General features: G+C 69.4%; 53 protein-coding genes and 1 pseudogene (2 of these 54 only partly in view). 19 read left to right on the forward strand and 35 right to left on the reverse strand.

The window, feature by feature from the left end; all coding sequences use genetic code 11:
* The 4 genes from argJ to T333_RS32570 all read right to left on the reverse strand — a co-directional run.
* Positions 1-445 carry the start of a bifunctional glutamate N-acetyltransferase/amino-acid acetyltransferase ArgJ gene (gene argJ, locus T333_RS32555; RefSeq protein WP_496426892.1) on the reverse strand. The gene continues 776 nt to the left of window position 1, outside the view, so only the first 445 of its 1221 coding nucleotides appear in the window; its start codon is at positions 443-445; its stop codon lies off the left edge, out of view.
* Entirely contained in the window at positions 442-1497 is a 1056-nt protein-coding gene (argC, locus tag T333_RS32560) for an N-acetyl-gamma-glutamyl-phosphate reductase (RefSeq protein ID WP_357255989.1), read from the reverse strand. The genes argJ and argC overlap by 4 nt, the downstream gene beginning before the upstream one ends.
* 466 nt (positions 1498-1963) lie before the next feature.
* Positions 1964-2461 (reverse strand): peroxiredoxin family protein, encoded by a 498-nt coding sequence (locus T333_RS32565; RefSeq protein WP_496426893.1) that lies wholly within the window; start codon positions 2459-2461, stop codon positions 1964-1966.
* A complete protein-coding gene (locus T333_RS32570) occupies positions 2458-2988 on the reverse strand; it encodes an RNA polymerase sigma factor (RefSeq protein ID WP_496426894.1) in 531 nt (176 codons plus the stop codon). The genes T333_RS32565 and T333_RS32570 overlap by 4 nt, the downstream gene beginning before the upstream one ends.
* Before the next feature lie 145 nt (positions 2989-3133).
* Here T333_RS32570 and T333_RS32575 point away from each other — a divergent pair, with 145 nt between their 5' ends.
* Positions 3134-3910: an isocitrate lyase/PEP mutase family protein gene (locus tag T333_RS32575; RefSeq protein ID WP_355004031.1), complete on the forward strand. Its 777-nt coding sequence runs from the start codon at positions 3134-3136 to the stop codon at positions 3908-3910.
* Between the two features lie 758 nt (positions 3911-4668).
* A complete protein-coding gene (locus T333_RS32580) occupies positions 4669-5004 on the forward strand; it encodes a transglycosylase family protein (protein ID WP_355004032.1) in 336 nt (111 codons plus the stop codon).
* A gap of 66 nt (positions 5005-5070) precedes the next feature.
* On the opposite strand, the gene T333_RS32585 is transcribed toward T333_RS32580, so the two are convergent.
* Entirely contained in the window at positions 5071-5559 is a 489-nt protein-coding gene (locus T333_RS32585; protein WP_355004033.1) for a pyridoxamine 5'-phosphate oxidase family protein, read from the reverse strand.
* A 63-nt stretch (positions 5560-5622) separates the two neighbouring features.
* On the opposite strand from T333_RS32585, the gene T333_RS32590 reads away from it, so the two are divergent.
* Entirely contained in the window at positions 5623-6690 is a 1068-nt protein-coding gene (locus tag T333_RS32590) for a helix-turn-helix transcriptional regulator (protein WP_496426895.1), read from the forward strand.
* Between the two features lie 357 nt (positions 6691-7047).
* Here T333_RS32590 and T333_RS32595 read toward each other — a convergent pair whose 3' ends face one another.
* Complete coding sequence (locus T333_RS32595) at positions 7048-8370, reverse strand: epoxide hydrolase family protein (protein WP_355004035.1); 1323 nt, start codon at positions 8368-8370, stop codon at positions 7048-7050.
* A gap of 63 nt (positions 8371-8433) precedes the next feature.
* Between T333_RS32595 and T333_RS32600 the strand changes: the two genes are divergently transcribed.
* Positions 8434-9399 (forward strand): helix-turn-helix transcriptional regulator, encoded by a 966-nt coding sequence (locus T333_RS32600; protein ID WP_496426896.1) that lies wholly within the window; start codon positions 8434-8436, stop codon positions 9397-9399.
* A 46-nt stretch (positions 9400-9445) separates the two neighbouring features.
* Here T333_RS32600 and T333_RS32605 read toward each other — a convergent pair whose 3' ends face one another.
* Positions 9446-10738, reverse strand: coding sequence for a type III PLP-dependent enzyme domain-containing protein (locus T333_RS32605; RefSeq protein WP_496426897.1), 1293 nt, complete (start codon positions 10736-10738; stop codon positions 9446-9448).
* Positions 10739-10957: 219 nt separating this feature from the next.
* Between T333_RS32605 and T333_RS32610 the strand changes: the two genes are divergently transcribed.
* Together T333_RS32610 and T333_RS32615 are read left to right on the forward strand one after the other, a co-directional pair.
* Positions 10958-11761: a hypothetical protein gene (locus tag T333_RS32610; protein ID WP_496426898.1), complete on the forward strand. Its 804-nt coding sequence runs from the start codon at positions 10958-10960 to the stop codon at positions 11759-11761.
* Between the two features lie 41 nt (positions 11762-11802).
* Positions 11803-12798 (forward strand): recombinase family protein, encoded by a 996-nt coding sequence (locus T333_RS32615; protein WP_496426899.1) that lies wholly within the window; start codon positions 11803-11805, stop codon positions 12796-12798.
* A gap of 105 nt (positions 12799-12903) precedes the next feature.
* On the opposite strand, the gene T333_RS32620 is transcribed toward T333_RS32615, so the two are convergent.
* The gene (locus T333_RS32620; protein WP_496426959.1) at positions 12904-13044 is read right to left on the reverse strand and encodes a hypothetical protein; all 141 of its coding nucleotides are present in this window, start codon (positions 13042-13044) and stop codon (positions 12904-12906) included.
* On the opposite strand from T333_RS32620, the pseudogene T333_RS32625 reads away from it, so the two are divergent.
* Positions 12980-13238: pseudogene (locus T333_RS32625) on the forward strand (DUF3703 domain-containing protein). The gene T333_RS32620 and the pseudogene T333_RS32625 overlap by 65 nt on opposite strands.
* 210 nt (positions 13239-13448) lie before the next feature.
* Here T333_RS32625 and T333_RS32630 read toward each other — a convergent pair.
* Positions 13449-14204: a class I SAM-dependent methyltransferase gene (locus T333_RS32630; protein WP_357256009.1), complete on the reverse strand. Its 756-nt coding sequence runs from the start codon at positions 14202-14204 to the stop codon at positions 13449-13451.
* A gap of 554 nt (positions 14205-14758) precedes the next feature.
* Positions 14759-17533 (reverse strand): phosphoenolpyruvate carboxylase, encoded by a 2775-nt coding sequence (gene ppc, locus T333_RS32635; protein ID WP_496426900.1) that lies wholly within the window; start codon positions 17531-17533, stop codon positions 14759-14761.
* A 157-nt stretch (positions 17534-17690) separates the two neighbouring features.
* Between ppc and T333_RS32640 the strand changes: the two genes are divergently transcribed.
* Complete coding sequence (locus T333_RS32640; protein ID WP_496426901.1) at positions 17691-18191, forward strand: nitroreductase/quinone reductase family protein; 501 nt, start codon at positions 17691-17693, stop codon at positions 18189-18191.
* 153 nt (positions 18192-18344) lie between these two features.
* On the opposite strand, the gene T333_RS32645 is transcribed toward T333_RS32640, so the two are convergent.
* From T333_RS32645 to infC, 17 genes are all read right to left on the reverse strand, one after another.
* Positions 18345-18881, reverse strand: a complete 537-nt coding sequence (locus T333_RS32645) for a sugar O-acetyltransferase (protein ID WP_496426956.1) — start codon at positions 18879-18881, stop codon at positions 18345-18347.
* Positions 18882-18938: 57 nt separating this feature from the next.
* The gene (locus T333_RS32650; protein WP_496426957.1) at positions 18939-19511 is read right to left on the reverse strand and encodes a GTP-binding protein; all 573 of its coding nucleotides are present in this window, start codon (positions 19509-19511) and stop codon (positions 18939-18941) included.
* A 28-nt stretch (positions 19512-19539) separates the two neighbouring features.
* On the reverse strand, positions 19540-19980 hold the full coding sequence (locus tag T333_RS32655) for a DUF742 domain-containing protein (RefSeq protein ID WP_355004044.1): 441 nt from the start codon (positions 19978-19980) through the stop codon (positions 19540-19542).
* Positions 19977-20408 (reverse strand): roadblock/LC7 domain-containing protein, encoded by a 432-nt coding sequence (locus T333_RS32660; protein ID WP_355004045.1) that lies wholly within the window; start codon positions 20406-20408, stop codon positions 19977-19979. The genes T333_RS32655 and T333_RS32660 overlap by 4 nt, the downstream gene beginning before the upstream one ends.
* Before the next feature lie 19 nt (positions 20409-20427).
* A complete protein-coding gene (locus T333_RS32665; RefSeq protein WP_496426902.1) occupies positions 20428-23049 on the reverse strand; it encodes a sensor histidine kinase in 2622 nt (873 codons plus the stop codon).
* A gap of 281 nt (positions 23050-23330) precedes the next feature.
* On the reverse strand, positions 23331-23504 hold the full coding sequence (locus T333_RS32670; protein ID WP_496426903.1) for a hypothetical protein: 174 nt from the start codon (positions 23502-23504) through the stop codon (positions 23331-23333).
* A gap of 33 nt (positions 23505-23537) precedes the next feature.
* Positions 23538-24566 (reverse strand): hypothetical protein, encoded by a 1029-nt coding sequence (locus tag T333_RS32675; RefSeq protein ID WP_355004048.1) that lies wholly within the window; start codon positions 24564-24566, stop codon positions 23538-23540.
* A 51-nt stretch (positions 24567-24617) separates the two neighbouring features.
* Positions 24618-25124 carry a hypothetical protein gene (locus T333_RS32680; RefSeq protein WP_496426904.1) on the reverse strand — a complete coding sequence of 169 codons (507 nt, stop codon included), beginning with the start codon at positions 25122-25124 and terminating at the stop codon, positions 24618-24620.
* A 40-nt stretch (positions 25125-25164) separates the two neighbouring features.
* Positions 25165-25932, reverse strand: coding sequence for an alpha/beta hydrolase (locus T333_RS32685; protein ID WP_496426905.1), 768 nt, complete (start codon positions 25930-25932; stop codon positions 25165-25167).
* A gap of 173 nt (positions 25933-26105) precedes the next feature.
* The gene (locus T333_RS32690) at positions 26106-26396 is read right to left on the reverse strand and encodes a DUF427 domain-containing protein (RefSeq protein WP_355004051.1); all 291 of its coding nucleotides are present in this window, start codon (positions 26394-26396) and stop codon (positions 26106-26108) included.
* A 128-nt stretch (positions 26397-26524) separates the two neighbouring features.
* Complete coding sequence (gene pheT, locus T333_RS32695) at positions 26525-29029, reverse strand: phenylalanine--tRNA ligase subunit beta (protein ID WP_496426906.1); 2505 nt, start codon at positions 29027-29029, stop codon at positions 26525-26527.
* A gap of 49 nt (positions 29030-29078) precedes the next feature.
* Positions 29079-30155 (reverse strand): phenylalanine--tRNA ligase subunit alpha, encoded by a 1077-nt coding sequence (gene pheS, locus T333_RS32700; RefSeq protein WP_067793129.1) that lies wholly within the window; start codon positions 30153-30155, stop codon positions 29079-29081.
* 257 nt (positions 30156-30412) lie between these two features.
* Complete coding sequence (locus T333_RS32705) at positions 30413-30940, reverse strand: hypothetical protein (protein ID WP_496426907.1); 528 nt, start codon at positions 30938-30940, stop codon at positions 30413-30415.
* Between the two features lie 55 nt (positions 30941-30995).
* Complete coding sequence (locus T333_RS32710; protein WP_496426908.1) at positions 30996-31820, reverse strand: TrmH family RNA methyltransferase; 825 nt, start codon at positions 31818-31820, stop codon at positions 30996-30998.
* A gap of 14 nt (positions 31821-31834) precedes the next feature.
* Positions 31835-32215: a 50S ribosomal protein L20 gene (rplT, locus tag T333_RS32715; protein WP_039797323.1), complete on the reverse strand. Its 381-nt coding sequence runs from the start codon at positions 32213-32215 to the stop codon at positions 31835-31837.
* A 98-nt stretch (positions 32216-32313) separates the two neighbouring features.
* Entirely contained in the window at positions 32314-32508 is a 195-nt protein-coding gene (gene rpmI, locus T333_RS32720) for a 50S ribosomal protein L35 (RefSeq protein ID WP_040706116.1), read from the reverse strand.
* Positions 32509-32582: 74 nt separating this feature from the next.
* Positions 32583-33236, reverse strand: coding sequence for a translation initiation factor IF-3 (gene infC / locus T333_RS32725; RefSeq protein WP_084501921.1), 654 nt, complete (start codon positions 33234-33236; stop codon positions 32583-32585).
* Between the two features lie 343 nt (positions 33237-33579).
* Between infC and T333_RS32730 the strand changes: the two genes are divergently transcribed.
* The 3 genes from T333_RS32730 to T333_RS32740 all read left to right on the forward strand — a co-directional run bounded on the left by T333_RS32730 (position 33580) and on the right by T333_RS32740 (position 35223).
* The gene (locus T333_RS32730) at positions 33580-34092 is read left to right on the forward strand and encodes a DinB family protein (protein ID WP_496426909.1); all 513 of its coding nucleotides are present in this window, start codon (positions 33580-33582) and stop codon (positions 34090-34092) included.
* Positions 34093-34096: 4 nt separating this feature from the next.
* A complete protein-coding gene (locus tag T333_RS32735) occupies positions 34097-34435 on the forward strand; it encodes a DUF1844 domain-containing protein (protein WP_355004056.1) in 339 nt (112 codons plus the stop codon).
* A 68-nt stretch (positions 34436-34503) separates the two neighbouring features.
* Positions 34504-35223, forward strand: coding sequence for an alpha/beta fold hydrolase (locus tag T333_RS32740; RefSeq protein ID WP_357256030.1), 720 nt, complete (start codon positions 34504-34506; stop codon positions 35221-35223).
* A gap of 619 nt (positions 35224-35842) precedes the next feature.
* Here T333_RS32740 and uvrA read toward each other — a convergent pair.
* Together uvrA and T333_RS32750 are read right to left on the reverse strand one after the other, a co-directional pair.
* On the reverse strand, positions 35843-38899 hold the full coding sequence (uvrA, locus tag T333_RS32745) for an excinuclease ABC subunit UvrA (RefSeq protein WP_355004058.1): 3057 nt from the start codon (positions 38897-38899) through the stop codon (positions 35843-35845).
* 128 nt (positions 38900-39027) lie between these two features.
* Positions 39028-41112, reverse strand: coding sequence for an amylo-alpha-1,6-glucosidase (locus tag T333_RS32750; RefSeq protein WP_496426910.1), 2085 nt, complete (start codon positions 41110-41112; stop codon positions 39028-39030).
* A 231-nt stretch (positions 41113-41343) separates the two neighbouring features.
* On the opposite strand from T333_RS32750, the gene T333_RS32755 reads away from it, so the two are divergent.
* Complete coding sequence (locus T333_RS32755) at positions 41344-41976, forward strand: response regulator (RefSeq protein ID WP_496426911.1); 633 nt, start codon at positions 41344-41346, stop codon at positions 41974-41976.
* A 56-nt stretch (positions 41977-42032) separates the two neighbouring features.
* On the opposite strand, the gene T333_RS32760 is transcribed toward T333_RS32755, so the two are convergent.
* Complete coding sequence (locus T333_RS32760) at positions 42033-42824, reverse strand: sigma 54 modulation/S30EA ribosomal C-terminal domain-containing protein (RefSeq protein WP_355004061.1); 792 nt, start codon at positions 42822-42824, stop codon at positions 42033-42035.
* Positions 42825-42962: 138 nt separating this feature from the next.
* On the opposite strand from T333_RS32760, the gene T333_RS32765 reads away from it, so the two are divergent.
* Positions 42963-44699 (forward strand): sensor histidine kinase, encoded by a 1737-nt coding sequence (locus T333_RS32765; protein WP_357256035.1) that lies wholly within the window; start codon positions 42963-42965, stop codon positions 44697-44699.
* A 102-nt stretch (positions 44700-44801) separates the two neighbouring features.
* Here the strand turns inward: T333_RS32765 and T333_RS32770 are convergent, their stop codons facing one another.
* Complete coding sequence (locus T333_RS32770) at positions 44802-45950, reverse strand: beta-ketoacyl synthase N-terminal-like domain-containing protein (protein ID WP_496426912.1); 1149 nt, start codon at positions 45948-45950, stop codon at positions 44802-44804.
* A 260-nt stretch (positions 45951-46210) separates the two neighbouring features.
* Between T333_RS32770 and T333_RS32775 the strand changes: the two genes are divergently transcribed.
* The 3 genes from T333_RS32775 (at position 46211) to T333_RS32785 (ending at position 50288) form a co-directional block, all read left to right on the forward strand.
* Positions 46211-47551, forward strand: coding sequence for a diguanylate cyclase domain-containing protein (locus tag T333_RS32775; RefSeq protein ID WP_357256037.1), 1341 nt, complete (start codon positions 46211-46213; stop codon positions 47549-47551).
* Between the two features lie 10 nt (positions 47552-47561).
* Positions 47562-47909, forward strand: a complete 348-nt coding sequence (locus T333_RS32780; RefSeq protein WP_357256039.1) for an antibiotic biosynthesis monooxygenase family protein — start codon at positions 47562-47564, stop codon at positions 47907-47909.
* A gap of 78 nt (positions 47910-47987) precedes the next feature.
* Positions 47988-50288 (forward strand): HelD family protein, encoded by a 2301-nt coding sequence (locus T333_RS32785; RefSeq protein WP_357256041.1) that lies wholly within the window; start codon positions 47988-47990, stop codon positions 50286-50288.
* Between the two features lie 66 nt (positions 50289-50354).
* Here the strand turns inward: T333_RS32785 and T333_RS32790 are convergent, their stop codons facing one another.
* Positions 50355-50807, reverse strand: coding sequence for a universal stress protein (locus tag T333_RS32790; protein ID WP_141812754.1), 453 nt, complete (start codon positions 50805-50807; stop codon positions 50355-50357).
* A 417-nt stretch (positions 50808-51224) separates the two neighbouring features.
* Positions 51225-52094, reverse strand: a complete 870-nt coding sequence (locus T333_RS32795; RefSeq protein WP_496426913.1) for a DUF6597 domain-containing transcriptional factor — start codon at positions 52092-52094, stop codon at positions 51225-51227.
* Between the two features lie 70 nt (positions 52095-52164).
* Here T333_RS32795 and T333_RS32800 point away from each other — a divergent pair, with 70 nt between their 5' ends.
* Entirely contained in the window at positions 52165-52635 is a 471-nt protein-coding gene (locus T333_RS32800) for a VOC family protein (RefSeq protein WP_355004068.1), read from the forward strand.
* Between the two features lie 24 nt (positions 52636-52659).
* On the opposite strand, the gene uvrB is transcribed toward T333_RS32800, so the two are convergent.
* On the reverse strand, positions 52660-54831 hold the full coding sequence (gene uvrB / locus T333_RS32805) for an excinuclease ABC subunit UvrB (protein WP_496426914.1): 2172 nt from the start codon (positions 54829-54831) through the stop codon (positions 52660-52662).
* A 318-nt stretch (positions 54832-55149) separates the two neighbouring features.
* Between uvrB and T333_RS32810 the strand changes: the two genes are divergently transcribed.
* Positions 55150-55674, forward strand: a complete 525-nt coding sequence (locus T333_RS32810) for a ribonuclease FAU-1 family protein (protein WP_355004070.1) — start codon at positions 55150-55152, stop codon at positions 55672-55674.
* Between the two features lie 381 nt (positions 55675-56055).
* Here the strand turns inward: T333_RS32810 and coaE are convergent, their stop codons facing one another.
* Entirely contained in the window at positions 56056-57246 is a 1191-nt protein-coding gene (gene coaE / locus T333_RS32815) for a dephospho-CoA kinase (protein WP_357256046.1), read from the reverse strand.
* Positions 57247-57542: 296 nt separating this feature from the next.
* On the opposite strand from coaE, the gene T333_RS32820 reads away from it, so the two are divergent.
* A protein-coding gene (locus T333_RS32820; RefSeq protein ID WP_355004170.1) for a hypothetical protein crosses the window boundary here: on the forward strand, positions 57543-57671 show its 5' portion. It continues 84 nt past the right edge of the window; 129 of the gene's 213 nt are visible here — the first part of the coding sequence; it begins with the start codon at positions 57543-57545; the stop codon falls past the right edge of the window.

Consider the following 57671-nt stretch of genomic DNA (forward strand, 5'->3'; position numbering starts at 1 on the left):
CGATCTCGGTGATCCCGGGAAGCACCTTGTCCATCGGCAGCCGGTCGCCGATCAAACCCGTTGAGCAGACGGCGATCTCACCGGCGCCGGTCTCGGTGCCCCAGTTGCTCAGCGCCTCGGCGAGCTTCTCGGCGGTCTGGTGGGTGTCCTGGAAGCCGCCGGGACCGGTGCAGGCGTTGGCGCCACCGGAATTGAGGATCACGGCGCGCAACCGGCCGGACTTCAGCACCTGCTGCGACCACAGCACCGGAGCGGCCTTGACCTGATTGCGGGTGAACACACCCGCGGCGGCGTATTCCGGGCCCTCGTTGAACACCAGCGCCAGGTCCGGTTTACCGCTGGCCTTGATGCCCGCCGCGATGCCCGCGGCGCGGTAGCCGAGCGGCGCTGTCACGCCCTGGGTGCGGACCAGCTTGCCGTTCGCGCTCTCAGCGGTTGTCGTCACGGTGCCACTCCTACGGTGGAAAGTCCTTCGGTCTCATCGAATCCGACGGCCAGGTTCATGGATTGGACTGCGGCGCCCGCGGTGCCCTTGGTCAGGTTGTCGATCGCGCCGATCACCACGAGCAGTCCGGCGTCGGCGTCCACCGCGACCTGCAGCGTGACGGCGTTGGAGCCGAGCACCGAACCGGTCTGCGGCAGCACGCCTTCCGGCAGCAGGTGCACGAAAGGCTCGTCGGCGTAGGCCTTTTCGTAGACGGCGCGGGCCTGCGCGGCGTCCACCGCGGTCGGCGCGGTGCAGGTGGCCAGGATGCCGCGCGGCATCGGGGCGAGCACGGGCGTGAACGACACCGCGACGTCGACGCCGCCCGCGGCCTTCAGGTTCTGCGCGATCTCCGGGGTGTGCCGGTGCGCGCCCGCGATGTTGTAGGCGCGGGCCGAGCCCATCACCTCAGAACCGAGCAGGCCGACGTCGGGCTTGCGGCCCGCGCCCGAGGTGCCGCTCACCGCGACCACTGTCACCTGCGGTTCGATGATTCCCGCGGCGACGGCGGGCGCTAGGGCCAGGCTGGCGACCGTCGGGTAGCAGCCGGGCACCGCGATCCGGGTCGCGCCGCGCAGCGCGTCCCGCCCGCCGGGCAGCTCGGGCAGACCGTAGGGCCAGCTGCCCGCGTGCGGGCTGCGGTAGTACTTCTCCCAGGCGTCGGCGTCGCGCAGCCGGTAATCCGCGCCGCAGTCGATGATCACGGTGGACTCGGGCAACGCCTGCGCGATGGCGGCGGACTGACCGTGCGGCAGGCCGAGGAAGACCACGTCGTGGCCTGCCAGCTCCTCGGCGGTGGTCGGAGCGAGCACTCGGTCGGCCAGCGGCAGCAGATGCGGCTGGTGCTCGCCGAGGGTGGTTCCGGCGTTCGAACCCGCGGTCAGCGCCCCGACCTCGAGGCGCCCGGCTCGGTAGCGTGGATGGCCGAGCAGCAGGCGCAGCACCTCGCCGCCCGCGTACCCGCTCGCACCGGCAACAGCAACCCGCAACGGGGGCGCATCCGAATCAGCCATGAAATGATTATGCACGATTATGCAATCCCATTCATGGACGGGGTGCGACGAGCGTTCGAACTCGCGATGCCGAGTTCCCCGCGGACGGGTTCGGCGGCGGGCAGACCGACACCCTCGCCACCGCGATGGACAGCACGAACGTCACCCACGGCACGTGGTTACCCACCGCGGGCGGAAATATCGATCCGATTCCGGAAACCCAGAAGATCGCCGAGCACGCCGGAGCCGATGGCCTTCCGCTCGGACTCGACCCATCGATGGCCGCTGGTGCGGTTGCGAGACGCCACCCGGTTGCTCGACCCGGGCGCGGTCGAGACCACGATACCGGCGGCCATCGGGTGGCAGCCCGATCAGCGGCTGGCCGCGGGCCGGATTCGCGGCCCTCCCTCGGGTATGAGGTGCGCCCGACGAGGCGTCGACACCGGCTACGCGAGGCGTCGACGACCTGTCGGCCATTTCCGGCGTGTCAGTTACTTGTGCGGCTGCGCATGGCGTCGATGGCCGCGGCGATTCCCTTCTTGTCGTAGCTGTTCGTGTGCAGGGTGGCTCCGTGGGCGTGACGGATGATGCCGTCGGGGTCGATGAGGACGGTGCCGGACTGCTGCATCGAACCGAGGACTTTGCGGGTCAGGCCGACCGACTCGTGCGGAGTTCCCGCCGAGCCGCAAAGGACCTGGAACGGGATGCCGTGGTCGGCCTTCCACGTCGCGCCCGCATCGCGACCCTCGGGCACCACGATGAGGACGCGGACGTCGGCGGCGGCGAATTCGTCCCGGCGCGCGACGAGATCTCGCACATGCCGGTTGCAGATCGGGCAGGACGTCGACCGCATGAAATACAGCAGTGCGCTGTGTGCGCCGCGGAGGTCGGACAGACGCCAAGCCTGCCCGGCGGTGTCTTCGAGCGTCAGTTCCGGCGCGGGGGATCCGGAGGTGAGCATGGTGGGATTCCCTTCAGAGGTCATGGATGGCGGCTGAGGCTGTGCCGGATCGCGGCGCGGGCGCGGTGCAGCTGCGATTTCATCGCCGCGACGCTCAGGCCGAGCGAGTCCGCCGTCGTCCGTCCGGGGTAACCGAGCACATCGCGCATGATCAGAACCCTGCGCTGGAGGTCCGGCAACGCGGCGATCGCCTGGGCGAGCTCGTCGGCGTCGAGCCTGCGCAGGACTTCGTCCTCGGCGGAGACGACGACGTCGGTGGCGGCGACCTCGGACCGCGGAACGCGGTATCGCGCGCGGCGCAGGCATTCGTTGCGAACGATGCGGAACATCCACGAGGCGAGGGCCGTCGTGGCGCGCAGCGTCCCGATCTTGCGATACAGGGTGATCAGTGCCTCTTGCGCGGCCTCTTCGGCGTCGTCGGAGGACGCGCACAAGTGGTGCGCGAAGCGCCGCACGTGCGGATGGGCCCCGTACACGATCGCGGAGATCGCTTCCCGGTCGCCGCGCTTGGCCGCTGCCACCAGCTGTTCACCGGCCCACCCGCGTTCCACTCCGGCCACCTCCCCGGCCGTCCGACGCGGTGGCCGGGCATTGCGCTGTTCTTCGTCTCGGTTCGATCGTCACAACCATAAGAGCGTGCCCACCCAAGAAAGGATTCGAACGCCGGGTCGGCGTGCGAGGGATACCGTCGGCGCTATGGACAAGGTGACGACATTCCACGATCTGCACCACCGCGAGGTGCCGCTGGTGCTGCCGAACGCCTGGGACTTCGGTTCGGCCGCCGTCCTGGCCGCCGAAGGGTTCCCGGCGATCGGCACGACCAGCCTCGGCGTCGCGGCCGCCGCGGGCGTACCCGACGGGACGGGCGTCACCAGAGACGAGACCCTGGCGCTGGCGCGGCGGCTCGCGCGGCTCGCCGTGCCGGTGACGGTGGACATCGAGGGCGGCTTCAGCGACGAACCGGGCGAGGTCGCGGAGTTCGTCGGCGAGCTCGACGCGCTCGGCATCGCGGGCGTCAACATCGAGGACGGGCGGGCGGACACCGAGCTGGCCGACCCCGAGCATCAGGCCGCGCTGATCGCGGCGATCAAGGAGCGCACGCCCACGATGTTCGTCAACGCGCGGGTCGACACGCACTGGCTCGGCATCGATCCCGAATCCACCCTGGCGCGCGCCGACCGCTACGCGCGGGCGGGCGCCGACGGGCTCTTCGTCCCCGGGCTCACCGAGCCGGACGCCATCCGGCGGGTGGTCGAGTCCGTGCCGCTTCCCGTCAACGTCCTCTACTCCGTCGGCGGCCCCACGGTCGCCGAGCTGGCGGAGCTCGGCGTGCGGCGGATCAGCACCGGCTCCCTGCTCTACCGGGCCGCGCTGGCGGCGGCCGTGGATGTGGCGTCCGCGGTGCGCGCCGGGCGACCGGTCGCGGCGGGCATTCCCAGCTATCGCGATATTCAGGCGAATTCGCTGCCGTGAGGTATCGATCGAGATATACCGACCGGCCGAGGAACCTCGCGCCGCACCACCGACAACCCACCGTGACGCCGACGACCGATCGCGCCCAAATCGTCAGTAACGCAACGACATTCGGGACGCGGAAGCACTGCCCGCTCGCGAAATACCCTTCACCTCACGCGATTCGGGTGGATCCGATTCACCGAATACGTGGGATCGCGGACATTGGTCGCCTATCACACGGCGATCACGCCGACCGGCAACGACGGCAAGCGCGATTTTCTTATGCGCGGGTATACAAAATTGTGACCCACGCCCCCTTCGGAAATCGCGACGCCGGAGAAGCGATGCGTTCGGGGTCACACAGGGATCTACCTGGCATTTTGTGGCGACCGAGCCGCGCGATCGCGACCCCGATACGAGCCCGAAACCTCGCAAATCGTTGCACAGAACGAGACCGTTACCACATTTATTCAGTGATCCGAGCCACATTTTCGTTTAGAAATCACACCGTCGCGATTCCGCATTTCGCGGGCCTCAACTGCGCGGATGCCGAGATGTACGACCGAGCGTTCTGGTAACTCTGGCGTTATTGCCACGTGATCCGCCGAGATTTGTTCGTTATCGTCGGTGACGGCCCGATCGAACGCGACGGGCTCGAGCTCGAACCGCCGAACACCGGCAACCCTGTCCCGCGGTTCGAGAACCCCCGACATCCACTGGGGACAGGGACTCGACCGATCTTTGGTCGAGCCGGCGGGCGCAGCAAGGAATACCACATGTCTCAGACCCGTAACTTCAGCACCCGTGCCGCCGCCACCGTTGCCACCCTCGGCGCCCTCGTTGCCGTCCCGTTCGGTCTGGCCACGGCCACCGCTTCCGCCTCCGGCCACAACTGGGACGCTGTCGCCCAGTGCGAGAGCGGCGGCAACTGGTCCACCGACACCGGTAACGGCTTCTCCGGTGGCCTGCAGTTCACGGACAGCACCTGGGCCGCCAACGGTGGCACCGGCGATCCGTCGAACGCGAGCCGCGAGGAGCAGATCCGCGTCGCCGAGAACGTGCTCGACACCCAGGGTGCGGGCGCCTGGCCGGTCTGCGGCGCCTACCTCTGAGCGTAGCGCCGCTCGCTGAGCGACCTTCCGACGACCCTGTCACCCGCGGGTGACAGGGTCGTCGCGTTATTTGCGCACCACGCGCTCGCCCTCGCCCGGCTTCCAGATCGTGATGGCGAGCTGATCGTCGGCGACCTCCACACACGAGGCCCCCGTCAGGTCGGCGACATAGAAGTGGTCGAACTCCTGGCCGCGGATATCGAAGCCGCTTTCGTCGAACAGATCCTGCGCGAACCGCGCGTGCAGTTCGCGGTCCGGCAGGTCGGTGACGGCGCCGAACAGTTTCGCGTCGCCGTCGCCGACCATAGTGTCGACGGTCGCGGTGTGCAGGCAGAACCTCGGGTCGCGGCCGAGATCCTTGAACTTCGTCGTGCCCGGCATGCCGACGATGACCAGCATGCCCTCGAAGATCCTCGGCTCTACCGGGCTGATCCGCGGCGAACCGTCGGCGCGGAGCGTGGCCAGCATGCACAGGTTGCCGGTCGCCTTGTGGCGGCGGCGGAAGACGGTCGAGATCTTCGGCGCTTCTTCGGTGAACTCCGTCCAGAAAGTCATGGCGGGGACGCTACGCCCAAAACCTGACAGAGCGCGTCAAGGTTTCTCGCTAATCTTCGGGACATGCGAGCGAGTCGACTGGTGCAGCTGCTGTTGCTGCTGCAGACCAGGGGGCGGATCTCCGCGCCCGAGCTGGCGGCCGAACTGGAGGTGTCCGTCCGCACGGTGTACCGCGACGTCGAGGCGCTCTCCGCGGCGGGCGTCCCCGTGTACAGCGAGCCGGGTCGCGGCGGCGGCGTCCGGCTGGTCGACGGCTACCGGACCAGGCTGACCGGCCTCACCTCGGAGGAAGCCGACGCGGTGCTGCTGGCCGGTCTGCCCGACGCCGCGGCCGACCTCGGGCTCGGCACCGTGCTGGCCACCGCGCAGCTGAAGGTCCTCGCGGCGCTGCCGCCGGAACTACGCGGCCGGGCGACCCGGATCGCCGACCGGGTGCACATCGACGCGCCCGGCTGGTTCCACCGCCCCGAGGAGACGCCGACCCTGGCCGTCATCGCCGACGCACTCTGGCACGACCGCAGACTGGACGTCCGCTACGGACGCAAGGACCATGAGGTGCGGCGGCTGCTCGACCCGCTCGGGCTGGTGTCGAAGGCGGGCACCTGGTATCTCGTGGCACGCCACGGCAGCGACATCCGCTCCTATCGGGTGAGCCGGATCCTCGATGCCGCACCGACCGGCGAGTTCTTCGACCGGCCGGACGACTTCGAGCTCGCCGCGCACTGGGCGGCGGCGCAGCACGACTTCGCGCGGTCGATGCTCCGGGTCCGGGCGCGCTGCCGGATCGACGCGAAACACGTGCGCCTGCTCCGGCTCGGCTTCGAACCCGCCGCGGTCGCCGAGGCGCTGGCCTCGATGGGCGAACCGGACGCGGACGGCTGGGTGCTCGTCACCCTGGCGGCGGAATCGTATCCGGTACTCGCGCACGGGATTCTGCCGCTCGGCGAGTACGCCGAGATCCTCGATCCGCCGGAACTGCGGGCGCAGCTCGCGCGGACCGCGGCGGCGATGGCGCGGAGATATGGGGCCGCCCCACTCAGCCCAGAGCCGACCGACCCGGCGCCACCCAAGGCAGCGCGGTCCGACGCGAGACCAGGTGAGCCGGCGCCGTTCGACGCCAGCCCGACCTGACGCCAGCGTGCCCGCAACTCTCGAAGAGAGAGCTGCGGACACTTCTCGGATGCACGGCCACGGAGACAGCACAGCGCGGTCCGCGGCAGGGACATCGACACGGTGCCGGATCGAGGCGGCGCCGACAGACCCGGCACCAGCCGACCAAGCGCCGCCCCGACCAAGCGCCGCACGACCCAGCACCATCCGCCGCGGTACCACATGACGCAGCGGCATCCGACGGAGCGACGACCGACGCGGCGCCAAGTCACCCAGCGGCACCACCAAGCGCCGACCGACGCGGCGTCGTCCGACTCGAGCCGAGCTGACACGAGCGTGCCCGCAGGCTTCGGACGCCTGCGGGCACGCGGGTTCGGGTCAGCGCAGGGTGCGGAAGAAGGCGCGGACGTCCTCGGTCAGCAGGTCCGGGGCTTCCATGGCGGCGAAGTGGCCGCCGCGGTCGAATTCGGTCCAGCGGACGAGGTTGTGCTCCTCCTCGGCGATCTTGCGGATGGACAGGTCGCCAGGGAAGATCGCCGCGGCCGTCGGGACGCCGGAGTTCTTCGCCCCGCCGCCCCACGCCTCACCCTCGCCGTAGAGCCGGATCGAGGAGGCGAAGGTGCCGGTGAACCAGTACAGGCTGACGTTGGTGAGCAAGGCGTCGCGGTCGACCGCGTCCTCGGGCAGCTCGATGGCCGGGTTGGTCCAGCGCTGGAACATGTCCACGATCCAGGACAGCATGCCCGCGGGCGAATCGTGCATACCGATGGCGAGGGTCTGCGGGCGTCCCGCCTGGACCATGGCGTAGCCGAAGCGGGTGAAGCTCTCCTCGCCGGTCAGCTTCTCGAGCTTCGCCTGGTCCTCGGGGCTGTACCCGGAGGACCCGCCACCCCACGAGTTGCCGCCCGGCGACTGGCCGCCGCCCTCGCCCGTCTCCCAGGACTGCGCGCCGCTCTCCGCCCCCGAGGACTCATCGCCGCCCGCGCTCGTCGCACCGGCCCACGACTGGTCGCCGTCCGCGCCCCAGGACTCACCGTCTTCACCGCCCCACGAATCCGCGCCCCACGAGGGGATCGTGATCGGCCCGTTGACGTGGATGCCGACGACGTGGTCGGTCGCGATGCGTCCCAGTTCGGTCGAGACGAAGTACCCGGCGTCACCGCCCTGCGCGCCGTAGCGGTCGTAGCCGAGGCGCGCCATCAGCTTCGCGACCACCTGTGCGTAGTGCTCGGTGGATCCTTCGCCCACCTTCGGCCCGACGCTGGAGAAGGCGAAACCGGGCAGCGACGGGACGACCAGGTGGAACGCGTCGGCCGGGTCGCCACCGTGCGCGCGCGGATCGCTGAGCGGACCGAGGACATCGAGGAATTCGACGAATGTGGCGGGCCAGCCGTGACTGAGCACCAGCGGAAGCGCGTCCGGCTCGGGCGAGCGCACATGCAGGAAGTGCACCTGCTCACCGTCGATCTCGGTGACGAACTGCGGCAGCTCGTTGAGCCTCGCCTCCGCGGCGCGCCAGTCGTAACCGGTGCGCCAGTACTCGGCCAGCGACTTCAGGTAGGACACCGGCATGCCCTTGTCCCAGCCGACTCCAGGCAGCTCGTCGGGCCAGAGGGTGTCGGCGAGGCGGGCGTGCAGTCGGTCGATCTGCGCCTGCGGGATCTCGATGCGGAAGGGGCGAATGTCTTGTTCGGTCGTCATGCGAACGACGGTAGAAGCGCCTTAGGACAGTTCCGTTCCTAAGGATCTGGCATTCTCGACACCATGTTGGAGACCTCGGCGCGCCTGCTGAAACTGCTCGCGCTGCTCCAGACGCACCGCGACTGGACCGGCGCGGAACTCGCCGAGCGGCTCGCCGTCACCGGCCGGACGATCCGCCGTGACGTGGACCGGCTGCGCGAACTCGGCTATCCGGTGCACGCCACCCGGGGCACGGCGGGCTACCGGCTGGGCGCGGGCGCCGCGCTGCCGCCGCTGCTGCTCGACGACGAGGAGGCCATCGCCGTCGCGGTCGGGTTGCGCGGCGCGTCCGACGGCACGGTCGCGGGCATCGAGGAGGCCGCGCTGCGGGCGCTGACCAAGCTGGAGCAGGTGCTGCCGCCGCGGCTGCGCCACCGCGTGCGCACCTTGCGCGCGGCCACGGTCCGGGTCGGCGCGCCCGCGGCGACGGTGGAGCCGGACACCCTGATGGCGATCGCCGACGCCTGTCAGCGCCGGGAGCGCCTGCGCTTCGACTACCGGGCGCACGACGGGGCGACGGCGACGCGGGACGTGGAGCCCCACAGTCTCGTGCACTTCAGTCGCCACTGGTATCTGGTCGCCTGGGACGTGGCGCGCGCCGACTGGCGCACCTTCCGGGTGGATCGGCTGACCCCGCGGGTCCCCACCGGCCCGCGCTTCACACCGCGTGAGATACCGGAAGGCGATGCGGCGGCCTATCTTTCGATGCGATTGTCGTCGCGCGCCTGGCCCTTCCGCGCGACCGTGCTGCTGCACGCTTCGGCCGAGGTCGCCGGTCCGCAAGTCTGGCCGGGCATGGGCGTCGTCGAGGCCGTGGACGAGCAGAACTGCCGCATGCACATCGGCGCGGACACCCCGGAAGCGCTGACCTGGATGATCACCTCCGTCGACCTCGACTTCACGTTGCTCGATGGCCCGCCCGAGTTGGTCGCCGCCCTGCGCGCCCAGGCGGCGCGATGCACGGCAGCGCTGCGTGACTTTCCCGACTGATAACGAGCGCTGCGCTGCCTACTGCGGACGTCTCGACGCGGGGCAGTCAGAAGAAGGTGTGGACCAGGTCGATCACGCGAGGGTGTTCGGCGTCCGCGTCGTCGACGACCGGGATCAACCGCCATTTGTCGAATGCCGTGCACGGGTGGGAAAGACCGAGCCGGACCACCGAGCCGACGGGCAGATCCTCGGCCGCGGCGCCGGGCAGGCGAACGAAGGCGTGCTGATCGTTGAGTGCGTCCACCGTCGCGCCGGGCGGCAGCGGAGACCCCGAAACGAGTTGCGGGACAGGAAGTCCCAGGTCGTAGGGCAGGTCGCGCTTGCCCGCGTCGAGCAACGCGAGCTCCGGCTCCGGCCGGGAGAGGGTGCGGGCCCAGCCGTGCATCGCCGCGCGCAGCGGCCGGTCCGTCCGATCGGCCGTGAGCGGGGAGATGCCCGCGTAGAAGCCGTCGTCGTGGATCAGGTAGGCGCCCGAACGCAACACCACCGTAGTCGGAACCCCTTGCGCGCCCTGCTCGTCCGCGAGACCGGCCAAATGCTCGACGACCAGGTCTTGATAGGCGCTGCCGCCCGCGGTGACGATCGCGCGGCCGGGATAGCGGCCGCCGTCCGCGAATTCGCGGTGCAACCGGGCGAGTTCGTCGAGATAGCCGTCGACCGCGGCGAGGCCGTCCGCGCCACGGTCGTGGGCAAGCGCGGCCTCGTAGCCGCCGACACCGGCCAGCGTCAGGCGGCGCGAACGCCGGACCGCGTCGGCGATCGCGTGCGCGTCCTCGACTCGGCGGACTCCCGTGCGTCCGTGTGGGCCACCGAGCTCGACGACGACCTCGATGCGGACATCGGGCGCGTCCGCCAGGGCCTCGTCCATCAGCGCGACGGCGGCGACGTCGTCCACCCAGCAATAGAACTCGAACTCGGCGTCGCGTGCCAATTCCGTTGCCACCCAGCGCAACCCGACCGGATCGAGCAGGGCATTGGCCAGCACGATCCGCGACACGCCGAACGCGCGGGCCAGCTGCACCTGCCAGACGGTGGCCAGCGTGATGCCCCAGCAACCGGCGGCCAGCTGCTCGGACCACAGCTGCGGCGCCATGGTCGTCTTGCCGTGCGGAGCCAGGCGCACGCCCGCCGCGCGAGCCCAGTCACCCATGGTCGCCAGGTTGGCCGTCATCGCGGCACGGTCCAGGGTCAGCATCGGCGTCTCGAACTCGTCCAGGGACGGCTCGGTCGCCAGGAACTCGTGGACGGTGCGCCCCCACGCCTGCGGCGGCAGCCCCTTGTACTCGGGACCCAGCACCCGATCGTGGAGTGCGGCAACGGCTTTCCCATCGATCGCCACGGTGCTCCTTTCCGCGGACCCGCACCTCGAGCGTACCGCCGTAGGCGGTAAGCGGTCCCGGGACCGGCACCGCACCCCAGCCGTGACGCAGTAGGCAGGCCCAGCCAATCAAAACACCGCTCAGCGCGTCGTAGCGACCAACACAACACGCCGGGTCAAAAATGATCGGCATGTTGCCGACAATCCGGGAGTGGCTCGACGATCCTGACCCCAGCGGAGGTGAGGCTGGAACGACGGATCCGTGCCGCCTCGCGCGGCAGGACCCTGACCCCGCAGGAACGAGAGACCCTCGAGCGAATCCGCCCGCCGCAGGAGTATCCGGTCACGTTGGCGATCGCCCCCTATGAGGGTTCCATAGCGATGCTGCCGGTCGCGCAGCTCTACGCGCGCGATGTGCCCGATCTGCACACGCCTGAAGGCGCAGACCTGCTCCAGGTCTTGTGGTGCCCCTTCGACCACTCGACGGGCATGCCCAAGACCGCGCTGTTCTGGCGGCCGGCCGCCACAGTCACCGACATCCTCACCACGCCCCCCGAACCGCCCGCGGTGCAGTTCGACGGCTACCTGCCCGAGCCGTGCCTGCTCAACCCTGAGCAGGTCACCGAATACCCCGACCACAGGGAGCTGAGCAAGGAACTCCGGGAGCAGATCGGAGACTGGAGCGTGTGGCAGGCAGCCGAGACGGGCGTGGACAGCGCCTACGCGTCGTACCCGCTGGAGTTCTACGCCAACGAGTTGTCCGTCGCACCCGGCTGGAGAGTCGGCGGCTGGCCTGGCTGGGGAGCCGCCGACCCCAGCCCCCTGCTCTGCCCTACCTGCAACAGCGACATGCATGCCCTGCTGACCATCGCCACGTCCGAAGCCGGCAGCAGAGACAGCAGCTGGCTCCCACTCGAGGAATCGGCGCGTGAACCCTCCATCGGCTTCAAGCCCACTGCAGTCGAAATGGGTAGCGGCTACGACCAGCATCTCTACGTCTGCCAGACGGCGCCGGAGCACGCCCACACCGAGCTGATGGCCTAGCCGTTGGGTCGGGTCGGGTCCGAGGAGCGAACAACGGACACATGCGTGCGCTCATCGGCTACGGCCGCGTCTCCACCAAGGATCAGAACCTCGACCGCCAGATCTACGCGCTCACCGCGGCGGGATGCCAGAAGATCTACACCGACAAGAAGAGCGGCAAGGATGCCGAACGCGCGGAACTCCTGAAGTGCCTGGAGTACATGCGCCCCGGCGACACCCTCGTAGTGCTGTCGCTGGACCGGCTCGGCCGTTCCCTCCAAGACCTGATCTCGATCGTGGCCGGACTGCGCAAGCGTGTATCGGATTCCGGTCCCTGCGCGAGGCCCTCATCCGCGAGAAAAGTCACGCGAGCAGTTACCGCAGACCGGTTTCTCGTTCTGCCTGGGTTTCAGGTGTCCAGCATCCCTACAGGTCTATTCATAGGGCTTACGCATAGCTGCTGTGTGGCGTGGTCTAGGCTGCGGTCTGCTCGACGGATCTGTCCCACCGCCTGCCGACACCGAAAGGCACACATAGTGGTTCGTGGAAGACTTTTCGCTTCGATACTCGCGTTGACCGTCGCTGTACTGGTCAATGTGGCCGGACCGGCCAGCGCAACGACCAGCATATGGATCGGGAGAGCGTTCACAGACGCACACGGCGACTACAGCTGGTGGGTCGTCGCCGAGATCACCTACGTCTGCGAACCCGGCCAGGCCAACGCCCTGTGGGTCAAGGTCGAGTCCGAACGGTTCAAAAGCCCGGAAGGCCAACCCGTCCGTATGAAAGACGAGGCTCTGGGTCAGGTGACCTGTGACGGCGAATCTCGGCAGACGAAGGTCAGGGTGCCATTGGGCTACGACTACGGCGAGGGCCCGAATCTCGCAGATGCTCACGACGGCGACGGCAATGAACTCGTGACGTATTACTACGATGACCGTGCGGTCGAGATCACCGCCGCGTTCGCCTACCTGCCGCCTGACGCCGAGGACATGAGCCAGGTCGAGATCCATAAGGACACCACCGAGCACCGGACCCTGACTTTGACTGGGGAGTAGTCCTCGGCCCGCCCCGGTCCGCACCGGACCGGACCGCAGCGTGCGATCCTGGAACGTGAGAACCGGCCAGCTACCGCTGGCCGGTTCTCGTGGTGTTCGAGAGCCTCAGGCGTTGAGCTTCCAGAACCAGGGTGCGTCTTCGTGCCAGAGTGCGTCGAGCGGTCGCCCGCTGTCCACCAGGATGTCGTCGCCCCGGCGGCTCACGTCACCCGACCCCTGGCTGCACACCCGCAACCACATCGCCATGTCCGCCCTCGCCGTGCGCCAGCGTGACCGCCGCGAAGCCCTCGGACAGATCGTGCGCATCATCGTCGCCGCACCCGGCACCCTGGCCGGGATCGCCCCCGAAGGCAACATCGGCTCGCGCCGCCGTCGACCTGCGCCAAACCATGCCCACCCCACCCGACCTCGGGGCGCTGCCGCACCCGGCAGCGGCATAACCCCACCGATCCACGCTTGCCCCGGATAACGGGCTTTATCCAGGGCAAAGAGATTGCCCGGGTAAAAGTCTGCCGAACGCGCAGTATGCGGAGCATGATCGCGCGCTCCGCCGACTGTGCTGACCGATTCGGACAGCACGACCAGCGGCGTTGCAGGGCGTTCGGCGTGATCGATGCGCTGCTTCGTCGGTGGTGCGAGGTCGCAATGGCTCAGTCTGCCTGCAGGACGAAAAACAGGAAACCCAAGAAACTTTCGCCGATGACTTCACGGAACACCTCCGGAAACACATCGCGGGCCGCAGGCACAGGCGGCGGCTCACTGATGACACTGATGCGAAAACCCGACGCGGTGAAAGCATCGGTCATCGCGTGCAGCGGCCGGTCCCAGAAATGCAACCGGGCGGACTGCCCGCCCAAGGTCCACTCTTCGGTCCGCTCGCGGGTCTGGAAATAGTCGGTCTTCTTCCCAGCCGAGCGTTCGGTGACCCAGATGGCGAAAGGATGCTCGACCGAGACGATGAGCCGACCGCCGGGCTTCAGGACGCGTCGCAACTCGGTCAGTGTCGGTCCCCAGTCCTGCAGGTAGTGCAGCACCAGGGATGCGACGACGTCGTCGAACGCGTCGTCGGGAAACGGGAGTGGGTTCGCGAGGTCGGCGATTCGCAGGTCCGCGTCGGTGCCCAGTCGGCGTCGAGCCACCTCCAGCATTCCGGCACTCGCGTCGATGCCGGTCACCATGGCACCCCGATCGCGCAGTTCAGCGAATAAGGCACCTGATCCGCATCCGGCGTCGAGGATCCGCCGACCGCTCACGTCCCCGGCGAGCTCCAGCACCGCGGGCCGCTCGTAGTAAGCGTTCAGCAGGCTGGTCTCGTTCTCTGCGGTATACCCCTCGGCAATGCTGTCGTAGTTGTACGCCTGGGCGGGATCGGCAGGAAGCGCGGTGCCTTCCGGAACGGGAGTCATGCGGCCCATCCTGGCACGCCCGCACGCGCAGGCGCTGTAATGCCTTGTCAGGCAACCATTCTGACTACTCGACCATCGTCCACTATCGGGGATGTCGATCCGTACCGGGCTGAGGGCCCGAGTGACGACCCGCAGGTCATCATCGACTGACATTCTCATGCGGTTTGCTGCTGACACGTAGCGCCGTTTCCCCAGCTCGCGCCACTGACATTCTCATGCGGCCTCGCAACCCCGCTGGTTCGGTCGGCCCGGGAGCACCCACATGGCGATTCCGGACTATTGCGTCGGACGAAAATCGGTAGGCTGCCGGTGCGCGCGCGATCGACCGCGCGCGAGCGCACCTTTCACCCCGCCGTCGCGCGCGGTCGGCGACCGGCGCCCGCGCGAGCGATCGACGTTCCCGCGCGCTCGACCGATCGCGATCGGTGGCACAGAATCCGCACCATCCGGACCTGGGCCGCACCTTCGGCGGGCGCACGAGGAGGCGCCGGTCGAGGTCGGCGCTCCTGCTACGCCGCGAAACAGGCTTTCGCCGTAGTCCTTTCGCGGGCCGTCTACCCCGAATTGCGCAGCGCGGTGGCCAGGCCGTTCATCGTCAGCAGGATTCCGCGTTTGACCAACTCCGAGTCGTCGCCCGCGCGCAGTCTGCGCAACAGCTCCACCTGCATCTGGTTGAGCGGCTCCAGGTACGGGAAGCGGTTGTGGATGGACTCCGCCAGCGACGGGTTGTCCGCCAGCAGTTGCTCGTGGCCGGTGATGGCGGCGTGCATGCGCAGGGTCCTGGCGTGCTCCTCGCGGATCATCCCGAAGATGTGCTCGCGCAACGCCGCGTCGTCGACCAATTCCGCGTAGCGCGCGGCGATGTCGAGATCGCTCTTGGCCATCACCTGCGCCAGGTTGGACAGCACCGTGCGGAAGAACGGCCAGCGTCGGTACAGATCCGACAGTGTCGCAAGCCGTTCCGGATCGCCGCCGACCCACTCCTCCAGCGCGGCCCCGGTGCCGTACCAGCCGGGCAGCATCACCCTGGCCTGGCTCCAGGACATCACCCAGGGGATGGCGCGCAGGTCGGCCACCGAGCTGGTGGGTTTGCGGGAGGCGGGCCTGCTGCCGATGTTCAGGTCGCCGACCTCCGAGACCGGCGTCGACTGCCGGAAGTACTCGACGAATCCGGGCGTCTCGTGCACCAGCCGCGCGTACGCGGCACGCGCCCGCGCCGCGAGATCGTCCATCAGCTCGTAGGACGGCTCGGCGTCGGCTCCGAGTCCCTCGACGTCCAGCAGCGTCGACTCCAGGGTGCCCGCGATGAGCGACTCCAGATTGCGATGGGCCGCACCGGGTTCGGCGTACTTGGCGGCGATCACCTCGCCCTGCTCGGTGAGCCGCAGCGATCCGTGCACCGCGCCCGCGGGCTGGGCGAGAATGGCGTCGTAGCTGCGGCCGCCGCCGCGGCCGACCGTGCCGCCGCGACCGTGGAAGAGCCGCAACCGAATTCCCGCCTTGCGGGCGACGTCCACCAGGTCCAGCTCCGCGCGGTACAGCGCCCAGTTCGCGGCCAGATACCCGCCGTCCTTGTTGGAATCGGAGTAGCCGAGCATGACCTCCTGTCGCATTCCCTTGGCGGCCACCAGCTCTCGGTACACCGGCACCTCGAGGGCCGCGGCGAGCGTGTCCGCGCCCGCCCGCAGGTCCTCGATGGTCTCGAACAGCGGGACGATGTTCACCGAGCAGTGCGGCGGGCCGTCCGGCTCGCCGGGATCGAGCAGGCCGCCCTCCTTCAGCAGTAGCGCCGCCTCCAGCATGTCGCTGACCGAGGTGCACATGCTGATGATGTAGTTCGGCACGGCCTCCGCGCCGAAGGTGTCGACCACGTCCTTGGCGGCCCGCACGATGGCGACCTCGCCCGCGGCCAGGTCGCTCAGTCGGGCGTGCGGGCCGAGCAGCGGCCGCCGGGTGCGCAGTTCGGCGGCGAGCAGGTCGACCCGTTCGTGCTCCGGCAAGCTCGGGTAGTCGGCGTGCACGCCCGCCCAGGCGAGCAGTTCGGCGACGACCTGTTCGTGCACCTCCGAGTTCTGCCGCATGTCCAGGCCTTGGAGGTGGAAGCCGAAGGTCTCGACGGCGTGGCGCAGGGCCGCGAGCCGGTCGTCGGCGAGCAGCCCGTCGCCGGTGGCCCGCATCGAGGCATCGATGGCGTCCAGGTCGTCCAGCAGAGCGCGCGGTGTGGGGTACGGCGCGGCGTCGGCGTCCGTGATCCCGTCGGCGGGCGGCGCACCGAGCGCGGCGGTCGCCGTGACCGTCAGGCGGGCCCGAATGGCGTGCAGCGCACGGCGATACGGTTCGTCGGCGTGCGGGGCCGGATCCGGATAACCCGCCTCGGCGAGCGCGGCCACCTCCGGTGTCACCTGGACCAGGCGCGCGGACTGCGCCAGCGTCTTCTCCAGTTCGACCAGGTCGCGCAGGTAGCGGCCGAACGCCACCGCCGAGGCCTGCGCGGCCGCGTGCCGGACGACGTCCGCGGTGACGTAGGGATTGCCGTCCCGGTCGCCGCCGATCCAGGAGCCGGGCCGCAGGATCGGGCGGGTCAGCAGGTCGGCGCCGGGCCAGCGGGAGCGCAGCGCGGCGCGCACCTCGGCGTTGATCGCGGGGATCACGTCGAGCAGGGTCAGCTCGTAGTAGCGCAGACCGACGGCGATTTCGTCCTGAATTCGCAAGCGCGCCAACCGGATCAGGGCCGTGCGCCACAGCGAGAGCACCTGACGGCGGATGCGCAGCTCCAGGTCGGCGCGCTCCGGTTCGGTCTCGGCGTAGCGCTGGCGGCGGCGCATCAGCTCGGTGATCTTGGTCTGGCTGTCGAAGACGGTGCGGCGGCGGGTCTCGGTGGGGTGCGCGGTGATCACCGGCGAGACCAGCGCGTCGGTGAGCAGGTCGGCGACCTCCGCGCCGTTCAGCGCGGCGGCGTCCAGCTTGCGGTAGGTGGCGGCCAGCGAGGAGTCCTGCGGCGGTTCCCCCGCGCCGGTGTGCACGGCGCGGCGGCGATCGCGCTGGATGTCCTCGGCCAGGTTGGCCAGCAGCACGAAATAGGTGAAGGCGCGGATCAGCGGTAGCGCTACGGCGATGTCGACGCCGTGCAGCATCTCCGCGACGGCGCTGCGCCCGACCTCCTCGCGCCGCACCCGGAACGCCTCGATACGGACCCGCTCGATCAGGTCGAAGACCTCGGGGCCCTCGTGATCACGGATGGTGTCGCCGAGCACGCCACCCAGGAACCGGATGTCGTCGCGCAGCGGCCGGGTCGCGTCCTGTTCGGTCTCGATCCGCGGTTCGGTCATGAAATCGACCCTACTGCCGGGAACGGCCGGACCGCCGTACGAGCACGCGCGAATCACACTCACCCGCACGGCCCCCCATGGCGTCCGAAGAGGCGAGACACAGCGAGATCGCGCCGGTAGCGTAGACGGCACGACGGTGCCGAACCGAGGGATTCACATGGCCGACCAGCCCCAGAGCGACACTCCCGCCCGGCTCAGCTTCACCGGCCGGTTCACCCACTTCGGCTCCACCAGGATGAACGCGATCAGCAGGCTTCAAGGCCGCCTGCACAGCAGGCTCTACGCCAGATTCGGCGGCACCCGGTTCGGCAAGTGGCTGGGGCGGCCGGTCTTCCAGCTGACCGTGCCGGGACGCAAAACCGGCCAACCGCGATCCGTCGTGCTGATGTACGTCCCGGACGGCGACGATCTGCTGGTCAGCGGCTCGTTCGGCGGCCATCCGAAGCCGCCGAGCTGGTGGCGCAATCTGGTTGCGGCGGGAGGCGGCGAGGCGCGCGTCGGTCACGAGTCCTGGCCGGTGACCGCGCGGGTGGTCACCGACGAGGACGAGTACGCGGCGCGCTGGCGGGTGCTGGTGGCCCACGTTCCGGATTTCGCCACCTACCAGGCGCTGAGTTCGCGACGGATGCCGATCGCGGTGCTCAGCCGCACCGAGTGACCGGGCGCTACCGCTCGCGCTGTGCCCGAGCAGTGGCGGTGACCGGATGGGGTGTCCCGGCCTTTGTGGGCGCGGCGCTGGAAGGCAGTGGCCGCGTCCGTCCGCCCAGGCGATCGGCAATCCGATTCACCGACCGCCGGGTCCGTGGACCGGTTATAGAGTGCGGATCACTCGTGCAGGGTTGCCCGCGGCGAAGACCGCGTCCGGGAGGTCGCGGGTCACCACGCTGCCCGCGCCGACCACCGTGTTCGCGCCGACCGTGACGCCGGGGCAGACGATGACGCCGCCGCCGAACCACACGTTGTCGCCGATCGCGATCGGGGCCGCCGACTCCCAGCGCTGCCGCCGCGCCTCGTGGTCGGTCATCGGATGCAGGGCGGTGAGCAGCTGACAGCGCGGGCCGATGGAGACGTCGTCGCCGATGGTGATGGGCGCGCAGTCGAGCAGGATGGCGTCGTAGTTGAGGAAGCTGTTGGCGCCGATCTCGATGAGATAGCCGTAGTCGCACTGGAACCGGGGCATGATCCAGGACCCCTCCCCCAGCTTGCCGAGCAACTCGCGCAGCACCTGCTCGCGCCGCGCGGTCTCGTCCGGGGCGGTCCTGTTGAACTCGTCGCACAGCGACTGCGCACGCCGCCGCTCCGCGACCAGCTCCGGATCGCTGTCCTTGTGCAACTCCCCGCGCAGCATCCGCTGCTTGTGCTCGCCCACGCGGACCACGCTAGCCGAGCAGCGCGCGCGGCCGTCTCAGCCGACCTCGCGCGCCTTAAGACTCGGCGTCGAGAGGCGGTGCACCAATACCTGCTCCAGCAGTCCGACAAGCACCTCCTTGACCGAATCGCGCTGGCGCGCATCGCATTCCAGGATCGGAATCCAGTCGTCGAGCCCCAGTGCCTCGCGCACCTCGTCGAGCTCGAAGCGCGGGCCGCGCTCGAATCGGTTCACCACCACGACGAACGGGGTGTGGTGCTCCTCGAAGTAGTCCAGCACCGGATAGCAGTCCTCGACGCGGTCGGTGTCCACCACGATCACCGCGCCGAGGGCGCCGTCCACCAGGTCGTCCCAGAGGAAGACGAAGCGGTCCTGGCCCGGCGTGCCGAACAGGTACAGGATGAGCGAGCTGTCCAGCGTGATGCGTCCGAAGTCGAGTGCGACGGTGGTCTGTGTCTTGTCCGCGTGGCCGGGATCGTCGATGCCTACCGCCACCTCGGTCATGGCGGCCTCGGTGACCAACGGCTCGATCTCGGAGATAGCCCCGATGAAGGTGGTCTTCCCGACGCCGAAACCGCCGCTGACGACGATCTTCACCGACGAAGGCATGGCCGGGTCGGCGGGAGGAACCCGCAAGTCAGAGTGCCCGTACAAGATCCCTGATCCTCTCGATGGCTGCGGTGGAGAGTTCCGGGGCATCGCGGACGGCGACCTGGCCTGCGGTCACGAGATCGCTGACGATCACCTTCGCGACGCCCACCGGCACCCGCAGCGCGGTGCCGATCTCGGCGATGGAATGCGGATGCTGACACAGCACCACCACGGTGCGCTGTTCGAAGCGCAGCGGTGCCGAGAGCGCGGCGGGCGGCGCCTGCACCAGGGTTTCGATGCGCAAACCGTCCAGCAGCGGGGTGGTGCGCCCCGCGGTGACGACGAACGGACGCACGAAAGCGTCCGCGTCGGAGGTCGGTTCGGCCGGACGGGTGGGTGCGGGACGGTTCGGATCGAACCACCCGAAGGACTGGGTCACCGGGATCATCCGCGGGTCCGGCAGCCGCGGCCGGTCTGGATCTCTCATCTGCGCAACGTCTCTCGCAGCTGGGAGATCAGGGCCGGATCGAGCAGGGCGCCCGCGCGTTCGGCGAGCACCGCCATCTCGTAGCCGACCAGTCCGACGTCGCAGCCGCCCTCGGCGATCACGCCGAGGCAGCTGCCGTCGCCGAGCGCGGAGACCAGCAGAAAACCGCGCTTCATCTCGATCATGATCAATTTCAGGCCGTCGAATTCGTAACTGCGCGAGGCGCTCTTGGCCAGGCTGGCCAGACCTGACACCATGGCGGCCAGCCGGTCTGCCCCGGTGCGGTCCAAGCCCTCCGACATCGCGATGAGCAGGCCGTCGGAGGAGACCGCGACGGTGTCGCGGACACCGTCGGTGTTGCGGACGAAATTGCCGAGCAGCCAGTTGAAAGTGTGCGGGTCGGCGGTCTGTTGCAGGTGTGTGGTCACGGGCTCCCCTTCACGGTGGTCATTGCTCTACGGTGGTCTGGGCCAGATTTGCTGTGCGCGTGGCGTTGTCGGCCGGGTTCGCGGCGGGAACGCCGCGCTGATGTCCGGTGCGGAACGCCGACAACATGCCGCGCACCTCTTCCGGCGATCGCTCGACGGCCGGGGCGGCGGGCGGGCGGGGCGCGGACGGGCGCTGCGCCGCGATCGTTTCGGCGGAGCGAGTGCGCTTGGTGCGCTTGACGAGTCCGTTGCGGGTGCGCTGCACCGCGGGTGGCGCATCGCCGGGGGCGGCGCGGAACCACGGGGATTCGCCGACGTCGGCGGCGTGCGTGGACCTGGCAGCAGTACCGGATTCTCGGCCGTTCCTCGGGGACGTGCCGCGGGCATGGTGATCGCCACTCGACCCCGACTCACCTCCCGCGGCTGCGGCGTGACGTGCGTGCGACCCGAGGGACGGACCCGAACGGAACTCGCCTGCCGCGTCGATGGTTTCGATCGACGCCAGCGGTGTGTGCGATGCGGGTGTCGCAGCTCGGCGTCCGTCGTCGGTCCCGCCGACGCCGTGCACGCGGAATTCCAGTGTCGTACGCGACGACTCGGTGGGTGCGCCGGACGCGGCCTGTCGCGGGCCGGAAGCCGGATGAACACCCGATGCCGCGTGCGCGTCGGCCGAACCGAATTTGCCTGTGGCGCTGTCGGATTCGACAGTTGGCCCGATCGCATCCCGTTCCGGCCGAGAAGCACTGTCCCGTGCGAACGCCGCGCCGTCGCGGCTGCCGCTGTCCGGCGTCGCGTGCTTATTCCGCTGTCCGCCGAGAAGTTCCGTGGGCAACAGCAGGCGGGCCACGATGCCACTGACGGGCGCGACCGTCAGTTCGACGTCGATGCCGAGCCTTCGGGCCAGCCTGCCCACCACGTAGTGGCCGAGGTAGCGCGTCGGGGCGACCAGGAAGTCGCGGTCGCCGCGCAGGCGGGCATTGGCCTCGGCCAGCTGGTCGGGGGGCAGGCCGACGCCGTGGTCGACGACCGCGAGCAGGTAGCCGCCGGGCAGTTTCCTGCCGTAGATCTCGACCTCCAGATCCGGTGGGGAGAAGGCGAGTCCGTTCTCGATCAGCTCGGCGAGCATGTGTGCCAGCTCGCTGACGATCGCGCCCGTGATGGAGACGTCGTCGATGCGGCGCAGCACGACCCGGCGGTAGTCGTCGACCTCGGACAAGCCCGCGCGGATCACGTCGGTGAGCGCGATCGGTTCGGCCCAGCGCCGCGGGCTGCCCTCGCCGACCAGCACCAGCAGGCTCTCGGCGTTGCGGCGCATGCGGGTGGCGAGATGATCGAGTTCGAACAGATTCGACAGCGCCTTCGGATCGAGCTCCTCGCGCTCGAATTCGCTGATCAACCCGAGCTGACGGCGCACCAGATTCTGGTTGCGGCGGGCCAGGTTCGCCATCGACTCCGTGCTGTTGCGGCGCAGCAGCGCCTGTTCCGAGGAGAGGTCGTAGGCGGTGGCCTGCACCCGGTCCAAAGCGGCGGCGACGGCGGCGATCTCGGCCGCGGCGCCGGGCGGCGTCCGCACCGGCTGCGGACGCGGCGGCTGGGTGTCCCCACCGGCGTGCCAGGCGGCGATCACCTCGGGCAGCCGCCGCCCCGCCACGTCGTCGGCCTCGGCGGCGAGCGCGGCCAGCGGACGGACGATGGCGCGCACGCCCGCCACCACCAGGGCGATCTCGATCGCGATCGCGAGCAGCGCGGCGATGAGGAACCCGGCCAAGGTCAGCGCCGCTCCCTGACGCAGGTCGTTCGCGCGCTGCCGCACCGCGTCGCCGACCGCTTGCTGCACGGCGCGCTGCTCATCGATGACGGCCGTCATCTGCGCCCACCAGCCGCTCGGATCCACCGGCCGGACCAACGGGCCCGCACTGGAATCAATGGCGACGCGCTCGGATTCGGCCGCCCGCGTCGCGTCCTCGCCGCGCATCGCGGTGTCGAGCAGATCGCGCTGCGCGACGGTGGCGTCGCGCGCGAATGCCGCGAGCCCTGCCGATTTGGCGGCCCGGATGTCGAGGAACTGGACGTATTCGCCGGGCTCGAAACCGTCTGCGGCGAACACCCCGTTGAGGAAGCCGCGCTCGCGCGCCGTCTGCTCCTTCGCCTCGCCGAGCGAGTACAGCGCGAGCAGACCGTGCCGCACCTCGGCGTCGCGGGCCTGGTCGAGGCCGAGTCGCGGACGGTTCAGCGCGTCGATGGCGTCGGTGTAGAACTGGAACGCGGCCGCCCGGCCGATCCGGCCCGCGTCGACCTGGGCGCGGACAGCGGGCAACCCGGCGAGCTGGCCGACCGCAGCCCGGATCTCGCCGGAACCCGCTGCCGCGCCGGATAATTCGGCTTCGAGCGCGCGCAGCGCGCGGTCGGTCGCCGCGCGCTGGTCCGTTACGGCCTGCCGCAGCCGGACGTCACCGCCGAGCAGGCCATTGCTCAGACCGCGCTCACGCTGCGCCTCGTGCAGCAGGTCCTGCACCACCAAGGTGAGCGAGACCGCGGCCACCGTGTCGCCGCTGCGCTGGTACGACTGGATTTCCCTGGCGAGGGTGATGCCGAGCAGCGCGAGCACCAGGGTCAGTGAGACGGCCAGAATTCTCGCCAATCGGCCCCGAATGGTGCGTGGCCGAACTATTCTTCCGACACCGGCCGGTTCCGGGGTGGCGGCCGAAGCCGTCACCGCGCCGCTTGCCTGCGGCCTCGAACGCACACGCACCACCCCGCTCCTCGCGAACTGCGACCGCGACGGTTCGAGATCGAACCCGCGGAATCAGGAGCAAGCTGTCACAGGCCGCAGGCGGTGTCAACGCGAAAATCGGGCAAATCGGACATGAGCAGTCATTCTAAACACGCTGGTAATCCAGTATTTTCGCGGTTTCGATCCGCTCACACCGCACCGCACGCGACGGTGACCGGGGCGCGGGTGAAGCGCACCACATCAGCGGCTTCGAATGTCATACCGACAGTGTCGAATACCGAGCCATCGCCTTCGAATACCCGCGACGGCACCTTCGAAACCGCGCGGGCGTCATCGAAAACCGCACCGACGCTGTCGAACACCGCTTCAGCGGCTCAGAACACGTCGCCGAGTCCTCAGCCGCGCGCGTCGGCCAGAATCCCCAACACCGCGTCCGAGGTGTAGAACGGTGCGAGCCGCTCGCGAATCAACTTGGCCAGCACGCCGTTTCGCTTCGCGCCCTCGATCACCGCAGGACCGTAGCGCAGGATCTCGGTGGCGATGTCGTCGCCGGAAAGGCCCAGCTCCGGCAGCATGGCGGCGAGCGTGTAGTCGCCGTACTTGGCGTAGAACACCTCGACGCACTCCGCGACGAGCAGGCCGAAGTACTCCTTCTCGCGGGTGGTCACGGCGACCTCGTAGCAGAGCAGCACGAGTTCGTTGAGATCCTTCTGGGTCAGGTACTCGCGCAAGCCGCTGACCGGCTCGTCGGCGTGGAGATCCCAGAACTCCATGGCGGCCGAGTGCACGGGTGCGTCGCGCAGCATCTCGCGGATCGCGTTGTTGGTGCGCTTCAGCGCGAACATCGCGCCCTTGCCCGCGAGATCACCGACGAACGTGCCGTCGGCGGCCTTCTTGGCGCGGTTGGCGGCCGACTGCCCCAGCGACATCAGCGAGGAGACGCCCGGGATCTTCTCGGCGCGCTCCCGGTTGGCCTGCATGAAGTCGTTGATCAGCTTGTCGACGAACTTCGAGGCCACGGTGGCGACCAGCGGGCTCTCGGTGAGCCGGTCCAGGATGCGCTCCTGGGCTTGGTGCATGCCGAGGATCTTCTCCAGCAACGCCTCGACCGGTTCCCGCTCGACCACCTCGCCGAGGGTGTAGTCGTGGTTGGCGGCGATGTTGTCGTAGATCGAGTCCGCGAACACCCCGACCATGTCGGCCAGCACGGGACTGCCGCCGATCAGGTCGACGACCGTCGCGACCGTCTGCTTCGCCTGGTCGAGCTCCACGACTTCACGGAACAGGAGCGTGTCGGCGACACCGAGCACCGCCTCGACATCGCGGGCGACGACCTCGGCGAAACGGTCGCCGGTCACCTCGGCAAGCAGGAAATCCACCTGGGCATCCAGCAGCCGTTCGGCGATCTCACGCGGCTCGCTCATCGAAAATTCCACCCATTCGTTCTCGGTCCGGCACGGTCGGACCAGCGCGGGTCAGCCCGCGTCGTTGTCGCGCAGCGATTTCCGTATCTGGTCCAGACGTTCCCGCGCGGCCTTCTCGCGCGCGGCGAATCGTTCGTCGGCGCTGCGGCCCGCCGGGGTCTGCCGGTCGAGCTCACCCATCCCCTGCGCAGTGCCGAAGCGCTGCTCGACCTTATCGCGAACCGACTCGAAAGTAGGCACCCCGGACGGCGAATATCCGCCGGTCTCGGATGGTGCGGTGATACCGGTCGGTTGAACCGGTACCGCCGGTACCGGGAAACCGCCTCCGACCTGCCCGGATGCCGAGGCGTCCGCGACGCCGCCATGCACGGAAGCGTCGGACGTGGCAGGACTCACATCGGATCCGGAGGCCGCATCAGTCGCTCCGATCAGCTCGTCCAGCGCCGCGCGCACGGCCCAGAACGTCGAGCGCCCCTCCACCGCGGCGCGCAAGGTCGCCGCCAGTTCCGCGTCCGGCAGGGCGGTGAGCCGCGCGAGGATTTCTCTCGTATCACTCATAACGCCAGGCTACGCACCGGAACAGACCACCCGCCCCGTTCTAATCGGCGAGGATCTCCGTCGCCCAGGCACGCAAGGTGGCGGGCCATTCGGCGCCGAGCAGCGCGATGAGATCGTTGTGCCCGCCGCCCGGCACCACCACGAGCCGCTTCGGTTCGGGCGCGGCGGCGTACAACCGCTCGGCATTGCGCAGCGGTAGCAGTTCGTCTTGGTCGCCGTGCATGATCAGCACCGGCGCGGTGAGCCCGGTGATCCGCCGCAGGTTCGGATAGGCGTCGGGGATCAACGGGCGGGGCAGGAACGGGTAGATCGACCCGGCCGCGTCGCGGATGCCGGTGAAGGTCGACATCAGCACCAACCCGGCGGGCGGGTGCGCCTCGGACAGCTCGAGCAGCACACCACCGCCCAGCGACTTGCCCAGGTACAGCACCCGATTCGGGTCCACCTCCGGCCGGGCGAGCAGCGCGGTGCGCGCCGCACGCGCGTCGAGGTAGGTGCCGTGCTCGCTGGGTCGTCCGGTGCTGCGGCCGTAGCCGCGGTAGTCGAAGGCGAGCACGTCGAAGCCCGCGGCGACCAGCAGCGCGAAGATCGCGACCCGGTCGCCGAGATTGCCCGCGTTGCCGTGCGCGAAGAGGACGTGCCCGATCGGCCGCGGCGCGGGCAGCCACCAGGCGTGCAGGGTCTCGCCGTCGTCGGTGCGCAGCGACAGGTCGGTGTAGTCGAGGCCGACCGCGGCAGGCGTCTGGAGGACCTGCCGCTCCGGCAGGTAGGTCAGCGCGTTGAGGATCCGAGCCGCGGGGTGTCGCATGCAGACGTTCTTACCCCGCCGAGCCGTGGTGAGTCGTCCCGACCCGCCCGACGGCGACACGACCGTCCTGTGTCCGTATCGGTCTTCGGATGTGCGGGACTACGGCGGCGACAGCCCGCGCCCCGGCTGGCCGACGGTGTCGCTGATACCTCGCGCCGACTCGGCCGCCGGGGTCAGTCGACGACCACGTCGACGCCGCGCCAGAACGCCACCCGGTCGCGCACCATCTCGGCGTCCGGCTTGGGTGCCGGATAGAACCAGGCGGCGTCGGGGTTGCGCTCGCCGTCGACGGTCACCGTGTAGTAGGACGCGGTGCCCTTCCACGGGCAGATCGTGTGATGCTCGCTGGGCTCGAAGTATTCGCGGCGCACGGCGTCCGCGGGGAAATAGTGATTGCCCTCCACCACCACGGTGTCGTCGCTCTCGGCGAGCACCGTCTCGCGCCATACCGCTCGTACGGTCATCGGAACTCCCGATCGTCGGAGGAAAGTTGCCACTCGCCACGCTACTACCGGATGGCAGACCCCCGCCGCTCGGAAACGACGAGACCCGTACGGCTTTGTGGCCGTACGGGTCTCGCTACGGACCATGCCTACCCGCGCAGGACCGCGCCCACCGCCTCGGCGGCCGACGCGACCGCGGCGTCGCGGGCGGCGCTCGCCTCGTCCTCGGTCAGCGTGCGATCCGCGGCGCGGAAGCGCAGGGCGTAGGTGAGGGACTTGCGACCCTCGCCCGCTTGCGCGCCCTCGTACACGTCGAACAGGGCGATGTCCTCCAGCAGCTCGCCGCCGCCGGTGCGCAGCGCGGCCTCGACCGAGCCCGCGGGCACCGACTTCTCGACGCTCACCGACACGTCCTGCAGCACCGCCGGGAACGGCGACACCACCGGAACCGGACGGGACTCGCGCAGCGGCAGCGCGTCCAGGTTCAGCTCGAGCGCGCAGGTCCGCGGCGGCAGGCCGGAGCGTTCCAGCACGGCCGGGTGCAGCTCACCGGCGTGGCCGACGACCTCGCCGTCCACCACCAGCTCAGCGCAGCGGCCGGGATGCCAGGGCAGGTGCGCGCCCGCGCGACGCTCGATGGTCACGCCCGCCGCGTCCGCGATGGCGTCGGCCAGAGCGAACGCGTCGGCGGCCTCGGCTTGCCGTCCCGGACCCCACGGTCCGCGCGGCTCGCGGCGGCCGGTCAGCACGGCGCCGACGTGCACCGGCTGGGCGGGCAGCGAGTCGATCAGCTCGGCGATCTGCTCGTCGGTCGGACGACGATCCACCGCGAGCGCCTCGACGGCCCTGGTGTTCGGACCCGGCAGCACCACCTGCGCGATGCCGTAGATCGTCAGGTCGCGGGCGCCGCGGGAGATATTGCGCGCGGCGACCTCGAACAGACCGGGCAGCAGCGTGGTGGCCAGTTCGGCGCGCTCCACGTCGAGCGGGTTGAGCACCCGGGTGGTGGTGCGGCGCGGGTCGTCGGCGTCCAGGCCCCAGGTGTCGAACACGCCCGAGGGCAGGAACATCGGCGGCGGCACCTCGACGCCACCGGCGAAGGCCAGCGCCCGGCTGACCGCGCGGCGACGGCGCTGCGCGGCGGTGAGTCCGCGCCCGGCCGGGGCGGTCGGCAGCACCGACGGGATCTGCTCCAGACCCTCGAGCCGGAGCACCTCTTCCACCAGGTCGGCGGGCTGGGCCAGGTCGGGCCGCCAGCTCGGCGGGGTGACCACGAGCTGACCGTGCCCGGTCTCCTCGTTCACCGACACCTCGACGGTGCAGCCGATCTGGGCGAGGCGGCGCGCGGACGTGCCGGTCGGGTAGGTGACGCCCGCGACGCGGTCGGCCAGGTCGATGTCGATGCGGATCGGCTCCGCGGGCGGCGTCGGGACTCGCACATCGGTGAGTGCCGACTCGATGGTGCCGCCCGCGATCTCGGCGAGCAGCGTGGCGGCCCGGTCCAGCGCGACGACGTTGATCTCCGGGTCGACCACGCGCTCGTAGCGCTTGCCCGCCTCGGACACCAGCTTGTGCCTGCGCGCCGTGCGGTAGACGAGCAGCGAGTTCCAGGTGGCCGCTTCGAGCACCACGTCGGTGGTCTGCGGACCGACCTCGGTGCTCGCGCCGCCCATGACGCCGGCCAGCGAGACCACACCGGAATCGTCGGCGATCACCACGTCCTCGGCGTCGAGCACGCGCTCCACCTCGTCGAGGGTGCGCAGCGACTCGCCCTTGTGCGCGGTGCGGACCACCAGGCCGCCGGTGAGCTCGGCGGCGTCGAACGCGTGCAGCGGCTGCCCCAGCTCGAGCATGACGTAGTTGGTCACGTCGACCGCGGGGGAGATCGGGCGCACGCCCGACAGCAGCAGCCGTCGCTGCAGCCACCACGGGCTGACCGCGTTCGGGTCGATGCCGGTGACCCGGCGCACCGCGAACCGGGTGCACTTCGAGGACGGCTCCAGCTTCACCGGCCAGGCGTCGGCCTCGTCGTCGGGCAGCGTGCGCACCGCCGGGTCGGCGTACTCGAGATCGAAGCCGCAGGCCAGCTCGCGAGCCAGGCCGCGCGCCGAGAAGCAGTAGCCGCGGTCGGGGGTGATGTTCAGCTCGATGACGGTGTCGTTCAGGCCGAGCAGCTCGTTGGCGTCCGTGCCCGGCTCGGCGGTGCCCGGCTCCAGCACCAGGATGCCGGAGTGGTCCTTGCCGATGCCCAGCTCGGCGACCGAGCAGATCATGCCGTGGGAGACGTGGCCGTAGGTCTTGCGCGAGGCGATCTTGAAGCCACCGGGCAGCTCGCCGCCGGGCAGGACCACCACGACGAGATCACCGACGGCGAAATTCCGTGCGCCGCAGACGATCTCTTGCAGCTCGGGGTTACCGACGTCGACCTTGCAGAAGCGGATCGGCTTCTTGAACTCGGTCAGCTCGGTGATCTCGGCGACACGGCCGACGACCAGCGGCTTGTCGATGTCACCGGTCACCCGCTGGAGCTTGTCGACCTCTTCGACTTCCAGACCCACGCGGACGAACCCGGCATCCAGCTCCTCCGGCGTCACCGACCACTCGGGCGTGGTGCGCTGGATGATCTCGGTCAGCCAGGACTGCGCTACTCGCACTTGAGGTTTCGCTCTCTCGATCGAAGGGAGTTCGGGAATCGGGCCGGTTCTACGACCGGATGCCGAAGGGCAGGGTGAACCGCACGTCGCCCTCGACGATGTCGCGCATGTCCGGGATGCCGTTGCGGAACTGCAGGGTGCGCTCCAGGCCCATGCCGAACGCGAACCCGCTGTACACCTCGGGATCGATCCCGCTGGCGATCAGCACCTTCGGGTTCACCATGCCGCAGCCGCCCCACTCGACCCAGCCCGCGCCGCCCTTCTTGTCCGGGAACCAGACGTCCACCTCGGCGGACGGCTCGGTGAACGGGAAGTAGTTCGGGCGCATCCTCGTGCGCGTCTCCGGGCCGAACAGGGCGCGGGCGAACGCGTCCAGGGTGCCGCGCAGATGCGCCATGGTCAGGCCCTTGTCCACCGCGAGGCCTTCGACCTGGGAGAACACCGGCGTGTGGGTGGCGTCCAGCTCGTCGGTGCGGAAGGTACGGCCCGGGCACACCACGTAGATCGGCAGGTCGCGCTCGAGCATCGAACGCACCTGCACCGGGGAGGTGTGGGTGCGCAGCACCTGGCGCGAACCCTCCGGCGCGATATGGAAGGTGTCCTGCATGGTGCGAGCCGGGTGGTCGGGCAGGAAGTTGAGCGCGTCGAAGTTGAAGTGCTCGGTCTCCACCTCGGGACCCTCGGCGACCTCCCAGCCCATCGCGACGAACACGTCGGCGATCTGCTCGGAGATGACCGTGATCGGATGGCGGGCACCGTCCGGGAGACGGCGGGCGGGCAGGGTGACGTCGATGGTCTCGGCCACCAGCACGGCCGCGTCGCGCTCGGCGAGCAGCACCGCGCGGCGCGACTCGAACGCCTCGGAAACCCGCGCCCGCGCCACGTTCACCCGCTTGCCCGCGTCGGCCTTCTCCGACTTGGGCAGACCGCCGAGCGCGCGCTGCGCGAGGGCGAGCGGCGCCTTGCCGCCGAGATGCTCGGTCTTGGCCACCGCGAGAGCGTCCAGGTCGGCGGCCGCCGCGAACGCCTTCTCGGCCTCGGCCGCCGCCGCGGCCAGCGCCTCCTCGGTCAGCGCGGTGACTTGCCCCTCGGCGTTCTGCTCGACTCCCGTGTTGTCGTCGGCCACGATCGTTCGTCTCTCCCCTGGGGATCGGTTCGCGGGTCCGGCTTATTGCCTACCCACATTGCTGCTGGTGGAATCCTATTGGATCGGCTGTGCCCGAATCACGCGGATTACCCGCTACCGGCCCGGCGACTGTGCTAGAGCCGCCGATCGGATCCGTGGCAGCGGGCATCCGCGCAGGTATCCGCCTCGCTCGGCGCGAGCGATGGCAGTGGAGACGTGACCGCCCGTCTCCTCGCCACGACCTGCTATCCGACCGGTCACCAGAGCGGTTCGTACACCGCCTCGCCGTCCAGATCGGGGGCGACCGGCAGGAAATCCGGAACCGTCCGCACGGCGCTGGCCCGCATCTTGGCGACCGCCTCTTCGACGCCGGGCGCGGCGATGCCGAGCCGGTCGAGCAGTTCCGCGCGCACCTCGAGGAACTCCGGCCGGTCGACGGCGAACTCCTCCTCCAGCTCGGCCACCGGACGGCCCGCGCCGAGATCGCGCCAGTACGGGTAGGTCGCGATCAAGGTGACCGCCTCGACCAGATCGGCGGCGAGTAGGACCGCGCCGCCCTCGGAGTCGGCGTACAGCACCGGGCGCTCCGTGCCCGGCGCGCCACACAGGAAGAACGTGCCGCCCGCACCGTCACCGGCGATCGGCGTGAGCGGCGTTCCGTTCGGCAGCCGCAGGTCCTCGACAGGCTGGCGGCGCCTGATATCGAAATCGCTCGGCCAGGCCAGCAGCCCGGCCAGTTCGGGATCGCCCTCGATCCGGCGCAGCAGTTCGTCCCCGGCGCTCATGATCGAACCCTAGAACGCCTCGGCGTGTCGCACACGAGAACCGCCGAAGGCGCGCCTACCGGTAGCGGACTCGGGAATTCGCGTACAGGCAGATGGCGGCGGCGGTCGCGAGGTTGAGGCTCTCGGCGCGGCCGCGGATGGGGATGCGGATCCGGTGGTCGGCGCGGGCGGTGACGGCGGGCGCGAGGCCGTGCGCCTCGTTGCCGAACAGCCAGGCGACGCGGCCGGTGAACAGTTCGTCGGCGTCGTCGAGGTCGACCTCGCCGTCGGCGGCGGTGGCCAGGATCGTGATCCCGGCGGCGGTCAGGGCGTCCAGCGTTTCGGCGACATCACGGTGCCGGGCGATCGGGACGTGGAACAGACTGCCCGCGCTGGCGCGCACGCACTTGCCGTTGTGCGGGTCGACGGCGTCACCGGCCAGCACGACCGCGTCGGCGCCGACCGAATCCACCACCCGGATGAGCGTGCCCGCGTTGCCCGGCTCGGCGATCTCGACCGGCACCGCCAGCATGCGCGGCTCGGCGGCGAGCACCTCGTCGAGCCGGACGTCGACCAGATCGCACACGGCGACCAGGCCGGGCGCCGTCACGGTCTCCCCCAGATGCTCGGCCGCGCGCTCGCTCACCAACGTGGCCCGGACCCCGTCGGCGACCGCGCCCGCGATCAGCGCGTGGTCGCGTTCGGCCGCCGTCGGCGAATAGAACAGCTCACGCACCCGGCCGGTCTCCAGTGCCGCGGTGACCGAGTTCGCGCCCTCGGCGAGGAACAGCCCGGTCTTGCGGCGCTGTGGCGCGCGGTGCAGCTTGACAGCGGAAACGACCCGCGGATTGCGCTCGGAGAGCGCGTCCGCGGGTCGTTCCGAAAGGTGTCCCTTGGTCAACAGGGTCGGCCGGATCAGGCGGCCGGGGCGTTGACGTCCTGCGGGAGGGCGGCCTTGGCGACAGCGACCAGACCTGCGAAGGCCTCGGCGTCGGAGACGGCGAGCTCGGCCAGGATCTTGCGGTCCACCTCGACACCGGCGGCCTTCAGGCCCTGGATGAACCGGTTGTAGGTGATGTCGTTGATGCGCGCCGCGGCGTTGATGCGGGCGATCCACAGCTTGCGGAAGTCACCCTTGCGCGCCCGGCGGTCCCGGTAGGCGTAGGTGAGCGAGTGCAGCTGCTGTTCCTTGGCCTTGCGGTAAAGCCGCGAGCGCTGGCCCCGGTAGCCCTTGGAGGCCTCGAGGATGGAACGGCGCTTCTTCTGAGCGTTGACGGCCCTCTTGACGCGTGCCACTGGTCAGTCCTTGATCGAATAGGGGGCGCGTGCGGCGCCCGGGAGGTTGGTCAGGGGTGGCGTCCGGAATCTCCGGTCGCGGTGCTGCCCGAAGGGGATCAGATACCCAGCAGCTTCTTCACGCGACGGACGTCGGCAGCCGCGACGACCTCCGTGCCGTCCAGACGACGAGTCCGGCGGGTGGGCTTGTGCTCGAACAGGTGGCGACGGTTCGCCTGCTGGCGCAGCAGCTTGCCTTTACCGGACACCTTGAATCGCTTCGAGGCGCCGCTGTGGCTCTTCATCTTCGGCATGGATTCCTCTATCTGGTCGTCCCGGCGGTCGTCACCCGACCGCCGGTGTCTGTTCGTATAACTGCGGGCGTGGCCTACTCGGCCTGCTCCGCGGCCGGGGTCTCACCGGCGGGCGCGGCGCTCGCGGCAGGCCGTCCGGCCGATTCCTGCTGCGCCTTCACGCGGGTCTTCGCTCCCTTGTGGGGTGCGAGGACCATGGTCATGTTCCGGCCGTCCTGCTTGGCCGAGGTCTCCACGAAACCCAGGTCCGCGACGTCGGAGGCCAGCCGTTGCAGCAACCGGAACCCGAGTTCGGGCCGGGACTGCTCGCGACCCCGGAACATGATCGTCACCTTGACCTTGGACCCGGCTTCGAGGAAGCGAACGACATTGCGCTTCTTGGTCTCGTAGTCGTGGTCGTCGATCTTGGGCCGGAGCTTCTGCTCCTTGATCACGGTCTGCTGCTGGTTCTTCCGAGACTCCCGCGCCTTCTGCGCCGTCTCGTACTTGAACTTGCCGTAGTCCATGATCTTGCAAACCGGCGGACGGGCATCCGGAGCCACCTCGACCAGGTCGAGATCGGCCTCGAGGGCGACGCGTAGCGCATCTTCAACACGCACGATCCCAACCTGCTCGCCGCCAGGTCCGATGAGTCGAACCTCGGGAACGCGGATGCGATCGTTGATGCGGGTCTCAGTGCTGATGGGGCCTCCTAGGTCAAGCGGTGTCGTCAGACGACCGCAGGCAATAACTGCAACCCCTTGTTCAACACAAAAGCCCCGGTGCGGTATTTCACCGCAACGGGGCCCGAGTCGACCGATCACCGATGCCAGGCATCGACTCTTGCGCGCGAGAAGGCTCTCCGCGCAAGAAACCCACCACTTCGGGCGGGTGACCGGACCGTTTGACCTATACGATTGCTCGTCGGCAACGGTGGGAGTCGGGCTCCACTTATCAGCCCCGGGTCGTGCGGCACCTGGCAACACGGTTCGGGGCGGTCGTCAGCGGAAAGTCTAGCATTGCCGTCCGCTATCGCCGAATCGGCTCGAAAACGCGTTGCGCGGCCCCCAGCGGCGGTGCCACGCTCCCCCGGTGCCCGTCTCCTTCACCGACTTGCTGCGCTGGCAGTTCGACCTGACTTGGTCGCTGGCGAGCTACCACTTCGACGCCCTGACACCCGATGACTTGCGGTGGGAACCCGGCCCGCTCGTCTGGACCGTACACCGCGGCGCGGACGGCAATTGGCGACCGGACTGGGCCGATACCGAACCCGACCCGATCCCCGTGCCCACCATCGCCTGGCTCACCTGGCACATCGACTGGTGGTGGAGCAGCGCGCTGGCCCACCTCGAGGGCCGCGTCCCGCCGCCGCGCGAGCAGGTGTACTGGGCGGGCGACGCGGCGCGGGCGCGGCTCGACGAACTCCGCGCCGCATGGTCCGCGGCGCTGGACGCCGCGGATCCGAACGCGCCCGCCGCGTATCCGTGGCCCGCCGACGCCGGGCTCACTGTGACGCACCTCGCTGCCTGGGTGAACGCCGAGCTGATGAAGAACGTCGCGGAGCTCGGCCAGCTCCGACTGCTCCGGGCGGCCTCGCTAGCCTGAGGGCATGACTGACGACCTCGACTCCGTGCGCGAATTGGCCGACATCCCCGCCGTCGAGGTGATCAGCCGCGCCGCCGTGATGCTGATGAGTTCGGCCGCGGAGAAGCTCGGACTCGCCGATCCGGACCCGGAAAGCAGCCCGCACCGCGATCTGGACGAGGCCCGCCGCGTCATCACGGCGCTCGCCGGCCTGGTCACCGCCTCGGTCGAATACCTCGGGCCGCACGCCGGACCGATCCGCGAAGGCCTGCAGTCCCTGCAGCGGGCATTCCGCGAGGCCTCCGCCCACCCGGACGAGCCGGGCAAGGGCCCGGGCGAGAAGTACACCGGCCCGGTCTACTGAGCCGGTTTTCCCGTCCCGTCCGCCGCGACCGCCCACGCGGGCGGCGGTCGATGCGGCATGCTGGCAGCATGGCGACACCGATCTTGCTCGTTCCCGGATTCTGGCTCGGCGCGTGGGCGTGGGACGAGGTGGCCGAAGACCTGCGCGGGCGCGGTTTCGACGTGCGGGCGCTGACGCTGCCCGGGCTCGACCCCGACGACGACGACCGGCTCGCGGCCACCATCGAGGAGCAGGCGGGGGCCATCCTGGCGGCCATCGACCCCGCGGATTCCGCTGTGCTGGTGTCGCATTCGGGCGGCGCCGCGCCGGGTTACCTGGCCACCGATGTCGCGCCGGAGCGTTTTCAGCACGCGGTGTACGTCGACTGCGCGCCGGTGCCGGACGGTTTCGTGCTCAACGATTCGCTCGGCGCGGCGCGCGAGTTCCCGCTACCGAGCTGGGAGCAGTTGGCGGAAGAGGGTGACAGCCTCGTCGGGCTGAACCCGGAGCAACTAGCCCGCTTCCGGGAGCGCGCGGTGTCGGAACCTGCGAGCATCGCGGGCGCGCCACTGCGGCTGAGCGATTCGCCCGCGCGCCTCGCGGTGCCGACGACGGTGGTGTGCACCAGCATCACCGCGGAGCTGGTGCGGCAGCTGAGCACGAGCGGCGAGGCGCCGGTGTTCAGCGAGATCGCGCGATTCGACGCGACGCTGATCGACCTGCCGACCGGACACTGGCCCATGTGGTCGAAGCCGATGGAGCTGGCGCAGATCATCGCCACGGCCGCGTCGGAGTCGGCGAAGAACTGAGGGCCGCGCGGCCGAGACGGGGCGGGCCGACACGACCGGCCCCGCCCGGCGCGTTCACTGCCCCGGGGTGACCGAGATCGACGAGCCGGTGGCGATCATGTTGGCGAGGGCCTGGAGAAGGCTGGTCAGACCGGCGCTTCCGCTGTCCATGGGGATTCCTTTCGCTGTGCGGCGCGCTCAGGCGCCCGGGTTGTAGTTGATGGACGATCCACTGCTCAGGAACGTGAGGATCTGCGCGACGAGCGCGGCGATGTCGACGCCTTCCATGGGCGTATTCCTTTCTCTCCCACCGGTTCTCGGGCGCGCAAGCGCCACGAATCGGTGCACTCACCGTGACTGTCCCGGACGCGCCCGGACACGGTGAGCCGATCTTACACACGGCTGTTTCACTTTTTCCGGCGTTTTCGGGACCCAATGCGCGGGGCACTCCCGCGCGCGCATCGGGTGCGCCGCCCATTGCGCAACGACGTTCGAACCACCCGTGCGCGTTGCCCGGCCCGCTGGCCCGACCCGGTCGAACTACCCACCGTCGACCAACTCGCCGAAACGACGAGTGGCCGCGTCCTGGAGACGCGGCCACTCGATCGACGCAGCTTTGTCGATCAGCTCTGTTGTTCGATCAACGCAGCGCGGCGGCCTTCCTTGCCAGCCGCTTCGCCGCCGCGGTCTCCGACGGCGCCTTCTTGGCCGCCGCCTTCTCGGCCGGAGCCTTCGCCGCCTTGGTCGGCTTCGAAGCCGTCGGCTCCGCCGGAACCGCCTTGGCCGCCGCCTTCTTCACGGCCTTCTTCGCCGGGGCACGCTTGGCCGGAGCCGTCGCGGCGGGCTGAGCGAGCACCTCCTTCAGGAACTGGCCCGTGTAGCTGTTCGGCACGTCCGCGACGTCCTCCGGAACGCCCTCGGCCACCACGGTGCCGCCGCCGGAGCCGCCCTCGGGACCCATGTCGACCACCCAGTCGGAGGTCTTGATGACGTCCAGGTTGTGCTCGATGACGATGACGGTGTTGCCCTTGTCGACCAGACCGTTGATGACGGCGAGCAGCTTGCGGATGTCCTCGAAGTGCAGACCGGTGGTCGGCTCGTCGAGGATGTAGACCGTGCGGCCGGTGGAACGCTTCTGCAACTCCGCCGCCAGCTTCACGCGCTGCGCCTCGCCGCCGGACAGCGTCGGCGCGCTCTGGCCGAGGCGCACGTAGCCGAGGCCGACGTCCACCAGGGTCTTGAGGTAGCGGTGGATCGAGGTGACCGGCTCGAAGAACTCGGCGGCCTCCTCGATGGACATGTCCAGCACCTCGGCGATGGTCTTGCCCTTGTAGTGCACCTCGAGGGTTTCCCGGTTGTAGCGCGCGCCGTGGCAGACCTCGCACGGCACGTACACGTCCGGCAGGAAGTTCATCTCGATCTTCAGCGTGCCGTCGCCGGAGCACGCCTCGCAGCGGCCGCCCTTGACGTTGAACGAGAACCGGCCGGGCTGGTAGCCGCGCACCTTCGCCTCGGTGGTCGCCGCGAACAGGGTCCTGATCTTGTCGAACACGCCGGTGTAGGTGGCCGGGTTGGAGCGCGGCGTCCGGCCGATCGGGGACTGATCGACCTGCACCAGCTTGTCCAGGTGATCCAGGCCGTTGACCCTGGTGTGCCTGCCCGGCACCTGGCGAGCGCCGTTGAGCTTGTTCGCCAGCACGGTGGCCAGGATGTCGTTGACCAGCGTCGACTTGCCCGAGCCCGAGACGCCGGTCACCGAGGTGAGCACGCCGAGCGGGAAGGAGACGTCGATGCCCTTCAGGTTGTGCTCGGTGGCGCCGACCACGGTGAGCTTGCGCTTCTTGTCCACCGGTCGGCGCACCATCGGCACCTCGATGCGCTCGCGGCCCGAAAGGTACGCGCCGGTCAGCGAATTCGGGTCGGTGAGCAGTTCCTGGTACGGGCCGCTGTGCACCACTCGGCCGCCGTGCTCGCCCGCCAGCGGGCCGATGTCGACCACCCAGTCCGAGGCGCGGATGGTGTCTTCGTCGTGTTCGACCACGATCAGCGTGTTGCCGAGATTCTTGAGCCGCGTGAGGGTTTCGATGAGTCGCCGGTTGTCGCGCTGGTGCAGGCCGATGGACGGCTCGTCCAGCACGTACAGCACGCCGACCAGGCCGGAGCCGATCTGGGTGGCCAGCCGGATGCGCTGCGCCTCACCGCCGGACAGGGTCGCGGCGGCACGGGACAGCGTCAGGTACTCCAGGCCGACGTCGAGCAAGAAGCCCAGGCGCGCCTGAACCTCCTTGAGCACCTGCCCGGCGATCGCGGCCTCGCGCTCCCCCAGCGTCAGCGAGTTGAGGAACTTCGAGCAGTCGCCGATCGACAGGTCGCTGACGTCGGCGATGGACTTGCGCTCCTCGGCCGCGGCGATGGTGACGGCCAGGATCTCCGGGCGCAGCCGCGCGCCGTTGCAGACGGGGCACGGGATATCGCGCATGTACCCCTCGTAGTGCTCCTTCATCTGCTCGGAGTCGGTGTTCTCCATGCGCCGCTGGAGGAACGGCATGACGCCCTCGAAGTCGGCGTAGTAGGAGCGCTTGCGTCCGTAGCGGTTGGTGTAGGAGACGTGCACCTGGTCGGCGCTGCCCTCGAGCACGGCCTTGCGCGCCTTGACCGGCAGCTCCCGCCACGGGGTGTCCATGGAGAAGCCGATGGCCTCGGCGAGGCCCGACAGCAGCCGGGTGAAGTACTCCGCGGTCTGCCCGCGCGACCACGGCGCGATGGCGCCCGCGGCGAGGCTGAGCTCGGGATCGGGAACCACCAGGTCCGGGTCGACCTCCTTGCGGATGCCGAGGCCGGTGCAGTCCGGGCAGGCGCCGTAGGGCGAGTTGAACGAGAACGACCTCGGCTCGAGATCCTCGATGTCGAGCGGGTGGCCGTTGGGGCAGGCGAGACGCTCGGAGAAGCGGCGCTCCCGGTCGTGGGCGTGCTCGTCGCGGTCGACGAAGTCCAGCACCACGATGCCGTCGGCAAGGCGCAGCGCGGTCTCGATGGAATCGGTCAGGCGCTGCTTGGAGGTCGGCTTGACGGTGAGCCGGTCCACGACGACCTCGACGTCGTGCTTCTCCTGCTTCTTCAGCTTCGGCGGATCGGTGAGCGGATACACCACGCCGTCGACCCGCACCCGGGAGTAGCCCTGGGTGTTGAGCTGGTCGAACAGGTCGACGAACTCGCCCTTGCGTGTCCGCACCACCGGCGCGAGCACCTGGAACTTGGTGCCCTCCTCCATGGCGAGCACCTGATCGACGATCTGCTGCGGGGTCTGCTTGGCGATCAGCTCGCCGCAGACCGGGCAGTGCGGAGTGCCCGCGCGTGCGTAGAGCAGACGCAGGTAGTCGTAGACCTCGGTGATGGTGCCCACGGTCGAGCGCGGGTTGCGGTTGGTGGACTTCTGATCGATGGACACCGCGGGCGACAGACCCTCGATGAAGTCGACATCGGGCTTGTCCATCTGCCCGAGGAACTGCCTGGCGTAGGCCGACAGCGATTCGACGTACCGGCGCTGGCCCTCGGCGAAGATGGTGTCGAAGGCGAGGCTGGACTTGCCGGAGCCGGACAATCCGGTGAACACGATCAGGCTGTCGCGGGGCAGATCGAGGTCGACCCCCTTCAGGTTGTGCTCCCGGGCTCCGCGCACGGTGAGGCGTTCCGCCACCAGGTGTGTCCCTTCTCGATCGTGTGTTGACGTGCAGACATACCCCCGTTGGCCACTCTAGGCCGGGGCACCGACAAGTTTCGTCCGAGCGGCCGCCGAGCTGCTCGGACACCGCACGCGCGGGGCCGTCAGCCCGCCCGTCGCGTGCCCTCCGACCGCCCGATGACCTGCCATCCGTGCGCGTCCACCGTGACGGTCAACACCTCCGGCCCGATCCGCAGCCCGCTGATCCGCAGTGGCAGATACCGCTCGGGCACGGCGGGCGCCACCTCCGCCGCGCCCGCACCCGGCTCCAGCCGGACCAGGCTGCGCAGGAACAGCAGCGGCGCGGCCGCGGCCCAGGCCTGCGGCGAGCACGAGGTCGGGTACGGCACCGGCGCGTCGAACTCGGCGCGGTCGAAACCGCAGAACAGTTCGGGCAGCCGGTAGCCGAACCGGACCGAGGCGTCGAGCACCGCGTCGATCACCCGGGTGGCGTGCTCGGTGAGTCCGTAGCGCATCAGCCCGGCCGCGCAGACCGCGTTGTCGTGCGGCCACACCGATCCGTTGTGGTAACTGACGGGGTTGTAGGCGCCCATGTCGCTGGACAGGGTTCGGATGCCCCAGCCGGTGAACATGTCGGGGGCGAGCAACCGGTCCGCGACCAGCGCCGCCTTGTCCTCGTCCACGATACCGGTCCACAGGCAGTGGCCGATGTTCGAGGTCAGCGCGTCGATCGGCCGTTTGTCCCGGTCCAGTCCGACGGCGTACCAGCCGCGTTCGGGCAGCCAGAACTTCGCGTTGAACTCGGCCTTGAGCCGGGCGGCCGCGGCGCGCAGCCGGGCGGCGGTGTCTCGGTCGCCGAGGTCGGCGGCCAGCTCGGCCCTCGCCAGGTACGCCGCGTAGACATAGCCCTGTACCTCCGCGAGCGCGATGGGCGGTTCGGGCAGCGTTCCGTCGGCGAAGTTGATCCCGTCCCAGGAGTCCTTCCAGCCCTGGTTGTCCAGACCGTGGTCGGCTTCCCGCCGGTATTCGACGAAACCGTCCCCGTCGGCGTCGCCGTAGCGCTGGATCCACTCGATGGCGCGGTCGGCGTGCGGCAGCAGTTCGTCGCGGGTGGCGGCGTCGAGTCCCCAGCGGTGCAGCTCGCCGAGCACCATGACGAAAAGCGGTGTGGCGTCGACTGTTCCGTAGTACACCCGGTCCCCGCCGAGCAGTTTCGTCGCGGCCCGGCCGAAGCGGATCTCGTGCGGGATACGGCCGGGTTGTTCCTCGGTCGCAGTGTGCTCGCGGACGCCCTGGAGACCGGCCAGGCTCTGCAAGGTGCCGATGGCCAGCCTGCGATCCACCGGCAGCACCATCCACGAGGTGAGCAGCGAGTCCCGTCCGAACAACGCCATGAACCACGGCGCGCCCGCCGCGACCACCGCGCGCTCGGGACTGGCGGGATCGAAGATGCGCAGGGCGCCGAGATCGGCGACGGCGCGGCGCAGCACGGCGGCCAGCGTCGGGTCGCCGGTCCGCACCCGCGGCGAGTTCTCGTACCAGGCGCGCAGCCGCCGGGCGGGCGCGCTGTGCGCGATCGAGCTGCCGCACATGTGCCGGGGCGTGACCGCTGCCGAGCCGAGCAACGGCTGATACTGGACGCACGTCGACCAGGACCCGCGCGCGGGCAGCCGGACCGACCAGCGCAGCCGTCTGCCGTCGAACGTCGCGTCCACTGCCCGAACCGCCACCGCGACGCCGAGCGCGGGCGCCGCGATTTCGAGACCGCCGTCGTCCACCCGGTCCTCGGTGTCGGGGCCCGCGCCGACGCGACCTTCCTTGACCTCGAACAGATCCGCGAAATCGGCGTCCACCTCGAGCACGATCGCGCAGTCGATGGGCTCGCCGGAGAGGTTGCGCACGGTGAGGTCCTCGCGCATGCCGTCGCCGACGTGCCGTCCGACGATCACCAGCGCGGTGCTGTCGGCGCGGCCCGGCGGCGGCGCGGTGCGCGCGAGCAGCGTGGCGCTGTAGGGGTCGGCGTACTGCACGCTCAACGGTTGCGGCGCTTGGCCGTCCACGGTCAAGCGCCAGCGCGAGAGCACCCTGGTGTCGCGGACGAACAGGCCCTGCGCCCGGCGCGGCTCGATACCGCCGCCGGATTCGCTGAGGCAGAACGTGGATCCCTCGACGAGCGTGACCGCGCCCGCCGTCCCGTGTTGCGCGGGTCCGCTGCCCCACGGGTCCATGACGTCACCCGTCCTTGCGCCGGGGATCGGCCGGAGCGCTCGGGGCGTTCCGCGGTGTCGCTGAATCGGTCATCGTTCGACAACTTCCACGCGTGCGGTCCAGAAATCCAGCATACTCGGAACATCAATACGCCCAGGGCAATTCGACCCGTTCCGTTCGCCAGATATTCGCTGGGACGGGATTCCCGAGATCGGCCCCGGGGCGGGATCCATGCGTAAGGAGGGGCCGCGGTGATCAAGGTGTTCCTGGTCGACGATCACGAGATCGTCCGGCGAGGGCTGACCGATCTGCTGGAGAGCGATCCCGAGCTCGCGGTGATCGGCGAGGCGGGCGATGTCGCGCAGGCCATGGCGGGCATCCGCGTGGCCCAGCCCGATGTCGCGGTGCTCGACGTGCGGCTGCCCGACGGCAACGGCATCGAACTGTGCCGCGATCTGCTCGCCGAAATCGACGGCCTGCGTTGCCTGATCCTCACCTCTTATACCGACGAGCACGCCATGCTGGACGCGATCCTCGCGGGCGCTTCGGGTTACGTGGTCAAGAACATCAAGGGCATGGAACTGGCCGAGGCCATCAAGGCCGTCGGCGCGGGCCGCTCGCTGCTGGACAACCGGGCGGCGACGGCGCTGAAGGCTCGGCTGCGCGACAGCGTCGAGGCCGACGGACCGCTGGCCGGACTCACCGAACAAGAGCGCAAGCTGCTCGCATTGCTCGGCGAGGGTCTGACGAACCGGCAGATCGCCGCGCGGATGTTTCTCGCCGAGAAGACGGTCAAGAACTACGTGTCGCGACTGCTGGCCAAACTGGGCATGGAGCGACGCACCCAAGCCGCGGTGCTGGCTTCGCGCCTGCGGGAGGGGTGAGCGGCTTCGCGCCATGTCCGAAGGAGCGGCGCTGCCCCTGCGGACGATGCTGCGGTTCAGTCCTTTTCGGCGGGCGCGACGATCGTCAGGTCACCGTCGTAGCGGCGGTAGAGCAGGTGACCGCGGCGGGTCTCCACGTCGGTGAAGAACAGGAACGGCAGGCCCGCCCCGCACAACCTGGTCGCCGCCTCGGACTCGCTGAGCAACGGGCTCGGCTCCGAATGCACCGTCATCGGTAGCGAATTCGCGCTCAGCAGCCGGATCCGCTCGAGCGGGGTGATCGTGGTCCACTGGCGGACGAGTCGCACGCCGAACGGGTCCGACCAGTGCACGATGGCGTCCTCACCGGTCTCGGCGTCGGTGAACAGGTACGCGTCGTAGTCCATCGCGTCCATCACCGCGGTCGCCTCGGCGGGCGTTCCGGTGAGCAGCGCGCACTCCTTGCGGCGGATGATCGGCCGCTCCTCGGTGACCTTGGCCAGCGGCGGCCGCGCCGGATCCGGCCACGCCCGAGACTGATTGGCGACCAGCCTGCTGAGCTGACGGTCCAACCGCTCGACGGCGAAGGTCACGGCGAACCCGCGCGGCCCGGTGACCTGCACCCGGGTCGGTGTGTCGGGCAGCCGCACGTTGGCCTGCACCACCGTCGGTTCGTCCGAATCCGGTGGGGCGGTGACGCGCACGCGCGCGGGCACGTCCAAGTGGTGGCGGCGCAGCACCCGTCCGATGGCGCGCACGGCACGCGTCACGTCGGCGGGCGGCACTGCGCCGCGGGTGGTGACCGCGAGCTCCGGATCCGCGGCGCTGGACCAATGTTCCGAGGAGTACAACGATTGCAACGAATTCATAGGACACCTCTACTCTCAATTCACCCAGTGCCGCTATCCCACCTCTGCAACGTCGCCGCGAACAGGGCCGAAAGTCCCCGATCCGCGAATTACACTGGCTGAAGCGCTGTTCACGCGCCCACCCGAACAGGAACCGACATGACCGAAGACAGCGGTAACGGCCTGTACTCGGTACGCGACACGCTCTCGCAACTGCGCCTGCGCGAATTGCTCAGCGAGGTGAAGGAGCGTGTCGAGCTGATCATCGACTCGCGCGACCGGATGGACGGTCTCGTCGAGGCGATGCTCACCGTCACCTCCGGCCTCGACCTGGACGACACGCTGCGCGCGATCGTCCGCACCGCGACCAGCCTGGTCGACGCACGATACGGCGCGCTCGCGGTGCGCGGGCACGACAGGCAGGTCGTCCAATTCATCGATGAGGGTATGGACGAGGTGGTCCGGCAACGCATCGGCCGGCTGCCCGCCGGACACGGAGTGCTCGGCGTGGTGTTCAATCGCCCGAAACCGCTACGGCTGGACGACCTCACCGAACATGTCGAGTCCGTGGGTTTCCCGCCGGGACATCCGCCCATGCACACCTTCCTGGGCGTGCCGGTGCGCATCCGCGACGAGGTGTTCGGCAGCCTCTACCTCACCGAAAAGGCGGGCGGGCAACGGTTCACCGAGGACGACGACGTGCTGGTGCAGGCGCTGGCCGCCGCGGCGGGCATCGCCGTCGACAACGCGCGCCTCTATGAATCGGCCCGCACCAGGCAGGCCTGGATCGAGGCCACTCGCGATATCGCCACCGAATTCCTCGCGGGCACCGAATCCGAGCGTGTCCTCGCGCACGTGGTGGATCACGCGCGCACGCTGACCGGTTCGGACCGCTGCTTCCTCGCCGGACTCGACGAGCACGGAACAACAGACGAGATAGACGAACTCGTGCTCACCCAGTGGTCGGGCCCCGGCGCCGGGCACGAGGGCTGGCTCGCCTCGACCGAGGGCACGGCGCTGGGCGAGGCGTTCACCCGACGCACGCCGCTGCGCTTCGACGACGCGGCGCGCATCGATCTCGGTGTGCCGCTGGCCGACGTGGGGCCCGCGCTGATCCTGCCGCTGTGCACGCCGGACGCCACGCTCGGCGTGCTCGTCGCGGTGCGCCCGGTCGGATCCGCGCCCTACGCCGACGAACTCGTCGAACTCACCGCCGCGTTCACCGACCAGGCCGCGCTGGCCATGCAGCTTGCCGATACCCAGCGGCGGATGCGCGAGCTCGACATCCTCGCCGACCGCGACCGCATCGCCCGCGACCTGCACGATCACGTGATCCAGCGACTGTTCGCGATCGGCCTCACTTTGCAGGGGTCGCTGCCGAAGGCGGTGATTCCCGAAGTGCGCCAACGGTTGTCGACCTCGATCAACGAGTTGCAGGAGGTCGTCCAGGAGATCCGCACGTCGATCTTCGATCTGCACAGCGACGGGCACAGCGCGGGATTGCAGCAGCGCATCGAGCGCGCGGTGCGCCAGCAGACGGCCGACACCACACTCAAGGCCACCGTCCAGGTGACCGGTCCGCTCTCCGTGCTGGAGGCCGAACTCGCCGACCACGCCGAGGCGGTGGTGCGCGAGGCGGTGAGCAACGCGGTGCGGCACTCGGGCGCCGACATGATCGCGGTGGAGATCAGCGTGGCCGACGATCTGACGATCGTGGTCACCGACAACGGGTGGGGCGTGCCGAATCACGTCATCCGCAGCGGGCTGCGGAATCTGGAGCAGCGGGCCGAGAAGTCCGACGGCAGCTTCACGGTGAGTCCGGCGGGCAAGTCCGGCGACGGGTCGAGTCTGCCGGGGACGCGACTACGTTGGTCGGTGCCGCTGCCCGCGGATTGACGCCCGGCCCGAGCAGCGACTCACCGGCGTCGACGGCCGACGTAGCAGCGCGGCGGCAGCACCGACTTCGACCGTCCCGCAACAGCTCTGCGCCGAGCGGCCTCAGACTCCCGGCGGCCCGAGCACCAGCATCGAATTGTGCCCGCCCATACCCAGCGACGACTTCAGGGTGAGACCGCCCTCGAACGGCGTCGGTCCGTCCAGCAGCCGTGGGTGCGCCGGGGCCACGATCGGCGGAGCGGGCAGCACCCCGCGCTCGTAGGCCATGGCCGCGACGGCCACTTCCACACCCGCCGCGGCGCCCTGACTGTGCCCGGTGAGCGGTTTGAGCCCGTACACGTGCGGGCGATCGTCGAACACCCGCGCGAGGAGATCGCGCTCGGCGAGTTCGCACTGCCGCGTCCCGGTTCCGTGCGCGTTGAAATACGCGATATCGCCCGCTGTCACCCCGGCTTGGGCAAGCGCGCGGTGGGCGCACTCGATGATCTGCGCGTGCTCCGGCTCCACCGACACCACGTGGTAGCCGTCGTTGGTCATCCCGCCGCCGAGCACCGCCGCGTAGGGCCGCTCGACCTCGCGGGTCAGCACGAACGCCACCGACGCCTCGGCGAAACCGAAGCCGCGGCTGCCCTCTTGGAACGGGCGGCACGCCTCGAGCGGTTCGGCGTCGGTGATCGCGGCGCCGAGGCGGACGAAATGCTCTGCCATGTCCGGCGTCGCGGACATGTCGGTGGCCACGCAGAGCACGTCGTCGGCGATGCCGCTGTCGAGCCAGAGTTTCGCGGTGATCAGCGCGACGTTGGCCGAACTGCACGCCGCCGACACGTTCATCGAGGGACCGCGGAAGCCGAACTCCTGCATCAGCACCGAGATCGGGGTGGACGGCAGCAGCCGCAGGTAGTCGCGGGAGCGGCGATGGCCCTCGTCGACCTGGTAGAAGTCGCGCCAGTTCACCACGTCGCCGAGCACGATCGCGTGCAGCAGGCCCACCGTGCGCCCCGGCCGCCAGCCGCGTTCGCGGGCGTCGGCGACCGCCTCCCGGGCGGATTCGTGCATGGCGCGGCCGTAGCGGCTGGTGCTCACCGCCTGGTCGCCGCCGTCGGGTACCAGGGTGACCCAGGCGTGCTCGTCGCGGCCCGGCCCGTACCCGGGTTGTAGCTGTGCCGCGGATTTACCGCTGAGCAGTCCCTGCCACAGGGACTCACGCCCCCATCCGTATCCGGTCACCGCACCGACCCCGGCGATGGACATATGATCTTGGTACCGCACTCTGTGTTCCGGATTGACGCCCGGCATGGCAACGCTCCTTCGCCGGATCCCCGGGCCGGACAACTCTCGGTCGGCTCTGTTCTCGAGGAACCGGAGTCTGTAATGATCACCGGTAGGGCACGACGAGGTGCCCGAACCGTGATCGAAGCAAGTGCGTCGACGCTGTGACCGCGCGCGCGTCGACACCAGAATAATCCCATGTTCCAATGGCCATAGGTCGGTCGACGATCGGGGGTTTGCGAGTGGGTGAGGAGACGACGGGCGGCGTCGTCGACGCCGAACAACTGGCGCAGCGCTACCGGTCATTGATCGAGCACACGCCGGACGGTATCTGCGTGCACGAGAACGGCATCATCGTCTACGTCAACCAGGCCACCGTCCGGCTGCTCGCCGCGCACAGCGCCGACGAGATCGTCGGCCAGCCGCTCACCCGTTTCGTCCACCCCGACTCGATCCCGGCCATGCGCGAACGCATCGAACTGCTCACCAGCAAGGGCACCGCCTCGGTGCCCACCGAGATGCTGTTGCTGCGCACCACCGGCGAGACGGTGCCGGTCGAGACGGTCTCGGTGCTCACGCCCTGGCACGATCACTTCGCCTACCAGGTGGTCATCCACGATCTGACCGCGCAACGCGCCGCCGAGGACGCCCAGCGCCGCGCCGAACAGCACTTCACCACCGTGGTCTCCCAGCTGGAGGAGGGCGTGGTCGTCATCGATCGTGGCGGGCGCATCGAGTCGGCGAACCCCGCGGCGCACCGCATCTTCGGCGGCGACGAGCGCCACGGCGACATCGTCGGGCGCACCATCGACGAGCTGCCGATGGTGCTGCTCGACGCCAACGCCCAGCCGCTGCCGCCGAGCAGGCATCCGATGGCGCGCACCCTGGCCACCGGCGAGACGATCACCGGCTACATCTTCGGGGTCGACCGCAGGGACGGGCAGCGGCGCTGGCTCTCGGGCAGCAGCAGGCTGCTCAACCCCGGCGACCCGGACTCCCCCGCGGTCTCCTCTTTCGCCGACATCACCGAATTCCGCGCCAGCCGACGGCAATTGGAGTACCAGGCGACGCACGACTCGCTGACCGGCCTTGCCAACCGCTCGCTGATCCTGTCGCAGCTGGCCAACGCGCTGGCCACCAGCGAGGACCTGCCGTACTCGACGGTGCTGTTCATCGACCTGGACGGATTCAAGGCGATCAACGACACCCTCGGCCACGCCATCGGCGACACCGTGCTGCAGATCGTCGCGCAACGGCTGCAGCGCGCGCTGCGCGCCGACGACCTGGTCGGGCGGCTCGGCGGCGACGAGTTCCTCGTGCTGCTCTCCGGCCGCGCCCGGCGGGTCGACCTGAACGTGCTCGTCGACCGGTTGCGCTCCACCATGTCCGAGCCGATCATCGCGCGCGGGCACCGTATCGCGGTGGACGCCTCGGTCGGCGTCACCGAACTCACCCCCGGCGACCGCCGCACCCCCGAGGCCGTGTTGCACGACGCCGATCTCGCCATGTACCAGGCCAAGCCGCCCGGCCAGCGCGACAGCGGTGTCGGCAAGGGCCGCACCAACAACACGCACGCGTCCTGAAAGTCACCGCATGATCGTCGAACACGCCCTGCTGCCGGTCCGGCCGGAACTGACCGCCGCCTTCGAAGCTGCCTTCGCCGAGGCGCGGCCGCTCATCGCGAGCATGCCCGGCTTTCGCTCGCTGACGCTCTCGCACTGCGTCGAGGCGCCGGGCACCTACCTGCTGCTGGTGGAGTGGGAGCGGCTGAGCGACCACGTGGACGGATTCCGGCGGTCGCCGGAGTACCAGCAGTGGAAGGCGCTGCTGCACCACTTCTACGAACCGTTTCCGGTGGTCCAGCACTTCGAGCCGGTGCGCACCGAGCCGATTTCGGCGCCCCCACCTGCGGTTACGGCGAGTGCGCCGAACGCGCAGTAGACTCGACAACTCTGTTTTCCGACGTGCGCGCGGGATCGACGCGCGCGTTCGCCCCTTCGCGGTGACAAGGAGTCCAGTTTGCCCGACCGCCTCGCCCACGACCGTGCCGTCACCGACGGCGCGGTCGAGCGGCCCCGCGAAATCGACAAAGAGCAGGCGTACCTATCGGTGCTCTACGAGCGGCTCGACGGGATGCGCGCGTACGCCAAGAACAGGCTGCGCACCGTGCTACTGGAGACCGGAGGCACCCCGCAGGCGCGCAGCGAGCGCGAGTCGTTCACCCAGCTGTACTCCGAGGATCTGGCCAAGTACGACGCCGCCGAGCACGGCCTGTGTTTCGGCCGCATCGACCTCAACGGTGACGAGCCGCGCTACATCGGGCGCCTCGGCATCCTCGACGAGAAGGACGACTACGCCACCCTCCTGCTGGACTGGCGCGCGCCGCTGGCCCGCCCGTTCTACCTGGCCACCACCGCGACGCCGGACGGCGTGACCCGGCGCCGGCACATCCGCACCCGCAACCGGCGGGTCACCGCGGTCAACGACGAATACCTGGACCTCGCTGCCGCCGAGCAGGCGGGCACGGTCGATTCCGACGGCGGCGTCGGCAGCGAGAGCGCGCTGCTGGCTGCGCTCAACGCGGCCCGGACGGGCCACATGAACGACATCGTCGAGACCATCCAGAGCGAGCAGGACGCGATCATCCGCTCCGAACACAAGAGCGTGCTCGTGGTCCAGGGCGGACCGGGGACCGGCAAGACCGCGGTGGCGCTGCACCGCGCGGCCTACCTGCTCTACACCTATCGCCAGCAGCTGGCCAAGAGCGGCGTGCTGATCATCGGACCGAACGCGACCTTCCTCGACTACATCGGCCAGGTGCTGCCCTCGCTCGGTGAGACCGGCGTGCTGCTGTCCACCATCGGCGATCTCTACCCCGGTGTGAAGGCGACCCGCGAGGATTCGCTGCGCGCCGGTCAGATCAAGGGCGCGCTGAGCATTCTCGAAGTGCTCAAGCAAGCCGTCCGCGACCGGCAGGAGGTTCCCGCCGAACCGATCCGGCTGAGCTTCGACGGCTATCCGGTGACGCTGGACAAGAAGATCGCGACCAAAGCGCGCGGCCGGGCCCGGTCCTCGCGCCGCCCGCACAACCTGGCCCGGCCGATCTTCGCGAGTTCGGTGATCGACGCGCTCACCGATCAGCTGGCCCAGACCATGGGCGCCGATCTCTCCGGCGGCCCGAGCTTGCTCAGCCGCACCGATCTGGCCGAGATCCGCGACGAGATGAAGTCCGATCCCGGCGTGCAGGCGGCCATCGCGCGGCTCTGGCCGATCCTGTCGCCGCAGGACGTGCTCGCCGATCTCCTGGCCGACCCGGCGCGGCTGGACCGCGCGGCGGCGAGCCTGAGTCCGGAGGACCGCGCGGAACTGGTTCGCCCCGACGACGGCGAGTTCAGCGCCGCCGACGCGCCCCTGCTCGACGAACTCGCCGAGTTGCTCGGCGTGGACGACACCGAGGAGCGGGAGCGGGCCCGCCGCCGCTGGCGCGCGCAGCTGGCCGAGGCGCAGGACGCGCTGGACATCCTCACCGGCTCGGCGCCGCAGGATCTCGAGGACGAACTCGACCCCGAGATCCTGATGGCTTACGACCTGATCGACGCGAGCCAGCTGGCCGAGCGCCAGGACGTGCGCGCCAGGCAGACCACCGCTGAACGCGCCGCGGGCGACCGCACCTGGACCTACGGGCACGTCATCGTGGACGAGGCGCAGGAGCTCTCGGAGATGGCGTGGCGAATGGTGATGCGGCGCATCCCGAACCGCTGGGTCACCGTGGTCGGCGACGTGGCGCAGACCGGCGACCCGGCGGGCGCCTCGTCCTGGCAGCGGATGCTGGAACCCTATGTGGCGCAACGCTGGAAGCGCACCGAGCTGACGGTGAACTACCGCACCCCCGCCGAGATCATGGCGGTCGCCGCCGAGGTGCTCGCGGTGATCGACCCGGAGGCCACAGCGCCGCGTTCGGTCCGTGAGACCGGCAATCCGCCGCGGGCGCACCGGGTCGACGCGGCCGAATTGTCCAGCGCGCTAGGCCGTTTGGTGGCCGCCGAGCAGGGGCCGGGCACCACCGCGGTGATCGCGCCGCACCCGCTGGTCGCCGAGCTGGCCGATCTGGCCGGGGAGTCGGTGCGGGTGTTGACGGTGCACGACGTCAAGGGCCTGGAGTTCGACGCGGTGTTCCTGGTGGAGCCCGCGCGCATTCTCGCGGAATCGCCGCGCGGGATGAACGACCTGTACGTGGCGCTGACCCGCGCCACCCAGCGGCTCACGGTGGTGCACAGCGAGGATCTGCCGGAGGTTCTGTCGGCGCTGGATTCCGAGTAGCCGCCGAACGCGCGAAAGCTCCGCATCGCACCCGAACGGGCGATACGGAGCTTTCGCGGGAAGCTGTCAGCGAACGGTGTGCACGATCAGGACGTCCGTGCGGGACTTGCGCGCCACGTCGGACGGCACCGAGCCGAGCAGGCGGCCCGCCAGCGTGTTCAGGCCGCGGTTACCGACGACCAGCAGGTCCGCCTGGGTCTCCTTGATCAGGTTGAGCAGCGACTCCACCGGCTCACCGACGATGGCGCGCTCGACGATCTCCTTGGCGCCCGCGGCCGTCGCCTTGTCCCTGGCGGTGCGCAGGATCTCGTTGGTCGGGGCGGAACCGCGCACCTGGTAGGCCTCGTCCTTGAGCACGTCCGCCGCGGCGGCGACGTCACGATCGTCGGTCGGATAGTAGGCGCAGGCCACGATCAGGGTGGAGCCGGCATCGCCAGCCAGTGCCGCAGCCTTCTCGACGGCCTTGTACGACGACTCCGATCCATCGGTACCGACGACAATGGTCCGGTAGGCGGTCATTTCTCCTCCAACTGTGCGGGTCGGGTGCCGACGTCCAGCGTCCCGGCAGAGTCGGGCACCAGCGCGGCGACTGCGCTCGACCATAGCCGCTATCCGGGCGGAAACAGCAGAAATCGCAACACATCACACTCGCCCATGCCCGGCTTTTCGCTCCGGCGTTCGAGCACCGAATGCGGTGGAGCCTTGGCGACCTGCGTGGATTCAATTTCTCGCGGATAATCCTGTGATTCTTCACAACCGCCATGAACGTTCTTGCGCGCCTGGGATATTCATCACAGGATACCGTCGCGCGGCGTGCGTCACACCGCCGCGCGGCGCCTCGGCGCCTACCCCGCCGAGCTCTTGACCAGTCGTGTTGAGTCTCGCCGCGGCGGCTCGCCCGCACATCGTCGCCTCCGCGACCCTCCGAATATTCGCTTATCGGCGGGATTCACCGGCCGTCGCGCCGACCAAATCGGACGCCGTGCGCAGCGAATGCCGCGCGTACTCCAGCGGCGCCATTCCGATCTCCGCGGTGAACTCACGAGAGAAATGCGCCTGATCGAAATAGCCGAGTTCGACAGCGAGCGCGGCCAAATCCCCGACCCAGCCCTTGGCGAGCAGATCCGCGCCATCCTGCAGCCGATAGCGGCGAAGCACCCATTTCGGGCCCGCGCCGACGTAGCGGCGGAACATCCGCTGCAGGGTGCGCACCGGCACCCCGAACCGCTCGGTGATCTGGTCCACCCTGGTGAGCGCGCGGTCGTGCTCCATCGCGTGGACGATCCGCGTCACCAACTGAAAGGTGGGGTCCTGATCACCGGCGCGCGGCGCGAGGAAATCCTCGATCAGCACGCGGCGGTCTTCGTCGGATTCGGCGGCCAGCACCCGTTCGGCAAGCCCCTCGGCGTCCGGGAACACCTCGGTGAGCGGCAGCGAACGATCACGGAGGGAACCGACGTCCATGCCGGTGAAAGCGCCGAACCCGCCCGCGCGGAACCGCGCGCCGAAGGTCAGCCCGCGGCCGGTCAGCTCCCGGGTGTACTTCGCGGTGCACACTCCGTTCACGAAGCCGCCGATACGGTGCGCGGAGTGTTCGAAGGTGACGTTCACGCACGGGAACGACAGCACCTCCGCGACATACGGTGAGCGATCGCGCAGATCCCAGTGCACGACCCAGTACCAGTCGACGAACTCGCCGACCCGCGGGCCCGGCGCGAGCCGAGTCAGGCTGCGATGCCGAGATTGCTCCCCGGGGTGCAGGATTCCCTTCTCGCTGTCCATCGGAGTCCGTTCGTCAGCGACCATCGCGCGCCTCCCCCGGAGGTTGTCGCTTTCTTACAAGAGCGGGCGCGCCGGCCCTGACAGAGTCGAAGTCATGACGACATCGGTGAACCCCATCCCCTCCGGCTACCACTCGATCACCTGTTTTCTCGCGGTCGCCGACGCGAACAAGGCCATCGAGTTCTACTCCGCGGTCTTCGGCGCCAAGGTGATCAGCCGCAACGACCTGCCCGACGGGCAGCCCGCGCACGCCGAACTCCAGATCGGCGACTCGACGCTGCAACTCGGTATGCCCATGCCCGCCAACGGTGTTCAGGCCCCGAACGGCGAGTGGGTGCACACCTCGATCGTGCACTACTGCCCCGACGTCGACGCCGTCGTCCAGCGCGCGATCGAACACGGCGCGCGCAGCGCCGAGGAGCCGCAGACCTTCGTCAGCGGCGACCGCTTCGGCGTCGTGATCGATCCGTTCGGCCACCGATGGGCGGTGATGACCCGCGTCGAGGACGTCCCGCACGAGGAGGCCCAGCGCCGCGTCCAGGAGTGGATGGCATCGCAGAGCTGACGCCGCGACGGACGCCATCGCGACTCAGCTCAGTCCGGCGGCGTCCATGCCGCGCAGTTCCTTCTTCAGGTCGGCGATCTCGTCGCGCAGCCTGCCCGCCAGCTCGAACTGCAACTCGCGGGCCGCGTTCATCATCTGCGCGGTGAGTTCCTTGACCAGGTCGGCGAGTTCGGCGCGCGGCATCGATTTGATGTCGCGTCCCTCGTAGACGCCCGCGCTCACCGCGCGACCGGGTTCGCCCTGGGCGCGGCGGCCGCGGCTCACGTTGCGACCCGAGCCGCCGACCTCGACCTCGTTCTCGTCGGCCTCCCGGTACACCTGGTCCAGGATGTCGGCGATCTTCTTGCGCAACGGCTGCGGGTCGATGCCCATCTGCTCGTTGTAGGCCACCTGCTTGGCCCTGCGCCGCTCGGTCTCCTCGATCGCGTGGCGCATGGAGTCGGTGACTTTGTCGGCGTACATGTGCACTTCACCGGAGACGTTGCGAGCCGCGCGGCCGATGGTCTGGATGAGGCTGGTGCTGCTGCGCAGGAAGCCCTCCTTGTCGGCGTCCAGGATCGCGACGAGGGAGACCTCCGGCAGGTCGAGGCCCTCGCGCAGCAGGTTGATGCCGACGAGCACGTCGTACTCGCCGAGGCGCAGCTGGCGCAGCAACTCGACGCGGCGCAGCGTGTCGATCTCCGAGTGCAGATAGCGCACCCGGACACCGAGCCCGAGCAGGTAATCGGTGAGGTCCTCGGCCATCTTCTTGGTGAGCGTGGTGACCAGCACCCGCTCGTCCCGGTCGGTGCGCTGCCGGATCTCGTGCAGCAGGTCGTCGATCTGGCCCTTGGTCGGCTTCACCACCACCTGCGGGTCGACCAGGCCGGTCGGGCGGATGACCTGCTCGACCACCTCGCCGCCCGCCTGCCCCAGCTCGTACGGGCCCGGCGTCGCGGACAGGTACACCGTCTGCCCGATGCGATCGGCGAACTCCTCCCAGGTGAGCGGGCGGTTGTCGATCGCGGACGGCAGCCGGAAGCCGTACTCGACCAGATTCCGCTTGCGCGACATGTCGCCCTCGTACATGCCGCCGATCTGCGGCACGGTGACATGCGACTCGTCGATGACGAGCAGGAAGTCCTCGGGAAAGTAGTCGAGCAGCGTCGCGGGCGCCGACCCGGCCGCGCGGCCGTCGATGTGGCGCGAGTAGTTCTCGATGCCGGAGCAGAACCCGACCTGCCGGATCATCTCCAAGTCGTATCGGGTGCGCATGCGCAGGCGCTGGGCCTCCAGCAGCTTGCCCTGGCGCTCGAACTCGGCGAGACGCTCCTCGAGTTCCTGTTCGATGTCGCGGGTCGCGCGCTCCATCCGGTCCGGGCCCGCCACGTAGTGGGTCGCCGGGAAGATGCGCAGCGTGTCCACCTTGCGCACCACGTCGCCGGTCAGCGGGTGCAGATAGTAGAGCGCCTCGATCTCGTCGCCGAAGAACTCGATGCGCACCGCGAGTTCCTCGTAGGACGGGATGATCTCGACGGTGTCGCCGCGGACGCGGAACGACCCGCGGGTGAAGGACAGGTCGTTGCGGGTGTACTGCACGTCGACCAGCAACCGCAGCAGCGCGTCCCTGTCGACCTCGGTGCCGACCTCGAGCTGCACCGAGCGGTCCAGGTAGGACTGCGGCGTGCCGAGGCCGTAGATGCAGGACACCGAGGCGACCACCACCACGTCGCGGCGGGACAGCAGGCTCGAGGTCGCCGAGTGGCGCAGCCGCTCCACGTCGTCGTTGATCGAGCTGTCCTTCTCGATGTAGGTGTCGGTCTGGGCGATGTACGCCTCGGGTTGGTAGTAGTCGTAGTACGAGACGAAGTACTCGACCGCGTTGTGCGGAAGCATCTCGCGCAACTCGTTGGCCAGCTGGGCGGCGAGCGTCTTGTTCGGCGCCATCACCAGGGTCGGGCGCTGCAACTTCTCGATGAGCCATGCCGTGGTGGCCGACTTACCGGTACCGGTGGCGCCGAGCAGGACGACGTCGCGCTCGCCAGCCTTGATCCTGCGCTCCAACTCCGCGATGGCCGCGGGCTGATCACCCGCGGGCTGGTGCTCGCTGACCACCTGGAACTGCCCCTCGGTGCGCTCGATGGCGCCGACGGGACGGAACTCCGAATGCGCGAGCGGGGTCGCGCCCTCGGCGGGAATCTCGGTAGCGAAAGCCATGACAACCAGCGTAGGCGCAGGCACCGACAGATTTCGCGGCTCGGTGACCCGGCGCACGCGCGGGCCCTGTCAGTGGGGCCGAACTCCCCTCCTGCTCGGCCCCACTCCCGGCGGAGCGGAAACCGAACGGAACACTCGTGCCTGGGCCGCGGTCCAGGATATCGACAGCAGTTATCGGTTGGCAAATCCTGTAATTTCAATTTTCAATTACCCCTCGCCACCTGCTCCGACCGCGATCGCGCGGCGAACCCGCGGCACCGACAACGCGCATCGCGCGCAGGACTCGACGGAACGGCCGCGACGGTAGATTCTGACTGCATGACACAGGCACCAGCAGTGAACGTGCACCGACCCAAGGTCGAGTACTTCGATGTCGCGAGCCTGACCAACACGGACCCCAAGGGGTTCGTGCGGCCGGTCGAGAGCTACCGCGTCGAACCGTGGGGCCTGTACATGGCGCGCACCGCCGACCATCCGCAGTTCCACTACATGGAGTCCTGGCTGCTACCCGAACTCGGCCTGCGCGTAACGGTTTTCCACTACAACCCGGCGCACCGGCGCGATCAGGACTACTACCTCGACCTCGGCGAGTTCACCAGGATCGAGCCGAAGAAGTGGCGGTCGGTCGATCACTACCTCGACATCGTGGTGCGCTCCGAGCGCGAGACGATCCTGCTCGACGTGGACGAACTGCTCGCCGCGCACGCCGCGGGTCTGATCAGCGCCGCCGAAGCGGAGGCGGCCATCCAGCACGCCACCGCCGCGATCGACGGCATCGCCGCGCACGGCCACTCCCTCGACAACTGGCTCGCCACCCGCGACATCGAGTTGACCTGGCTCTGACCATTCACCCGTGAACGCCGATCGCCCGGCCGGACAGGTTCCCGCCGGGCGATCGCTTTCACCGCACTCGATGGCCTCGGTCGCTGAACCGCGCCGGTTTGCGACGGGCTTGCTCACCCGCTCCCGAGGCCACGCGCCCACGAAGAACGATGCCGTTGAGGAGAAATGCCGGAAATTCTGGGACGGCCGTTCGGTCGGCTGTCAAGATCATCCAGAAGAATGGCGGCCGCGCCGGAACCGGTTACCTCGCGGTAGCGATATCGGCGGGCATCCCGATATGACGGCCGCCACTTCCCCTGCACGCACCAGAAGCACAGCATCCGGCTTTCCGAAGAATTTCCGGTGAAGTAGTCCGAAATGGTGGATTCGCGCCGTCGACGGTCAGCCGAGCACCCGTCGATAGGCCGCGTCGAACCACGGTTCCTTGACGGCGTAGTACGCCTCCGACGCGGCGTCGTCGGCGAGCCCGGCCGCCTTGGCCTCCGCCTCGCGCTTCACCGCGAGGTACTCCTCGCGGGCCGTCGCGTCCGTGCGCAGCCAGTCGCGGAACGCCAGCGCGAACCGCTGCCCCGGCGACCCGTCCACCCGGATGTGCACGTTGGCGAGGCGGCCCGGGTCGGCGTTGCCGTGCAGCCGCTTGACCCAGCGGGCGGTGTCGGTCCCGTCCGGGTCGCCCTCGGTCGGCTTCGGGTTGTCCTGCGTGACATGCGCTTTCACCGGGAACCCGGCCGCGCCGAGCGCGTCGCGCAGTCCGTCGGCCGCCGCCAGATCCGCCACGGTGACCTGCAGATCCAGCACGTCTTTCGCGGGCAGGCCCGGCACCGCCGTGGACCCGATGTGATCGATGCGGGAGGCCGCAGCGCCGCAGGCCACCCACAGTCGCGCGATCAGCCGCTGCGCCTGCGCGGCCCATTCCGGGTCGTGCGGCGCCAGCCGCAGTTCCCGTCGCGTCGCGGGCGTCCCGGTGCGCAGATTGCGCTCGAACGGCACCAGCCGCTCCTCCCACAGCCGGTGCACCACGGCCTCGACCGCGCCCGCCGGGCCGCTGTTGTCCAGCAGGACGTCGGCCACCGCGCGCCGCTGTTCGTCGGTCGCCTGCGCCGAAATTCGGGCCCGCGCATCGGCTTCCGTGACGCCTCGGAATTCCGCGAGACGACGAATTCGAGTTTCCGCGTCGACGTCGACGATCAACACCAGATTCATCAATGGCGCCAACCCATTTTCCACCAACAGCGGAATATCTTGGACGACAATGGCGTCCGCCGGGGCCGCCGAAATCAATTCCGCGGTGCGCTTTCCGACCAGCGGGTGGGTAATGGAATTCAAGGTTGCGCGAGCCGCGTCGTCGGCGAACGCGACGGCCGCGAGCGCGGGGCGGTCCAAACCGCCGTCCGCTGCGAGGATGCCGGGGCCGAACGCCTCGACCAAGGCCGCGAGCCCCTCGGTGCCCGGCGCGACGACCTCCCTGGCGATGAGGTCGGAATCGATGATCACCCCGCCACACTCGGCGAGGATCCGCGCCACCGTCGACTTGCCAGCTCCCATGCCTCCGGTGAGGCCGATCCGCAACATTCGTTCAGTTTCGCATCCACCGCCCCCACCGGGACGACCGCCCGGCGGGTGCACACCGCGCGAACACGCGGATTACCCACTCACTTCCTGAATTTCACGCTCGGCAACGCCAATTGCCCGTTCCGTGACGCGGCCGAGACCGATTCGCAACATTTACGCCGGGGCCGTGGCGCGGCCCGACAACTTTCCGACACGCCGGGGCAATTACTTCCGCAAAATACTGTGTTCCACACTTTCGTTCCGCTAATCTTCGCCGTGGCGATCCAGGCCAGTACCAGCAAAGCAAAGGAAATCCATTGGGCACCAGAATCAACCAGACGGGTCGCCACCGCCTGGGTATGGCGGGCGGGGTGCATTGCCTCGAGATCCCCGCCGTCGCGGCCGCGCTCGCCGAGCACCGCCGCTCTTGGTTCACCGCATTGATC

The organism is Nocardia sp. CNS-044, from assembly GCF_059570515.1.

Excerpts from the sequence above, each read along its gene's own strand:
- argC (WP_357255989.1), bottom strand. The coding sequence starts at position 1,497 with ATGGCTGATTCGGATGCGCCCCCGTTGCGGGTTGCTGTTGCCGGTGCG.
- T333_RS32565 (WP_496426893.1), bottom strand. The coding sequence starts at position 2,461 with ATGACCTCTGAAGGGAATCCCACCATGCTCACCTCCGGATCCCCCGCG.
- T333_RS32575 (WP_355004031.1), top strand. The coding sequence starts at position 3,134 with ATGGACAAGGTGACGACATTCCACGATCTGCACCACCGCGAGGTGCCG.
- T333_RS32580 (WP_355004032.1), top strand. The coding sequence starts at position 4,669 with ATGTCTCAGACCCGTAACTTCAGCACCCGTGCCGCCGCCACCGTTGCC.
- T333_RS32585 (WP_355004033.1), bottom strand. The coding sequence starts at position 5,559 with ATGACTTTCTGGACGGAGTTCACCGAAGAAGCGCCGAAGATCTCGACC.
- T333_RS32590 (WP_496426895.1), top strand. The coding sequence starts at position 5,623 with ATGCGAGCGAGTCGACTGGTGCAGCTGCTGTTGCTGCTGCAGACCAGG.
- T333_RS32595 (WP_355004035.1), bottom strand. The coding sequence starts at position 8,370 with ATGACGACCGAACAAGACATTCGCCCCTTCCGCATCGAGATCCCGCAG.
- T333_RS32600 (WP_496426896.1), top strand. The coding sequence starts at position 8,434 with ATGTTGGAGACCTCGGCGCGCCTGCTGAAACTGCTCGCGCTGCTCCAG.
- T333_RS32615 (WP_496426899.1), top strand. The coding sequence starts at position 11,803 with ATGCGTGCGCTCATCGGCTACGGCCGCGTCTCCACCAAGGATCAGAAC.
- T333_RS32620 (WP_496426959.1), bottom strand. The coding sequence starts at position 13,044 with ATGGCGATGTGGTTGCGGGTGTGCAGCCAGGGGTCGGGTGACGTGAGC.
- T333_RS32630 (WP_357256009.1), bottom strand. The coding sequence starts at position 14,204 with ATGACTCCCGTTCCGGAAGGCACCGCGCTTCCTGCCGATCCCGCCCAG.
- ppc (WP_496426900.1), bottom strand. The coding sequence starts at position 17,533 with ATGACCGAACCGCGGATCGAGACCGAACAGGACGCGACCCGGCCGCTG.
- T333_RS32640 (WP_496426901.1), top strand. The coding sequence starts at position 17,691 with ATGGCCGACCAGCCCCAGAGCGACACTCCCGCCCGGCTCAGCTTCACC.
- T333_RS32645 (WP_496426956.1), bottom strand. The coding sequence starts at position 18,881 with ATGCTGCGCGGGGAGTTGCACAAGGACAGCGATCCGGAGCTGGTCGCG.
- T333_RS32650 (WP_496426957.1), bottom strand. The coding sequence starts at position 19,511 with ATGCCTTCGTCGGTGAAGATCGTCGTCAGCGGCGGTTTCGGCGTCGGG.
- T333_RS32655 (WP_355004044.1), bottom strand. The coding sequence starts at position 19,980 with ATGAGAGATCCAGACCGGCCGCGGCTGCCGGACCCGCGGATGATCCCG.
- T333_RS32675 (WP_355004048.1), bottom strand. The coding sequence starts at position 24,566 with ATGAGCGAGCCGCGTGAGATCGCCGAACGGCTGCTGGATGCCCAGGTG.
- T333_RS32680 (WP_496426904.1), bottom strand. The coding sequence starts at position 25,124 with ATGAGTGATACGAGAGAAATCCTCGCGCGGCTCACCGCCCTGCCGGAC.
- T333_RS32685 (WP_496426905.1), bottom strand. The coding sequence starts at position 25,932 with ATGCGACACCCCGCGGCTCGGATCCTCAACGCGCTGACCTACCTGCCG.
- T333_RS32690 (WP_355004051.1), bottom strand. The coding sequence starts at position 26,396 with ATGACCGTACGAGCGGTATGGCGCGAGACGGTGCTCGCCGAGAGCGAC.
- T333_RS32705 (WP_496426907.1), bottom strand. The coding sequence starts at position 30,940 with ATGAGCGCCGGGGACGAACTGCTGCGCCGGATCGAGGGCGATCCCGAA.
- rpmI (WP_040706116.1), bottom strand. The coding sequence starts at position 32,508 with ATGCCGAAGATGAAGAGCCACAGCGGCGCCTCGAAGCGATTCAAGGTG.
- T333_RS32735 (WP_355004056.1), top strand. The coding sequence starts at position 34,097 with ATGACTGACGACCTCGACTCCGTGCGCGAATTGGCCGACATCCCCGCC.
- T333_RS32740 (WP_357256030.1), top strand. The coding sequence starts at position 34,504 with ATGGCGACACCGATCTTGCTCGTTCCCGGATTCTGGCTCGGCGCGTGG.
- T333_RS32750 (WP_496426910.1), bottom strand. The coding sequence starts at position 41,112 with ATGGACCCGTGGGGCAGCGGACCCGCGCAACACGGGACGGCGGGCGCG.
- T333_RS32760 (WP_355004061.1), bottom strand. The coding sequence starts at position 42,824 with ATGAATTCGTTGCAATCGTTGTACTCCTCGGAACATTGGTCCAGCGCC.
- T333_RS32765 (WP_357256035.1), top strand. The coding sequence starts at position 42,963 with ATGACCGAAGACAGCGGTAACGGCCTGTACTCGGTACGCGACACGCTC.
- T333_RS32770 (WP_496426912.1), bottom strand. The coding sequence starts at position 45,950 with ATGTCCATCGCCGGGGTCGGTGCGGTGACCGGATACGGATGGGGGCGT.
- T333_RS32780 (WP_357256039.1), top strand. The coding sequence starts at position 47,562 with ATGATCGTCGAACACGCCCTGCTGCCGGTCCGGCCGGAACTGACCGCC.
- T333_RS32790 (WP_141812754.1), bottom strand. The coding sequence starts at position 50,807 with ATGACCGCCTACCGGACCATTGTCGTCGGTACCGATGGATCGGAGTCG.
- T333_RS32795 (WP_496426913.1), bottom strand. The coding sequence starts at position 52,094 with ATGGTCGCTGACGAACGGACTCCGATGGACAGCGAGAAGGGAATCCTG.
- T333_RS32800 (WP_355004068.1), top strand. The coding sequence starts at position 52,165 with ATGACGACATCGGTGAACCCCATCCCCTCCGGCTACCACTCGATCACC.
- uvrB (WP_496426914.1), bottom strand. The coding sequence starts at position 54,831 with ATGGCTTTCGCTACCGAGATTCCCGCCGAGGGCGCGACCCCGCTCGCG.
- T333_RS32810 (WP_355004070.1), top strand. The coding sequence starts at position 55,150 with ATGACACAGGCACCAGCAGTGAACGTGCACCGACCCAAGGTCGAGTAC.
- coaE (WP_357256046.1), bottom strand. The coding sequence starts at position 57,246 with ATGTTGCGGATCGGCCTCACCGGAGGCATGGGAGCTGGCAAGTCGACG.